Source organism: Methanobrevibacter sp. (assembly GCF_017410345.1).
Classification (GTDB): Archaea; Methanobacteriota; Methanobacteria; order Methanobacteriales; family Methanobacteriaceae; genus Methanobrevibacter.
This window is the reverse complement of sequence record NZ_JAFQQZ010000008.1, coordinates 1-45,330: the sequence shown is the minus strand read 5'-3', so window position 1 is coordinate 45,330 and position 45,330 is coordinate 1. Positions and strand designations below refer to the sequence as shown.

Genomic DNA, 45,330 nt, shown 5'->3' with positions numbered 1-45,330 from the left:
TTTTTCTTTATTTCTTTTTTTATTTATTTTAACTATTTTTATTTATTTTAACCCAATTTATTATTTTAGCTATTTTTCACTTATAATTTTTATATAAATTATATATAATATACATAAACTATATTTAAAATAAAAATTATAAATATAAACTAATGTTTGGTAAAGATAAAAAAGAAGAATTTCATGAAAAAATATTATACGAGGCACAACCTAATATTTTTGTCTATTCAAAAGGAATTTTAATATCAATGTTTGTGTTGGGATTTTTATTTTTCTTGTATTCTGCTGGAATTCAATACATTGGGAACATGAATGTCTATTTGATTGAATCAACCAAAGTTCCAATGACACGCTATTTTGCAATAGCTGTGTTTATCCTAATAATGATTGTATTGCTATACATCATATTAAAGCTTTTAATCTGGACTTCAATCAAGTATACAATCACTGAAAGTAGGGTGATCGTTGAAAAGGGCATACTCTTGCAAAAGAAAAACTACATGCCTTTCAACACTATTCAGGATGTTAGCCGTTCCCAAAGCCTTTTTGGAAAAATATTTTCAGTAGGTACAATAACCTTATATAGTGCATATGATGGAAAGGAAATGGAATTAAAGGATGTTTCCAGTCCTAAAAAGATTGAAGACATCATATTTGAGAATATGAGAGGAACTCATTTAAGATATCGCAATGTTTATGATGATGACTTCAATCCAATAAGACCACATCAGGAACCAGGTCATTATAGGCGTATGGAAGACTTGGATGATTTGGAATTGGTTGATGCTAAAGAGCGTAAAAGACAGCTTAGGGATATAAAACGCAAAGCAAGAAACTCTAGAAACAATCCGAATTATAATTCTAATTATAATTCTAATTATAACTCTAATTATAATTCCAATTACAATTCTGGTTATGAGTATGGTTCTAATGATAGCTATTATGATAATTATGATGGCTATGATGATTATGGAAGTTATCCAAGGGATATGGATTATAGGGACAATAGGGCTTCTAGAGCGAGTTACAATGATCAATATGGCTCTAGAGGAAGGCCTGATTCACATCATCATCAGTATTCAGGAGCTATTAAGGACTCTTATTCAAGAAATCCTGACAAGTATTTTGCAAATAATTATGAGGAATTCCATCAAAATAATTTAGATGCTCAAAGAGATTATGACGATTATATTCATGGCAGAAACCAATATGCTGAGGATATTGAAGAGCCTCCTAAGATTGAAAAGAAATCCAGACTTTCAAGATTGAATCCATTTTCAAGTGATAAGAATGAGGATGTTTATGATGATATCTCCGATGCAGAGTTTGACACTACCATAAATCAAGCTATGGAAGACATGGGAGACAATATCAAATTCAAACCATCTAATGATAATCGCTTTAGAGACAATCCTAATCAATCTTATGGCTCTAGAGGATATGATAGAAGCTATGATGATAGGCATTATGATGGCTATGATGACAGATATTATGATGATTATGATGATAGGCATAATACTGTAAGATATCATGATTCCAGGTCAAGAGATAGTTATAACAATCATAATTATAATTCCAATCATTATGACAATCGCCATGATTCTTATAATCAAAGAGATTATAGGCAAAATGAGAATTATGGAAAACAGAATAGAAGAAATCAAAATTATGGTTCTAACCCTCAACATTATGATGCAAATCATACAAGAGCATATTCTGGTGATGGTGAGATAGATTATAAGTATATGAGTCCTAGAGAATCCAGAAAAAGGTCTTCCCGCAGTTCTGCTTCTCACTATGATGATCATTATGAGAATTATAATCACTATAATGGAGAATCTGATGATGCCAATCAAAAGGATAAGGGAGAAAAAACTCCCGATGACCTCTTTGCAAAGCATTCCAGAAAATTCAAGAGATAATCTATTTTCATTGTTGTGTTGTAAATCTTTTTAAAATTCTTTATTTATTTTTTAATTTTTTCACTTTTTTGAAAATCTTTTATTTTAATTATGCAGGGTAAACTATGAGTTTTGATGTAGATGTGACTATTATTGGAGCAGGCCCAATAGGCTCTACTTTGGCATATGAATTGGCTAAAGAAGACATTGAGGTTGCTCTAATTGATAAGAAGAAAGTTATAGGTTTACCATTGCAATGTGCTGGAATAATCAATAAAAGAGCATTGGATTTCAATCAGTTTCCCGAAGAATTGATATTTAATAAGGCAAAAGGTGCCTTTTTACATAGCAGAAATCATTCTTTAACAGTTTCCAAAGATGAAGACCAGGCTTTAATAATCGATAGGGTTGCATTGGATCAATTCCTATACAAAAGGGCTATTGAAAATGGTGTAGGCTCCTATTTATCCTCTAAAGTAGTGTCTATTGATGATTTGGAGGGAAAAGTCACATTTCAAAATGATTCAACTGAAAAAACCATAAGTTCCAAAATCATTGTTGGTGCAGATGGGCCTCTCTCACTTGTTTCTTCAGCAATTGGAAATGAATTCAATTATTATTGTGCAAGCCAATATTTGGTAAGGATAGAAAAAAGAAATGACAATTTATCATTTGTGGACTTATATGCCTATGGGGATTTGTTTCCAGGATTCATTTGGCAGATTCCAGTAGATGAAAATACTTTTAGGATTGGTTTATTTTCAATTTATGATTATAAAAGGCAAAATGAAATATTGGATGATTTTTTAAAAAATGATTTTAAATATGAAAATTATGAGGTAATTGAAAAGTATAAAGGAAAAATCCCTATTTACAATAAGGACAATAAATTATACAAAAATAGGGCATTGATTATTGGTGATGCTGCTTCACAGCTTAAACCCACTACTGGTGGAGGTCTTTTAATAGGTTTTGAAGCAGTTCAAATGGCTAAAAAGGCTATTGTAAATGCTTTGAATTCAGAAAGTTTTAATTCTATAAGTCCTGGAAGGATGGATAAAAATGACAGAGAGATATTACAGGATATTCTCAAAGATTATCAAAAAGATTTTGAAAAAAGATTCCTAAAGGAATTTTCCTATCAATTTAAGGTTCAAAAAACATTCTGCACATTATCAGATGAGGATTTGGATTATTTCTTTGTAAAATTAAAAGAAAAAGAGGCCGATAAATTAATCTCTGAATATGGGGATATGGATAATCAATCAATTCTTGTAAAGGAATTTTTAAAAAGAGGGTTGATTCAATCATTATTGCCAGCTATTCATAAAAGGGAATTGGCTAAAATTTGGTTATTATAACACTTATATTTAATACTTATTATTACATAAAATTGGAATTACATAAAATTGGAGATAAAAAAATGGATTTATTATTAATCTTATCTCAGGAACATGACAAACTGCCATTGGCTGAACTTAGAGCTGTCTTGGAAATAGAAGAGATTGAGACAGAAATGGAAATAGTTTGTCCAGGATTGGTCATTTTAAGAAATCTTGATGAAAATGTTTTTGATGATTACTATAAGATATTCGTTAGAAGATTAGGCTATACTCATGAAGTTCATCAATTGATAGATGAATGTGATTATGAGGCTATGGAAGAAACTGTTAAATCTATTGACTGGTCTCAATTTATTGATGAAAACTTTGCAGTTAGAGTAAAACGCTTCAATACTGAAATAGATACTGTAGCTACTGAAAGAAAAGTGGGACATTTGATATTAACTAATACAGATGACATTTCAGTTAATCTATCTAATCCTAAATCATTTATTAGAGTTGTAGCTCATCATAATGATGTTTATTTGTGTTTTGGCAAATATCAGCTCAATAAGAAGTACTTTGAAGAGATGAAACCTCATAAAAGACCATTCTTCCATCCTGGATGCATGAGCCCGAAATTAGCAAGATGCATGGTTAATTTGGCTAGAGTCAAGGAAGGAGATTTGGTGCTTGATCCTTTCTGTGGTACTGGAGGAATCCTTATTGAAGCAGGGCTTATAGGATGTAAGGTCATTGGCTGTGACATTGACTGGAAAATGAAAAAGGGTACAGCAACCAATTTGGAATATGCTGGAGTCACTGACTATAAGACTCATGTTGTTGATGTTCGTGAACTTGAAATGTATGAGGAAGTCGATGCGGTTGTAACCGATCCTCCTTATGGAATATCTACAACTACCTGTGGTGAAGGTGCTTCTGGAATTTTCTCTGAATTCCTTCAATCAATCGAACACAGTATGAAAAAAGATGCACTTTTAGTCATGGCTAGTCCACATTCATTGGATATCGATTCACTCCTCAATGATGTAGGGTTCGAATTATTGGAAAGGTATGAGATTAAAATGCATAGAAGCTTAACTCGTATCATTTCTGTAATAGCTAAAATTAATTAAATTGGTTTTATTATTTTTTTAGTTTAATAATTAGTTTACTATGTAGATAAGATAGTAAACTATTTTCATTTAATCCTATTTTTCTCCATAATATCTAACAATTGAGGTTTAAAATGCAAACAAATAAAAACATTGAATCAATAATAGGAGACCCTAAAAAAGCAATTAATAGATTGGCTTATCCCACAATATTGTCCATGCTTTTAATGTTTGCAAATAACTTAATTGATAGCATGTGGGTTAGCGGTCTTGGTTCAGAACCCCTTGCTGCTTTAGGATTCATGTCCCCATTGTACTTGGTGATTATTGGTTTTGGTGTTGGGATAGGTGCAGGTGCAAATTCCTTGATTTCACGTTTGATTGGCGCTAAACAATATGAGGAATCAAATAATGCAGCTATTCATAGTATCATAATTGCATCAATAGTTTCTATTCTTATTTTATTAATAGGCATTTTCTTTTTAAAGGATTTGCTTATTCTTTTCGGTGCTGGTGAAGTAATTGATTATGCAATGGATTATGGAATAATCATATTCCTGACCAGTTATATAATACTCTTTCCTGCAGTGGTTTCAAGTCTTTTTAGAGCAGAGGGAGAGATAAAAAGAGCTACTGTGCCTTTGGTTTTCAATGCAATATTAAATATGATTATGGATCCGATTTTCATTTATTATTTCAATTGGGGCATAAAAGGAGCAGCTATTGCCACTGTCTTGTCAACATTTGTAAACTTGGCAATGATGCTCTATTGGTACTTGATAAAAAGAGACACTTTCATAAAGTTAAGTTTAAAGTATTATCATAGAAAATTGGAAATCTATAAGGAAATTCTTCTTGTTAGTTTGCCTGCAAGCTGTGAAGAAGTGATTTATTCAATTGTAGCGATTTGCTTTAATTATTTGATAATGATTACTGCTGGAACATTGGAAGTGGCTGTCTTTACAGTTGTGTGGAGATTTGTTTCAATAGGATTCCTACCATGCATAGCTATTGGAGTCTCCACAATAACAGTTTCAGGAATTGCCTATGGGGCTAGAAACTTTGAAAATTTCAAGACAACAATCAATTATTCAACTTTCATCAGTTTTCTTATAACATTGATTATTTGCACTATATTCTTTGTTTTCGCTTATCCAATTTCAGAATATTTCAATTTTATAAATGGAAATCCTCAAATGATAACAAGAACTGCAGAAGTCCTTAGAATAATGGTTTTCTATAACCTTTTCATACCATTTGGAGCAACTGCAGCTTACGTTTATCAAGGCGTAGGTGCAGGATTCAAGTCATTGGCTTTGACTATTTTAAGAGAATTGGTCTTAAGTGTCTTCTTTGCTTACTTATTGGGTATTGTATTTAAAATGGGAATATTTGGCGTTTATTTAGGTGCAATAATCGGTATGATCTTAGGATGTTTCATTGGATTTTCATTCATAAAAATCTATGAGAGAAAATTTAAAAAAGTGTGTGAAAATAAGAGTTAAAATAATAAAATAAGGGTTAAAATAATAAAAAAAGATTTTGGAAAGAGTTTTATCTTTCCTAAGTAAAAAAGCTAAATAGTTAGTGTAAGCCACAGCCAACACATTCGTGTGCAGGAATGCCAATTTCCTGTTCTTCATCAACTACTTCTTGTTTTAATTCTTGAACAGTAACTGAAATGAAGGAATAATCAGGCTTTTCAATGATTGGTGAAATTCCTTTGAAATAGCAGTGGATATTTCCAGTGCATGCAATGTCAATGAGAATTGGTTCAGGGATTTTAAATCCTTTAAAGTATGATTCAATATCAGTGATTTGATCTTTAGGAACTCTGAGGTTAAAAGACATCATTCCATCTTCTTTTGTTCTGATTCCAACGTATGCTTGATTAACTAATAATTCATTTCCATATTCCTGTTTAAATATTACGCAGTCTTCTCTATTTACCATACTAGTCCCTCCATTTGTTTTATAATTAGCTTAATGTATTTTGTTAGTATAATGTAAATTTATTCAAATTTCATAATATTTAGTTTATATTATTGTTTCATATAATATAAACTTTTTTATGAATGTTGCGGCTAAACATAATTTTTTATTTTATTTCAATTGATTTAACCATATTAAGTTTTTATCTGGGTATTGCTTGAATAATTATCTTAATTTAGTAAATTAAAGAATATAACTTAATTTTATTAAAATTTTATACTTTTTAAGTGCTTTTTACCATAATATTTATATTAGTTTAATTACAAATCTACTTAATGCTATGTATTATATATATTATATAAATATTATAGTGAATTATAAAATATAAAAGAGACGAATTATTTAAAACAAAAATATCAAAAGTTGGTTAAAATGAGTGACGTAAATAAAGATATCGGCATGAGAATTAGAGAATTAAGAGAATTGTCCGATATTACAACAGAAGAAATTGCTAAAGAACTTGATGTAGACGAAGAAACTTATATTTCATATGAAAATGGTATTATTGACATTCCAGCTAGTTTCTTATACCAAATTGCACAGATTTTCAAAGTGGATTTAGCATTGATTCTTACTGGTGAAGAAACTCGTATGACTTATTTTGATGTAACAAGAGCAGATAAGGGATTTGCTGTTGATAGAAGGAAAGAATATAAGTATGAAAACTTATGCAAAAAATTTGTTCATAAAAAAGCTGAAATGTTTATTGTGACCGTTGATCCTAAAGAAGATGCTATTCCTTCTTTAAACTCACATGCAGGTCAGGAATTCAATTATATTCTTGAAGGCACTGTTAAAATTTTCATTAAGGACAATGAAATTATTTTAAACGAAGGAGATTCTATATTCTTTGATGCAACTTGTGAACATGCAATGATTGCTTTAAATGATGAAAAGGCTAAATTCTTAGCTGTAATCATGTAATAAAAACTAACAAATTAAAAATTTAAAAGAATTTAAAAATTTAAGAAGGATAAAATGCTATATTCAAGGGGAGTATTAGCTTAGATTAAATAGAGTGATATAATGACATCTTTACTAGGAAACTTTGTAAATAGGGTTGATTTTAAATCGTATAAGGATTTTTACGATAATTTTGAATTTAATGTGCCAAAGGACTTCAACTTTGGTTTTGATGTAGTGGATGAGTATGCAAGGATAGACCCAGAAAAACTCGCATTGATTTGGTGTGATGACAATGAGAAAAAGGTCTTTACCTTTTCAGATATGAAAAAATTATCCAATCAGGCTGCAAACTTCTTTAAATCCCAAGGAATCAATAAGGGAGATGCAGTATTGCTTACCTTAAAAAATAGATATGAATTCTGGATCTGTATGGTTGCACTTCATAAGATAGGTGCAATAGCTATTCCAACCACTCATATGGTAAAGCTTCATGACATAACATATAGGGTAGAGAATGCAAGCATTAAAATGGTAGTGTCTGTTGAAGAGGATCAATTGATTCCAGATTTTGAAGCTTGTGAAAAAGAGCTTGGAATTGAGCTTAAAAAAGCTCTTGTAGGAAATATTGATAAGGAAGGCTGGTTTAATTTTGATAAGGAAATCGCTAAAATGAGTGATGAATTTGAAAGGCCAACTGGTGAAGATGCTACTCATGAAGATGAAACATTCCTTATTTATTTCTCAAGCGGAACTACTGGAAACCCTAAAATGGTTGCACATGCTCACACTTATGCAATTGGACACTTAATAACTGCCAAATATTGGCATAATGTTGTAGAAGACGGCGTTCACCATACCTCTGCTGATACAGGTTGGGGTAAAGCGGTATGGGGTAATCTATATGGTCAATGGATTGCAGGTGCAGCAATATTCATATATGACTATGTAAGGTTCAATGGTTTGGACTTAATGGAAAAGATTATCGAAAACAAGGTAAATACTTTCTGTGCACCTCCAACAATCTACAGATTCTTGATTAAAGAGGACTTGTCCCAATTTGACTTTTCAGACATTCAATATGCAACCACTGCAGGAGAGCCATTGCCTCCTGAAGTATTTAAGAAATTTAAAGAGTTCACCGGGCTTGAAATTAAGGAAGGGTTTGGCCAAACTGAAACTACCCTTTCATTAGCTACATTCATTTGGATGGAATCAAAAACAGGCTGTGTAGGTAAACCATCTCCAGCATATAGGATTAATCTTTTAGATACTGATGGAAATGGTGTAGATATTGGTTCTGAAGGAGAAATCTGTTTTGATGTATCTGAAGGCAGGTCTGTAGGTTTATTTAAAGAATATTATAGAAATCAGGAAAAGACTGATGAAGCGATTTATGAGGGTTATTACCACTGTGGTGACACAGCTTATGTGGATGAAGACGGTTATTACACATTTGTCGGTAGAAATGATGACATCATCAAGTCTTCAGGTTACCGTATTGGACCGTATGAAGTGGAAAATGCAGTTATTTCTCACCCTTCAGTTTTGGAATGTGCAATTACTGGAGTCCCTGATGAATTAAGAGGCCAAATTGTTAAGGCAACAATCGTTCTTGCAAAAGGATTTGAACCAAGTGAAGAGCTTAAAAAAGAGATTCAAAATCATGTAAAGCATGAAACCGCTCCTTACAAATATCCAAGAATGATTGAATTTGTTGAGGAATTGCCTAAAACAATCAGTGGTAAAATCCAAAGGAAAATCATCAGAACTGAGGATGAGCAAAAAACCAATAATTAAAAAATCAAAAAATAATTTTTATCAATTTATTTAAATTTAATTTTTATGGATAGTGAATTAAAAATGAATATAAATCAAGTTAAACCATATCCTGTCATTAGCAAAAACAATTGTAAGGCATGTTTAAGATGTATAAGTGCCTGTAAAGAGGAATGCCTTAAGTTAAGTGAAGAGATTAATGACAGCGGATATCAATATGCAGAATATACTGGAGAAGGCTGTATCGGTTGTGGAGATTGTTATTACACCTGTCCGGAACCATTGGCCATCGAAGTTCATATTCCTAAAAGGACTAGAAAACCTAAAGGAGATGCTTAAATGAGTAATCAAATCGTTAAAGGAAATACAGCAGTTATCATTGGAGCGTTATATGCCGGCTGTGATTGTTTCTTCGGTTATCCGATCACCCCTGCAAGTGAGATTCTCCATGAGGCTTCCAAATATTTCCCAATGGTAGGAAGAAAGTTCATACAGGCTGAAAGTGAAGAGGCATCTGTAAACATGATTTACGGTGGAGCTTCCACTGGTCACAGAGTCATGAGCGCATCATCCGGACCTGGTATCAGCTTAATGCAGGAAGGATTCACTTTCCTAGCTGGTGCTGAATTGCCTGCAGTTATTGTGGATGTAATGAGAGCAGGTCCTGGTTTAGGTAATATCGGTCCTGAGCAGGGAGATTACAATCAGATTGTAAAAGGTGGAGGTCATGGAAACTATAGGAATATAGTATTGGCACCTAACAGCGTTCAGGAAATGTGTGATTTGACAATGAAGGCATTTGAACTTTCAAACAAATACAGAAACCCTGTAATCGTGCTTGCCGATGCGGTACTCGGTCAGATGGCTGAACCTTTGAAATTCCCAACTGAAGCCATTGAACCTAAAATCGATGATTCATGGGCTGTAAGAGGCAGCAAGGAAACCATGAACAATTTGGTCACCTCCATTTTCCTGGATTTCAATCAGCTTGAAGACTTCAACTTTGAAATCCAAGAGAAATATGAAAAGATCAGACAGAATGAAGTCGATTATGAGGAGTATATGGTTGAGGATGCTGAAATCGTACTTGTATCATATGGAACAAGCAGCAGACTGTCAAGAACTGCAGTTGATGTTGCAAGGGAAAAAGGCATTAAATTAGGCCTTTTAAGACCGATCACATTGTTCCCATTCCCAGAAGCCAGAATCAGGGAATTGGCAGATAAAGGTGTTGAATTCGTCTCTGTTGAAATGAGTAACGGACAACTCAGAGAAGATGTGAAGGCAGCTGCCGGTTACGATGAAGTTCATTTGGTCAACAGAATGGGGGGAAATGTAATTGAGCTTAAGGATATTCTTAATGAGATTTATGAGATGGTAGGCAGTGACGAGCGTCACAAGGTACATAGTGATGACAAGGATTACGATCACGCAACTTACCTTAACGATAAGGAATATCAGGAAGAATTGGACAATGACAATTATTATAATCATAGGGTAGTCGATTAGGGAGGTGAAAGAATGGATAATATTAAAGTTACTGACAACGTTGAAAAGGTACAGAAAAGTGAAATTGAAGAAAGAGTTATTAAAAAGCCAGAATCCCTATATGACAGCTTCCCTAGAAAAGGAAATGACATTTACAATACCCATTACTGCGCAGGTTGCGGTCATGGTATCTTACATAAATTAATTGCAGAGGTAATGGATGAATTGGGCATTCAAGAGAGATCAGTCATGATTTCTCCTGTAGGATGTTCAGTATTCGGATATTATTACTTCAATTGCGGAAATGTGCAGACCGCTCACGGAAGGGCTCCTGCAGTTGCTACAGGTATTTCAAGAGCTGAAGACAATGCAATTGTAATGAGCTATCAGGGAGATGGAGACTTGGCTTCCATCGGTTTGAATGAGACCTTGCAGGCTGCTAACCGTGGAGAAAAGATTGCTGTCTTCTTTGTAAACAATACCGTTTACGGAATGACCGGCGGACAGATGGCACCAACCACATTGATTGGTGAAAAGACCGTTACCTGCCAAAATGGAAGGGATGCAAACTTTGCAGGCTATCCGTTACATATGTGCGAGCTTATAGACAACCTTAAGGCGCCTGTGTTCATTGAAAGGGTCTCTCTTGCAAATCCTAAACTCATCAGAAAAGCGAAGATAGCCATTAAGAAGGCTTTGATGATTCAAAAGGAAGGTAAAGGATATACATTCATTGAAGCATTGTCACCTTGTCCGACAAATATCAGAAGGGATGTTAAAGGTGTTGAAGACTTCCTGATCAATGAGATGGGCAAGGAGTTCCCAGTAAAAAGATTCAGGGACTTGTCCAAGGAAAGGGAACCTAAGGAAAGGCCTGTAAGTGATTTCTCAATTGAAACCCTTGATAAGGTGTTTGGAATCGACAGAACAAAGGAAATCAAGGAAGTTGAAGAGTACTTCGATGACATTAAGGTCAAGATTGTCGGTTTCGGAGGCCAAGGAGTATTGAGTACAGGACTCACACTTGCACAGGCTGCATGCAGTGAAGGTAAGGAAGTGTCCTGGTATCCAAGCTACGGTCCTGAACAAAGGGGAGGAACCTCCAACTGTTCTGTAACCATTTCAGCAAAGACAATCGGTTCTCCTGTCGTTGAGGAATGTGACATTTTAATCGCAATGAACAAGCCTGCTTTGGAGAAATACTCAATTGACGTTAAGGAGAAAGGTATCATTCTTTATGATTCACGTGCAGGAAACTACACAAAAGACAATCTTCACGTAAAGGATGATGTGGAGATCATCGCCATTCCAGCAAGAGCCATTGCAACTGAAGTTGGAAATGCAAAGGCCATGAACACAGCTATTTTAGGTGCTTTGATGGAATTAGGTGCAGACAGCCCTATTCTTTCCAAAGAGGCATTTGAAAACGGTATCAGGGATACCTTTGCAGCAAAGCCAAAACTCATTGACGTAAACTTGAAGGTTCTTGAAGCTGGAGCCGAATGGTTAAGGGAAAATAGAAAATAAATAATTTCTATTCTCTTTTCTTTTTTTTAACTCTTTTTTTATTTTTTTCAATTTTTTATTATCTTATTTTTTTAATCTTTTTTCTATTGTTTGGATTGTTTTTATTTTTTTATTATTTTATTTTTTTATTACTCTTTTAGTTATTTTTTGATCATTTTTATTATTTTATTTTTTTTTAAAAAGATTTATTATTTAAAAAATTGAAATAATTATTTGAAAGCAAAATTATTTTTTTTATGAATATATTTTTTAAAACTTTATAGAGGAGATATTATCACTGAAAATTACAATTTTAATGCATTGGAAGCAAAAGAGCAATGCGTTAAATGGATTCAAGACTTCTTTGAAGAAAACGGTAAAGGATGCAATGCTGTTGTAGGCATCTCAGGAGGCAAGGATAGCGCTGTTGTTGCTGCATTGTGTGTAGAGGCTCTTGGAAAGGAGAGGGTCATAGGAGTGCTGATGCCTAATGACGTCCAGTCAGACATTGATTTTGCAAAGCTTCTTGTAAGTCATCTTGACATCAGGCATTATATAATCAATATCAAGGATGCTGTCAATGGTGTTTTAAATCAAATGATTGAATCCGATATTGAAATAAGTGAACAAACAAGAATAAATCTTCCGCCAAGAATTCGAATGTCTGTTCTATATGCAGTGTCACAATCCAATAACGGTAGGGTTGCAAACAACTGCAATCTCTCTGAAGATTGGGTAGGTTATGCTACAAGATATGGTGATGGTGCAGGTGATTTCAGTCCACTCTCAAACCTAACCGTAACTGAAGTTAAGGAAATAGGAAGAAGCCTCAATTTACCGAATGAGATTGTTGACAAAGTGCCGATTGATGGACTCTCCGATCAATCTGATGAAGAGAAGCTTGGATTTACATATGATGTATTGGATAGATACATACGGACCGGTGAAATTAGTGATAAAAACACAAAAGATAGAATCGATTACCTCCATGATCTGAATAAATTCAAGTTGGAGCTTATGCCAAGTTTTGAATATAAACAAGATTAATTGGGATATTTGATTTAAAAAAAGTATTATTTTTTCATCTGTTTTTTTATGATTTGTAATATTTATAATGATTTATAATTATTTGTAACGATTTATAATTATTTGTAATGATTTAACACGATTTTTTTCAAAAATAAATGATTGTTCGTTGTTTAATTGAGAAATAACGAACAATTAGAGGGATTTAAATAGTATGTATTTATATACTAGATTGTTAATAATATTAGTTAAGATATGATTTTAGAATTAAAATTATATCATTTTATGTTCTATAAAATTATAGGACTTAAAAAATGGAGTCGCTAAATGTTTATGACTGTATTTTTTAGTTTCTTAGTATTTTTAGGAATGTTAGTTTTCCTAAACGAAGGAGATATCATCCTCGATTACATATAAGCTGTATGTAATGATACTATTTGCATGTACAAAAGTACTATGTTTTTCATTGAATAATAGATGTAACTATTATTTTTATTATTTTTTCAATTAAGTTTTTTAAAAAAACTTAATTCTTTAATTCTTTTTAAAATTCTATTTTTCTAGTTTTCAATCATTTTTACTGATCTTTTTCTTTTTGGGATTCGCTGAGCATTCTTTCTAAATTGTCGATCTTTTCTTCTAATCTTTCAAATTTCTTATTGGAGTTTCTGTGAACGATTGCCGCAGCCAATGTGGCGGTACCCACTCCAGAAATTATATAACCGCTCCAAACCAGGAAAGTGCTTGTCAATACCCCAGAAGTGGTGCTACCTAAAACGGCATAACCATTGCTTGTAAAGGCATTTGAAACCATAGCCAAAGAGTTAATAGGGTTTTGACTCTCTAAAAATATTGTCAGAACGAGACAGGTGAAGATGATGCTTACCAAAATCAGAATAAGTTTTCCCAAATTATTCTTATCAGTGAACCTTAAGAACCTGTTATAGATATCCCCAACCAAATATAGCAATGCCGGAATACGGATGAAGTCCCAATATCCAAGTAAGGATTCTCCAAATGCAAGAGTGGATATGGATACCAAAGGCATTAGGAATATGATGAGTATTCTCCCTTTTGCTGATTTTTCAAAGAAGGTTATTACAAGATATAGTGATATGATAATGTCTATTAAGGAATTAATTATAAGTAATTCGCCGCTGACTGCAGAGAATCTGTCAAAAAAGAAGTTTAAGATGCAGATGTATATGAACAGGATTAGAATCAGATAATAGACTTGCTTTAATGACAGGATCTCTTCCTTAGGGAAATATTCCTTAGGATCCATTATGCTTTCCTTATGTTTCAACACTATCTTCTTCAATTGCTCTCCTATGAAACACAGTATGATGAATATTCCTACTGAAACGATTATTTGGCTTATATAGTTAATTAATTCCATGCTTATCACTTGATAATGTATTTATATTTCATTGTAAATAAATATGAATATTTTTTAATGATTGTTATTGTTTATTTTCTAATATTGGAATAATTAAAATTTTTTTCATCATATGTTCATATGCATATTGATTTGGTGAGACTAGCTTTTCCAATCGCAAAAAATGGAGTTACAAACTAAATATTATATACTTTAATTAATATATTTAGATATAATATAGATTTTTAAATGATTACAAATCTATTCAATTATACTAATTAATATTATAAATTCAAAAAGATTAAGAGGAATCAAATGACTTATAAAGAAATTTCTAAAGAGTTTTTGGATAAGGCCAATGTTACCGTTGGAGATACAATAAAGGTAACAAAAGAGGATATTTCCTATGAGGGAATATTGCTTGACAGGTCTGAAGACGCAAAGGACGCTTATATTGTAATTAAACTTGACAGCGGTTATAATGTTGGAGTGAATATCGAATCTGCAACAATTGAGCTTATTGAAAAGGGAGACCAGCCTAAGATAGGATTTGAAGGGGACACTATAGAGAAGGACCCTAACAAATCAAATATATCCATTATATCTACTGGTGGTACAGTTTCTTCAATCATTGATTATAAGACTGGAGCTGTTCACCCTAAATTCACCGCAGAAGACTTGTTAAGGGCTAATCCTGAGCTTTTGGATCTTGCCAATTATGATGTGAAGGCATTGTATAACATCTTGTCTGAAAACATGAGGCCCGAATACTGGGTAAAGGCTGCAGAGTCCATCGCTGATGACATAAACAATGGCGCTGACGGTATAGTGATTGCCCATGGTACAGATACCATGCATTACACTTCAGCCGCATTGAGCTTCATGGTCAAGACACCGGTCCCTATTGTAATAACAGGTGCTCAAAGAAGTTCAGACAGGCCTTCAACTGATGCTTTCCTAAACATATACAACTCATGTGGAGCCGCCTTGTCAGACATTGCAGAAGTTACAGTATTGATGCACAATTCATTGGATGATGGCGACTGTGCACTTCATAAGGGAACTAAAGTTCGCAAGATGCATACAAGCAGAAGGGATACCTTCAGAAGCATTGATAGCGAACCGATAGCTCTCTTAAGGGACGGTAAAGTGAAATCAGTCAATCTCCCATACACAAAACGTGGAGAAAACGGGCTTGAATTGTTTACAGATATAGAAAGCAAAGTTGCCTTGATCAAATCATTCCCTGGAATTGAGTCCGAGATAATTGATTATCATATTGACAAGGGATACAAAGGATTGCTTGTTGAAGGAACAGGTCTTGGACATGTTCCTGATTATATGATAGATTCATTGCAAAGGGCAAATGATGAGGGCATTCCTGTTGTAATGACTTCCCAATGTCTATATGGTACAATAAACATGAACGTTTACAGTACTGGAAGACTCTTGCTGGATGCCGGTGTGATTTCAGGTATGGACATGACTCCTGAAACCGCTTATGTGAAATTGGCTTGGGCGTTAGGCCAAAGCGAAAGTGTGGATGAAGTTAAAAGGATTATTCAAACCAATGTTGCTGGAGAATTGAATGAAAGTTCTTCACTTAAGTATTTCTTGAATTAGGGGTGGTAGAAGATGGCTAAAAACAAATCTAAAAAAGCAAGCAAAGGAAAAAAGAATAATAAATCTGAAACTCCTAAGATAGAAAGAAATTGGGAAGAGCTTGGACTTATGATGGGTCTTGAAATCCACCAGCAATTGAATACCAAGCATAAATTGTTCTGCCCATGTTCAACAGAACTCACTGATGATGAATTTGACGATGGAATAATAAGAAACCTAAGGCCAACCCAAAGTGAATTGGGTCAAATCGACAGAGCTGCCCTTCAGGAATCATTAAGGCACATGACCTTTAAGTATGAGTCATTCAATGACCACACATGTCTTGTTGAAACCGATGATGAGCCACCTCATGCATTGAACAGAGAAGCCCTTGATATTTGTATCACAATCGCTTCACTTTTGAACATGAAAATGGTGGATGAATTCCATACAATGAGAAAGCAGGTAATTGATGGAAGTAACACCGGTGGTTTCCAAAGAACAGGTCTTGCGGCAACTGACGGTTACCTGGACACTCCTTACGGCAGAGTGGCAATTGAATCATTAGGCCTTGAAGAGGATGCGGCAAGAAGAATTGATTCCGATGATGAGTTCACCCAATTTAGACTTGACAGATTAGGAATTCCTCTTGCGGAAATCACTACAGACCCTTCCATGCACCATCCTGAACAGATCAAGGAAGTTGCCTATATGATCGGTCAGGTATTGAGAAGCACTAATGTGAAAAGAGGTCTTGGTACAATCAGGCAGGATGTAAACATTAGTATCACAAGCGGTGCAAGAGTGGAAATAAAAGGTGTGCAGGACCTTGATCTAATGCCTGAAATTGTTGAAAGGGAAGTTCAAAGGCAATTGGCACTTGCTGACATCAAGGATGAATTGATCAAAAGGAATGCAAGTGTTGAAGACACCATTTACGACCTTGATGAAGTATTCAAGGACACTTCCTCAAAGATATTGTCAAAGGCAAATTGCATTAAAGGTATAATATTGAGAGGATTTGACGGACTCATCGGAAAGGAGATTCAGCCAGGAAGAAGATTCGGTACTGAATTGTCAAGCTATGCCAAGAAGATGGGTGTTTCCGGTCTTTTCCACACTGATGAGCTTCCTGCATATGGTATCTGTGCTGAAGAAGTCGATGCAATGAAAGATTATTTAAAAATCAACCCTGAAGATGCAATTATTATTGTGGCTCATGATGAGGATATTGCAGTAAATGCATTGAATGAGGTAATCAGAAGAGCTGAGATGGCATTTGATGGTGTTGTAGAGGAAACAAGAAAAGCTTTGGATGATGGAAACACAGAATATATGAGGCCGCTTCCTACTGCAAACAGGATGTATCTTGAAACAGATATTCCTTTATTCCAAATCACTGATGATATGGTCGAACCTATTAAAAACAACCTTCCAGAGCTTCCAGACGCTAAAAAGGAAAGAATCAAGGCTGAATATAAGTTATCTGAAGACTTGGCAAACCAAATAGTCAGAAGACTTTTAGGAGACACTTTCGAATCATTGTTATCTAAAGTTAAAGTAGATCCAACTACCGTAGCTTCCGTACTTGTATCTGACTTAAGGGACTTAAAGAGAGAAAGAATTGATGTTTCCATATTCACTGAAGATAAGTTAGTTGAAATATTCTCACTTCTTGAAGATGGAAAGATATCCAAGGATGCAATAAAGGACCTGATGATTGCAGTCAGCAAAAATCCAGATGAGGATGTTGACATTGTTGCTGAAGAGGCTAATCTGACTCTTTTAAGTGAAGATGAAGTCAGGGACATCATTCATGAGATAGCTATTCAAAATGAATCCATGATCAAGGAACGTCAAATGGGGGCTATGGGTCCTTTAATGGGAATGAGTATGAAGAAGCTTAAAGGAAAGGCAGATGGTAGTTTAGTAAATAAAATTGTTAGAGAAGAGATTCAAAATCTTTTATGATTTTGATTCTTTTTAATTATTTTTTTATAAATTAAATAATTTTTATCAATTAAATCATAATGGTGTTGATATGGAGAATTATGACATTATAATCATCGGAGCAGGTCCGGCAGGATTGACTGCAGGGATGTATGCAGGCAGGCAAAACTCAAAGACTTTAGTTATAGACAAGGGAATGGCTGGAGGATTAGGCTTGGAAGTGCCTATGATGCAGAATTATCCTGGATTTGACTTGATTGCTGGAATGGAATTGATTGGCAAGATGAAGGCACAAAGTGAAAATTATTGTGAAATTTTGGAGAACACTGTAATCGATTCCATTGAAAAGACAGATGATGGCTTTAATTTAAAAACCAAAAATTCTCCTTTATTGATGTCAAGCGATGAAACAGGTGAAAAGGAATTCTTTACCAAAACCATTATTTTAGCTACTGGAGCATCCCACAGACATTTGAATGTTCCTGGGGAGGCTGAATTCCTAGGTCGTGGAGTGGCATACTGTGCAACCTGTGATGGAATGTTCTTCATTGGAAGGGATGTTCTTATGGTAGGTGGAGGAAACAGTGCTGCTCAAGAGGCATTATATCTCAAGAATCTCGGATGCAATGTGAAATTGGTTCACAGAAGGGATGAATTGAGATGTGAACACCATCTTCAAAAGGCCTTGGAGGAGAATGGCATTGAAGTCCTTTGGAATTCCACCATTGAAGAGATCAAGGGGGAAATGGCTGTCAGTTCAGTCACTCTCTTAAGGGATGGAAAAGAGGAAGATTATAAGACAGATGCCGTATTCGTTGCCATTGGTGATGATCCTTCCAATGATCTGGCTAAGGAATTAGGGGTTGCTCTAGACGAAGACGGCTATATCATAACAGATAAGAATCAGGCAACCAATTTGGAAGGCGTTTACTCTGCTGGTGATATTACTGGTGGGGTTAAGCAGTGGGTTGTCGCTTGTGGTGAAGGAGCAGTAGCTGCCATCTCTGCTTATAATTATTTCAATCTTTAAAGATCATTTTTTATATTTTTTTAAGATTCTTTATCATTCGCATTATCACGAATTATTTATATTGTCCAAAAAAAATAAAGTAAGATATTTAGTTGTTTTAACCAAATACCTTATCAACAGCTTGAATCAATATTTTAGCCCTTTTATTGGTTTGGGACTTTTTCTCATAGCTCCAAGTCTCAAATACAAAAGTAGGAGTTCCTGCCTTAATGAGAGGTAAGTGTATATAAGGAGGACTTGTTTGAGTCGGAGGAGACCAATATAACATCTTAGAGTTATTTTCAATTGATTTGATTATTTTAATGGTCTTTTTAGCCAATTTCATTGAAGGTTCATGTTGATTTTTTGGAACATGTATAAAGTAAGTCTGTTTATAGGTTATTCCAGATGTAGAATGAATGTCAACAACCAAATCAAATTTTTGCTTTTTGGCATGTGGAACTATATAATTTTTGGCAAGCTTTTGGCCTCTCATCCTTAAAGTGGAATATGAACCTTTTTTATTGGTTAAGACGATTCTATAAACATAATATTTATATCTCATATTCACCTTATTTGTGATCTGCTTATATAGTGAATCATGAATTTGATGTTCCATGGAATGCAATCCTACAACATATGCTATTTTAATTTTTGAGCTGCGGTTTCCGATGACTCCAATGAAATATACCTTTCCGTAGCTTGTTTTTCCAATAAGCTTGCTGTATAAGACATTGACCTTTGTTTTTTTGCTAACAGGAATGTAATTGCCCTTTCCAGTATAGTTGATGGTCACATTGTAGATCTTGGAGCTTTGGTTTATTTTCAATTGAACCAAACCGTTCTTATTTGTTGTTCTGGTATATGTTTTTCCATTGAAGTTTATTTTGATGGTTTGATTGGCAATTGCCTTATCTGCAGTTGTTTTCAAATAAACCTTCAAATAATCGTTTTTGAATATACCATATCTGCCAATGGTTATTTTTGTATAAATCGGTTTGGCAATGACTCTTAAGTTCAATGTTTTTGAAGAGGAGGCATATGTGGAATCCCCTTCATATTTTAAAGTAATCTTATAGGTTTTTGCAGAGTTGCTTATATTGAATTTGGCTATTCCATTGCTATTGGTTGTTGCAGTTAGGGTTTTTCCATTGATTAAAAGTTTAACCTTCTGTTTTGGAATAGCTTTTTTAGAGCTGTCTTTTAAATAGACATTCAAATATTTGTTTTTTATAACATAATCTGCTGAGCTCAAAGATGTTTTCTTCAATATGACTGGTTCTGTAATTGGATCTTCTCCAACACTTGGATTTGTAGGCTCTATTTCATTAGGGTCTGTTTCTGTTGAGCATCCTGGGTTGTCTGTTTCTTCTGTGTTGGTGTCTGTTGAGCATCCTGTGTTGTCTGTTTCTTCTGTGTTGGTGTCTGTTGAGCATCCTGGGTTGTCTGTTTCTTCTGTGTTGGTGTCTGTTGAGCATCCTGCTGAATCGTCTTCAACAACTTCATCAACTCCCGGGTCATCTGTTAGGATTTGATTTGAAAATTCACAGACATCTTGGTCTATTTCACTTGCAGAAATGATATTTATGTTTATAATAATCAGAAAAATTAATAAGACATAAAAATATCTGAACATTTTTTTATTCATTTAATACCTCCTTTTGGGGGTTGAATAATTTTTTTTAGTATGTTTGGTCATTTTTTGTAAATGTATTTAATCAAAAAAATAAGGATAAAATAAAAATGAACATGTTAAATTCATCTAAAGTTCGTATTCTTTTTCAGTAATAAAAATGTATATTACATAAGCTATTGCTAAAACGACAAAGATAGGCAGTAGCCATGCAAATAATTTAATTAAAACTGCCACTACACAAATAATTATGATATATGTAATTAATTCATCGATTTTCATAGTTTTATTTATCTTTTAATAGTATTTAAACTTAATTAACTATTAGTTTACTTATTCAATTATTATTTAAGCTTATTTACTTTTCATTTAAAAAAGTATTAAATTTATATATTATATTAAATATATATTAAATTAATATAATGTTATATATTAATAAAGCATTTAATTTTTAGCTTTATGTAATATTATACATTGCATTTATTCGTAAAAAATGATTTTGAGAGATTATATGACAATTTTAGTTATTAATAACAAAGGACAATACAACCATAGGATTCAAAGAAGCCTGCAATACCTCAGGATTCCTTCTGAACTGATCAGCAATGAGTCATCCATTGAAGAACTGGAAGCTAAAGATCCTATCGGTTTGATTTTAGGTGGAGGTCCTTCCATTGATGGTGTGGGAAATGCTGCAGAATACATTAAGCATTTTGATATTCCTATTCTTGGCATCTGCTTAGGTCATCAGTTAATAGCTAAAACCTTTGGTGGTGAAGTTTCAACTTCAGACACTGAAAGTTATGCCCAAGTAAAAATTAATCTTTTAGACACTTCCAATCTCTTTAAAGGTCTTGAATCTCCTCTTGATGTTTGGAGCTCTCATAAGGATGAAGTTCACACTCTTCCTGAAGACTTTGACATTATCGCAAGCTCTTCCCTTTGTGACATCGAAGCCATGAAACATAAGGAAAAAGAGATTTATGGAATCCAGTTCCATCCGGAGGTTCATCATACTCCTAAAGGGGAATTCATCTTTAGGAATTTTTATGAGATTTGTCGCAATTTTGAAAAATAAGAGATTACTTTTATGGAATTTGTCAAAATTATAAAATGGGTAAATTAAAAGAAAGATTTCGGATTATAATTATTTTTTATTTTAATATTTGAAGGGTTGATAAAATGTTTGATAATTTAGACGACTTTAAGAAAAAAGCACTTGACAACAAAGCTAACTTAAAATTCAAAAACATCAGTATTCCTATTGGTGATGGCGAACAAGAGTTCAGAATCACTGGTATTGGTGAAAAAGCTATCAAAATTGAAAAATATGTCAAATATGAAGATATGATGGATGCTGTAATGGATGGCAAGGACGAAGGTTTGGAAGCTATCATTATGGAATTTATCGAAGATTTTGAATAGATCAATTAATGTTTTTCTTTAAAATTTCTTAAGACAATAAATCTTAAGATTTTTAAAATTATTTTTAAAGGTATTTTTATGTTAAGCCCAAAAGAATTTATTGAAGATGCTACCCGCAAAATCAAAGAGGAAATTGGCGATGAAAAAACCATTATAGCATTATCCGGTGGAGTTGACAGTTCAGTCTGTTCAGTCTTGACCCAAGAGGCCATTGGAGATAATCTGACTGCAATATTCGTTAACCATGGATTGCTTAGAGAAGGTGAAGCGGAACAGGTTTGCAGTGTTTTCGAAGAAAGGCTAAACTTCAAATATGTTGATGCGTCTGATGAATTTTTATCCGAACTTGAAGGTGTGGATGATCCTGAAGAGAAAAGGAAAATCATTGGAAGAGTCTTCATTGAAGTCTTTGAAAGGGAAGCACAAGCGGTTGATGCCAAATATTTGGTTCAAGGTACCATCGCTCCTGATTGGATTGAAACCGAAGGTGAAATCAAGACCCACCACAATATGGCATTGCCAAGCGGTATGGTTTTAAAGGTAGTTGAACCGGTTAGAGATTTATATAAGGATGAAGTAAGGGAAGTCGGAACTGAATTAGGTCTTCCTGACAGCATTGTACAAAGGCAGCCTTTCCCAGGTCCGGGACTTGGTGTAAGGGTTGTTGGAGCTTTAACAAGAGACAACTTGGCAGTTTGCAGAGCTGCAGATGCTATCGTAAGGGAAGAAGTGGAAAAAGCTGGCTTGGATAAGGAATTATGGCAATATTTCGCTGTACTTACCGACACTAAAGTGACTGGTGTAAAAGGAGACGAAAGAGACTTCGGCTATCTTGTTGTAATCAGATTGATCAGTTCTGTTGATGCGATGACTGCAACCGTTCCTGAAATGCCTTGGGATGTAATCAGAACCATTTCCAGAAGAATCACTTCTGAAGTTTCCGAAGTTACTCATGTTGCATTATCCATTAGCGATAAGCCACCTAGTACCATTGAATTCTGTTAATCTAGTCAATTAATTGACTATTGAGTTCTCTTAATTAGTTAAATTAGTTTCTTAAACTAATTTTAACTATTTCATTTTCATCATTTCAATCACTAAATCAAATCACCATCATTTATTTTATTATAAGGTTTTTATTATGAGAACATCTAAAACTACTAAAAATGCTTATTTGGCAAAATTGACTGAAAAGATTCAGATGAAATCAGTTGATGTTGGAAAGGATTTAGATGGCAGCACACCACCATCTGTTTTTATAGGTCGCTGGAGTTATCCTAAAGTGTACGCTGGACCAATGATGGTCAGCCAAACAGGGGACACTTATATCATGGACTCTCCAGAGCAATGGATTGGTGAAAATAAAAGCCAAGAAGACATTATCAGATATAGATTGAATCTAGTTCGCGGCAAGCAATTGATCGATATCAAGGATTTGGAAAATCCATTTGTAGAAAAGCTTCAGGACATTTCCCTTGCATCAAAATCCATTGACAGTGAAGCCACTTTTGGGTCAAGGCCAACCGGTGCGATGTTCTCTGAAGAAAGCACTCCACATGGTCCAAGCGCATTGATTGAAAAATTTGACATCGATGCGGTCAAATGGGACAGGCAGCTTGAAAAAAGCTTTTATGACACTGATTTAAGAGCTAGAGAGGCGGTTATGAACTTGCATAACAAGGATGTTCCATTTTCAGCTATGCAAAAGGCCTTTTCAGTTGGAGCTTTCGGCTTAAAGAAGAATCGAAAGCTGGTTCCAACAAGATGGTCAATCACAGCCTGTGACAGTACAATTGCAGACAATCTATTGAAGGAAGTAAGGCATTACAATATAATGGATTCCTATAGGGTCTATGAGTTCTCAAGTCTGAACAATTATTATGCAATCATTCTAACACCTACGGAATGGCAGTATGAATGGTTTGAGGCATTCATTAAGATCATGGGCAAGGAAGAAATGATGTTTTCAGATTATGAAACAAATGCAGGAAAGACGGAGTATTCCTGTGTAGGGGGATGCTATTACACTGCCAAAATGGCAGTATTGGATAAATTGGCAAAACTTAAGCTTCAGTCTGGAGTCATCATCCTTAGAGAAGCTTATTCCGGATATGTTCCCCTTGGAGTATTTAATGTAAGGGAGAACATTAAATATGCAATGAATGGAGATTATAAGGAGTTTGAATCATTAAGGGAATCTCTTGTTTATTGTGGAACCAAATTGAAGATTCCAATCAGCAAATATGTCAAGCAAAGCAATCTGTTGAATGAGCTATTGCATTCCCAACAGACAACATTGGATTCTTTCTTCAAGAAGTCTCCGGATTTGCAGAATTGAAATAAATAATATTTATTATGAAAAAAATTCAATATTGGAAAAAATTTTTAATAATTATAAATTTATAGGTAGAAATATGAATCTTAAATTTAAAAAACCATCAAAGGAAACTCAATTTGCTATGTCTAAAGTGGCTGCTGGTGAGGATAATCAGGATTATTTCACCTTGGCTGAAGACAAATTAGCCAGCACAACAGGTCACAGCTATGCTAAATTAGTCTCTAGCGGCAATTCCGCTATCTTATGTGCTATGAATTCAATTGATGGTGCTATCCTAATTCCAGACCAAGGAGGATGGAATGGATTCAAGCAAATGGCCAAATTTTTAAATAAGGATTTGATTACAGTCAGAACCAATCATGGTTTAATTGATTTGGATAATCTTAACGAATCAATTATCTCATCATCAGAAGATGGCATAATTGATTTGAATGATGAAAATAATAAATCTGCTCTGTTTTTAACAAGCTTTGCAGCTTATACTGCAGAACAGGACATTAAGGCAATTTGTGATTTCGCTCATAAAAACAATATGCTTGTTGTAGAGGATGCGTCAGGAGCTATTGGAGATTATGAGAAAAGATTGGCAAATGGAAACAATTCAGATGTCATAATTGGATCTACAGGATCTCCAAAAATAGTGAATGTTGAAGATGGGGGATTCATTACAACAAATGATAAAACTCTTTTTGAAAAATCAAATCTTCTTCTAAAGACAAATAAGGCAAGCAATATAACCGCTTGTGGAATCTGTAATGAATTGGATTTTGCAGAAAAAAACCTTAAGAAGACAATCGATGCTTGTTCATACCTTAAAGAAAAAATAGAAGATGAAACTAATTTTGAAGTATTCCATAATGATAAAAGGGGAATAAATGTTATTATAAAAACAGAAGATCCTAAATCATTATCCTATAGATTGCGCCAGGAATTTGTATTGGATAGTCATGGAATGATTACCAAGTGTCCAAATTATAATAGGTTGAAAGAAAAGGCAGTGGCTTTAGAGATTAAAAATTTGGATATTTCCTGTCTTGATTATGAAAATTTGGATTCCATTTCAAATATAATCAAGAGATATGATTAATCTCTTTTATTTTTATTTTTTTTAAAAGAAGTTAATTATAAATTAATTAAATAAATTTTTTAAAAGAAGTTAATTGAGATTATTGGTCTACAATTAATTTGCTTGTTTTATCAATTAATATGTCTGTTATATGGATATTCCTTAATTCTTTTTCAGGAATATCATATATCTTCATTAATATTGATTCGTCGGCTTCTAAAACAGCATCATCTCTAAAAAAGATATCGGATAATTCATCGACAAAGTAATCTGGACAATCGATTAAGACAACCGCCATATTCATCTTCCCTTCCTTAAGGCCAAGTATGTCAAATGCCTTTGAGATTTGCCTTTGGGCAGATGTTCTGATTAAAATTTCAATACCTAAGTCCTTAGCTAAATTGTCCCCTCTTTTGAATGCATTCATCGCATGGATAATTCCATGCTGTAGATGTTCCTTTCCAGCTATTGCATCTGCATTCATCAGTTGAATGATTCCAACATCACAACAGCTATTTCTAATATTGTCTATTTGATCTAATGTTTTAGGAATGCTTTCTATCTCTCCAGTAAATCCCAATATCTCAACATTGTCCAAATTAGCCAATTCCTTATTGTATTCCATTTCTATCTCTCTTGAAGGATTAAATTTTAAAATTAAATAATTAAATAATATTTGAAATAATAATTCAAAATAATAATTTAAAGTTTATAATTAAAAATCAGTATTATTTTTTATTTTTCTTGCTTTGCTTTTTATCCAAGGAAAAATGATTGTCTTCGAGCAATCTGTTCACACCGTCAATGTATGCTTCCACACTTGCATTGATGATGTCAGGTTCAGTTGCCCTTGCAGAAATGATCTTGTCTCCTGAACTTAGCTTTACGATTACTTCAATCAATGCATCTGTACCTCCGGTAACCGCATCTACGTGGTACTCTTCAAGCTTGATGTCTGCAAAGTTCTGGATTCCCTTATTCACTGCATTGATGGCCGCATCGACAGGACCGATACCAACATCCGCTTCAATCACTTCCTTATCCTCAATGTTCATCTTGATGGAAGCTGTTGGCCTTATCTTGTTTCCTGAAACGATTGTAAGCTCATCCAGATTGATTTTCTTTTCCTGTTCAATGTTCAGTACATGCTCTGCAATAGCTTCCAGATCAGTGTCTGTAACGGTCTTTCCCTTGTCTCCAAGGTCTTTCACCTTAAGGAAGATTTCATTCAATTGGTCCTTGTTCACTTCAAGGCCCAATTCCTTCAATCTGTTGTCCAAACCTTTTGTTCCCACATGTTTTCCTACAACAAATTTTCGTCTGTGGCCTACAAGCTCAGGCATGATAGGTTCATAGGTTGCGCTGTTCTTTATCACTCCATCAGCGTGAATTCCGGATTCATGTGCAAATGCGTTTTCCCCTACAATAGGTTTGTTTGGAGCCAAATAGGCATTGCTTAATCTTGAAACCAATTTGGAAGTGCTGTAAAGTTGGTTTATTTTGATGTCTGTTGTATATTTGCTTTCATCGTCATCGTCACTGTACTTGTATAATGTGCTTAATGAGACTACAACCTCTTCAATGGCTGCATTTCCAGCTCTCTCACCAAGACCGTTGATTGTTCCGTGGAATCTGGTGGCTCCTCCATCAATTGCGGATAGTGTATTGGCCACTGCTAGGCCGAAGTCATTATGGCAGTGAGCGCTTAATGGAACTCCCAAATCGTTGAATTTCCTATAGAAATTGAATGATTTCAAAGGTGTCAGGATTCCTAAAGTGTCACATGGGCAGATCCTGTCCGCTCCTGCATCGATTGTTGCCTTGAATATTTTCCTTAAATATTCAATGTCTGTTCTGGTTGAGTCTTCAGCTGCAAGCTCCACTACAAGCCCATGGTCCTTAGCATATTCAACTACCTTAACCGCATCCTCAAGCATTTCGCTTTGGGATTTCTTCAATTTGTATTGCAAATGCAAGTCAGAAGTCGGAACCACAACATTCACAGCATCCACATCACATTCAAGGCAGTAATCCACATCCTTAATCAATGTTCTGGAAAAGCTGACGATTTCCGCATTCAATCCCTGTGATGTGATAAGTTTAATAGCTTCCCTTTCACCTTCGGATGTAATGGCTGATCCAGCTTCAATGGAATTGACCCCTATTTCATCCAATTTGGTAGCTATCCTTAATTTCTTCACTGCATTCAAAGAGATTCCCGGGGTCTGTTCCCCATCCCTTAATGTAGTGTCCAATACTTCTATCTTCATTTTTTCACTCTTTATTATTTGTTAAGCATGATTAGTTTCTATTCCATTTGTTCTCTAAACCATTCTACTGTTTCCCTTAACTGTTCTTCAAACTTATCCTCTTCAGGTTTGAAGTTTATGTTTTCAAGATTGCTTATGTCTGCAAGTGAGTGTTTGATGTCTCCTGGTCTTTCATCCAGATATTTTGCTTTCAGTTCTGATTCCAAAACATCACTTACAATATTGAATAATTGATTGATTGTCATTGATTTGCCTAATGCGACATTGAATATTCCATTGTAGTCGGATTCGGCAGCTTTAATGTTTGCCTTTGCAATTTCCTTTACAAAGATAAAGTCTCTGCTTTGCTCTCCATCTCCATAGATAACCGGATTTTCACCTTTCAAGATTGAGGAAATGAATTTAGGAATAACCGCTGCATAAGGTGAATTTTCATCTTGTCTAGGACCAAAGACATTGAAATATCGAAGAGCAACATAATTCAAGCCGTAGCTTTCAAGGAAGGATTTCAAATACAATTCCCCACTTGCCTTTTGAGCTGCATAAGGGGAGGAAGGCATAGGAAGTTCAGTTTCCTTAAGTGGCATGTTCGGATTGTCTCCATAAACTGCAGAAGATGATGAAAAGACAATCTTCTTGATCTTGTTGTTTTTGCAGGCAATGAGCAGTTTCAATGTGGCGTCAACGTTTGTCAGATTGTAATCCAATGGTTCATCAACGCTTCCAGGCACGCTTACCTTGGCTGCAAGGTGGAAGACATAGTCCTTTCCCTTTAAGATCTCTTCCAAATCACAATCCATAAGGTCTTCCTTTATTAATGTGAGGTTTTCGTGATTCGGATTTTCCAGATTTTCCATTTTTCCTGAGGATAGGTTGTCTATGACGGTTACTTTGTTGTTTTCCAATAGCTCCTCAACAATGTGTGAACCTATGAATCCACATCCTCCAGTAACTACAATTTCCTTATTTTCCATTATATCTGGTCCTTTAATTTATAATGTAAAAAATTTATTTGAAATATATTATATGAATGATATTTTAAAAAATTATTTTCATATTAGTATAAATTTATAATTTTAATACTATTTTAATATTGTGTATTTTAAGATATTTAAAAAAGCATTTGCAAAATATTTGAGAAATCATAAAAAAGTCTTTAGGAAAATTGATAAAAATTCTATAAAAATCCCTATAAAGTAATAATTTTTCTTTATTTTGTATTAACTTTATTATATTTTTTCAATTTTAAAAATAATCAAAAATATGTCCTATTTTTTCGGCTTGTCGATAAGTAATAAAAGATATATATTATATTATAACATATAATTAACTATGATTAGTATAGGTGCTAATGGATTTCAATATTTTGTGAATTATATAGTGGCTATTTTAGTAGCGATAGCCTTAGCCTTAGCTTTAAGATTGCCACTTCTTCCGGAAAATCCAATCAGGTTTTCCTGGACCAAAAGCGCACTATTTCCAACTCCTGTATTTGCTATAGGAATATTGGCTATTTTTTATTCATTGAATGTATTCTGGATTTATGATGGAATAGTGATTGCAATATTAACAGGCATCTTTTCAGCTCTTTTTGTAAAGTATCTATTCGATTATATCTTCCCAAGCCCTCAAGGGGGTGCTGAATGATGGATCTGATAATTGGCTTGATATTGGCAACCATCATCTCATGGCTCAATTTTGTTATTGTGGACACATTCCTAGGTCTTCCGGAAGCTCCTGGTGTTAAAGGGGCAGAAACCGTAGGATACTCCATCAAGAATAGGAAAGGAGATTTGGCAGGAGGTTTCTTCCAAGGAAACATATTGTGTTCTCCAGACGCTTCAGCAGGAACATTGATTGCATCAATTGGAGTTTATATCCTTGGAATCCAAGGCGGTTTGATAGCTGCATTATTTGTCTATATTGGAAATAGATTATGTGCAGATCCAGGCTATGCAGGCACAACCGGTGCCTTGACAATGACCTTATTGATATTCATCTTCTCATTTGTTGGAATCACTCCTGAGATGTTCATCTGTGGAATGGTAATTGCAATATTCACCATTCAGGGAATTCACCATCCGACAAGTTCCAGATTGATTGGAAGGATAGCAAAATCCTTTGGCAGATATACTAAATATGAATAATTAAAAATATTAATTGCTAAAAGTTTGAAATAAAAAAATTTGAAAATTTAATGATTTGAAATTAAAAAATTTTAAAAATAGAAAAGTAATACAAGGTTAAAAATATGTTTATTGAAATTATTGGAGTTATTACAATTTTAATGGCTTTAAGAGCGGTAATAACCAAGGACAGAGCAGAAAAGTTACTTTACATAAATGTAATAGGATTCTGTGTTTCTGCATTGATTGCATTGTATATTCAAACTCCATTTGGTCTTGTATTAGCTGCCGCTTTCTTTATCTCTTCTACAATCGGGGCAAATGCAATTGCCTACAGCTTAAAGGATTTGGAAGATGAAATTACTTATGATAAGAATATAGAAGAGCATAAGGAAAACTGATTACTTTTATTTTTATAATCATTGGATCAGAACCTATGAAAAAAGTATTGAATAAAGCAAAACAATAGAAATGGGATTTAAATGTTAGAGATTATTACAGTGACAACAATATCAATTGCTTTGATGATAATAGGTGCCATTGGAGTTGTCCTTCTTAAGAAACCATTGGATAAGGTAATTATGGTTTCAGTCTTAGAGGCCGGTTTGGTCTTGGCTATTGTCAGCTTTAAATACTTGGATGTGGCTTTTTTAACAGCTGTTCTTGATCCGTTGTCCATTATCGTGTTCTTGCTTGCTTTAATCAAAATCAATGAAGTTCGCAAATCCAAATTGGAAGACTATTCCACCCTTGATAAGATGATTCAAAGCAATGAGAATAAAGAAAGAAACTCTGAAGGTGGTAAATGATGTTCAATCTGGCTCTTTGGGTTTATGTAGGTTTGGCACTTGCCATTTTCGGAAGCCTCGCTACAGTTTGGGGTCCTGGCGTAAAAGACCCTGTCATTAGGACCATCAATACTGAGGTGGCATCTGTAGGAGTTTCATTGATCTTACTTACTTACAATTCCACATTGGCTCTTTTGACTTTAATTGCAACTACAATTATCGTCACTTTAATCCTGTTCAGAGCTATTTCTCGATTGGAAGAGATAGGAGCTGATGTATGATGCTTATCAATTTATTTAATCTGATGCTGGGAGGAATCTAAGAATGCCTAAAATAGCTAAATTATGGAATAAGTTGGCAGATCCAAAGAACATTCCTAGACTATTTGCTCTAATCTTAGGCTTGCTCCTGATAGCGGGATTCCTGATTCCTGTAGGTTTGGATTCAGACCAACTCTATACCCGTCCAGCTCCTCAAAGCCAGATGGATGCAGGATTGGCTATCGCACCATATGACAGAGGTGGAGAGATTTTGGAAAGTCCTGGCATTACAGAAGCGCAGTATCCTGAAAATTCACAGAATCTAGGTTGGATCAATTCATATATGACTCCAATAGCTGAAATGCTGAAAGACATTTCCCCATACTTCGGAACAAGTATCTGCGCATCTCCTGGTGGAGTCATCGATGAAATCCTTTACTATACAAGAGGTTTTGACACAATCCTTGAGTCCTCTATCCTCATGATGGCATTCATCATTGCATCATGGCTTGCAATAAACTTTACCATGGACAGAAAAGAGGAAAAATCCAAAGGGGATATCAAGGAAGATGTGAAGAGAGCCATTGCAAGTTCTGACAGAATAGCCACTGAAGTCGAAGAAAGCAATCGTAAAGCTCGCGAAAGACAAGCTAAAAGGGAGTTCAGGTGATTGGATGGTCGTTAGTATAGTTCCTCAATTTGTTCCTGCTTTCTACAGCTCAATGTATACAACAGTTTTGTATGGCGGTTTGATTGTAGCTTTCATTGGCTTGATTGGAATTGCAATGGAGAAAAGGGATATTCAAGTCCTCATACTTACTGACATAGTAGGTTTAGCTATGCTTATTGTTGTGGCGGCTGTGGGAACTGATTTATCTGAAGCCCTTATCCTTCCTGGTCTGGTAGTTGAATTGGCAGAGATCATGGCAATATCAGAGATTCTAATATCCCGTGAAATGAGAAAGAAAGATGCAGATACCTCATTTGCACCAATGCCTTTGGATATAGGCATGGAAATTATGACAACAGCGCCTAATTTCATTGCTCTACTGTTAATAGGATATGGTGTATTCCTATCCGGCTTTACCGGTGGTGCAGTAGCTGGTGGAGGTATTGTAATATATGTATTAAGCAGAAAGGTAAGAGGATTGCCAATAGTTGTTCTCGATGGTGTTGGAGCGATTTCAGGCGTATCCTGGTGCCTATGGATAATCGGTTTCCTATTGTTCTTCCTCATGCCACAATATTGGCTGCTCAGCTTATTCTTGGCTGCTTTAGGATTGCTCTTGAAAGTGGCTTCCAAGATTGGATTGATTGGAATCCTGATGAGAGAGGAATACGGTAGAAAGTGATTATTCAAATTCATATGAAGTTAAAAATTCAAAATTATCATACTTATAAAATTATTAATTAAAATTCAAAAATGAACTTAAAATCAAGCAAATAAAAAAAGGAGACTATTGAATGCTTATAGAGAATTTAGGTGGAAACATGATGGGAACAATTCCTTTAGGGGATATTGTTCTTTATCTAAACCCTCTCCACATATTCCTGTTTGTAACCATACTGGTGTTTACAGCATTGATAGCCGTCAGCCGCACTGAGACTCAAGTGGAAGCCATGTTCGGTTCCCTTGATGAGAATAAGGTTGCAGTGGGTAAAAAGGAATTCAAGCACAGAAGATTCCTGGCCATCATTTGCGGTATAGCAACAGCAGGAGCTATGATTACCGGAGACTTGTTTAACTTTACCTTATTCATGGCTTTGATTGGTATCGTTAACATTGGTATCGTTTCCGCTGTAAAACAGGTGGAAGTTTTGAATTCCGCTTACCAATACGGTTTGATTGCCATGATGTGTGGCTTGCCGTTATTCGGTGGAGCAGCCATGATTCTCGCGGCTACCGGTACTTTAAGCCTACTTGAATTGGCTGCAATTCCTGCAAGTCCGATGATGATATTCGGAGCACTTGTAATGTTGATTGGAGTTTGCGGTGAAAGTGGTATTGCACCATTCTTTGCAAGTAAGGCAGAAATGTTCAGGACTCCCGGATCTCCATTTATATTGATTATTCACTTAAGTTCATTGTTTATCATTGTCAGATTTGTTGAAATATTGTTAACAATATTGTAATTAAATAAGAACAGATTAAATTAAATCAAATTATTAAAAATCATATTTATTAGTTTATTACTAAAATAGAAGGTCGATAAAATGAATAAAATGAAAATAGCTAGTTACATTATCTTGATTGTGTCAATATTAGCTATCCTTTATGCCTTGATATTTAATCCTGCTGATTGGATAGTCTATGCAATAGCTATTGTCTGCATACCATTTTTAGTGCTTTCATTTGGACTTTTAACAATGTCTAAACCAATAAAAGAAGAAGAGGAGGAAAGAAGAGAAGAACCATTTACTGGTTATTAGGTATTTAATGATTTCAATTAGATTAAATATTTAATTTAAGATCTCTTTGAGGATATTATGAATTTAATGGCTCAAATTTTAATCAATGTGATAATCGCTTTCCTTGCAGGTAGTCTTTTATTAGGTTTCCACAGAAAGGTCATGGCAAGGGTCCAATTGAGGCCCGGACCTCCTATCATACAATATTTATTGCATTCATTGAAATTTTTCTTTAAGGAAACCTCATTTCCAAAAACCGCTGCAATGCCATTTTATGTAGGCATTACAGTCATATTGGCTGCTATTTGGGTTACTGCCGTCATTGTAGGTCCGGTAGCTAAAGGCTCCTTAATGATAATATTCGGTATTTATGCAATCCATAAGATTGTAGAGCATAATGCAGGATCCTCTTCAGGTTCTCCATATGGTAAGGTAAGCTGTGTAAGGGCTGTTTTCTCAGCAGCTGGTGAATTGCCATTGTTTGCTGTAATCGCTGTAATCTTCCTATTGACCGGAACCATGGACATCAGCGGAATCATATCTTATCAGGCAGTGAATGGACCTTTAGTATTGAAATTGCCTCTTGCAGCAATTATGTTCTTTACTTTGATAGTTACAAAATCCCCATACTCTCCTTTTGCAATCACAAAAGCAAAAGAGATTATTACCGGATATGAGACTGAACACTTCGGTATGCTTAGGGGATACATAATGTTTTCAGAGTCAATCGCTTGGTATATTCTTTTATGGATATTCCTGACTGTATTCTTTGGACCAATCTCAGCTGTCGGATACTTGATTGGAATGATTGTGATCTGTATCATAACAGGATTCATCAATGCTACAACTCCAATGCTAAATCCGAACCATTCTGTAATGGCTCAAATATCCATTGCAATCATCTGTACTGTTGGTTCAATTATCATGATTATTATTTAAAAAATCAAATTATCAAAAACTAAAATGAAAATAAAATGAAAATTAAAATTTATTAAATTTACTAAAATCAATTGAAAATTAATAAGAAGGCTTAAAAATGAATGATGAGAAAGGAATGAGAGTATTGACTTCATTGGTGGCTTTAGGCATTTTCATAGTGGCAGGACTTGCCGCTTACTTCCAAAGCATCTTGGCCCTTCCTTTAGCCATAATTGGAATTATATTTGTTCCATTCATATTAATGCAAAACAGTGAAAAGAATGCTCATTTGGCTGAGAATCTGGAAAAGATAGCTTTCATCATTACATTTTTAATCATTTGCATTACATTTATTTGCTTATATAAGCCAATTTAGATAAAAAATAGAAGTAGAACCGGTAAATAGAAAATCAAGGTGGGATTATGGAAGAATTATACATTATGATTTATATTTTGGTCTTTATCATAGGGTCCATTTTAGGTCTTTTATTAAGCTATAAAAAGCATATGGAACCTTATATAATATCTGAAATAGATGTGATGACCTTGGTCTTATCTATTGTGGGCTGGTTCTTATTATTGAACCATGGATTAAGTCCATTCATAAGTTCTGAAATCCTGCTTACCATTGCATTCTTCTGCATTGGTCTTGCATTAGGAAGAAGGCCAGGTTATGGCCGTAAGGAGACTGCAATTGGAATAATCATTGCAGGTGTAGTCTGGATTGCAACATCCGGAGTATTGTTTTAATATGAATTAGAATTGCTCACTTGGTGATTTATATGGAAGCGCAAGAGAAATATGAAATGATGAAATTAAGAGTTCTTCATAGTTTCAGATGGGAAAAGGACATTACAATCCCATTGTCTGAAGAGTTCGGTATTTCAAAAGAGGAATTTGATGATATTCTTATGGATCATTTCGATATGAGTGATTTGGAAAATCTCCATGCCACATTTGAAGTGGCAAATAAGGAGAAGGTAAAAAGGCAATTGCATCTTGACTTAAGGCTTTATTGGCTAAGTGATGTGATTAAACTTGTATCCGAAGAGGATGCAGATAGGATTTGCCATCAATTGACTAAGGACATATTCAAGAATGGCAAAACATATGAAGAGGCTCTTGAAGATGGAAGAGCTCAAATTGTTGAATTGATTAGAGAAAAATAATTTAGAGAAAGATAGTTAAATTCAATTAAAAATCATATTTACAAAATTATTATCAAAACGAGATTTAAGGTAATTGAAATGCTTAAAAAACTTAAAGATATTGTGAGGAAAAGTTCAATTCACGTTTGTATTGTAAACTGTGGAGGTTGCAATGGCTGTGATGTGGAGCTTGTTGCGCTTCTCTCCCCTAGATACGATCTTGAACAGTATGGAATTTATGTTCACAATAATCCTCGTGAAGCAGATGTTCTTTTAGTGACCGGAGCGGTTACAGAACAATGGAGAGACAATTTAAGAAGAATTTATGCAAAAACCCCTGAGCCTAAGATTGTTGTGGCTGTTGGAAACTGTCCGCAATCAGGGGATGTTTTTGCCCAGGAAGGAGGAAGAGTGCTTGCTCCCGTTTCAGACTTCATCCCAGTGGATGCGGCCATTCCAGGTTGTCCTCCAAGACCAAGTGAAATCTTAGAAGCAGTCTTGACTGTTGCTCCTGGTGCCATTGCAGCTAAGGGAAGGGCTCAAGATGCCAGAGAAGATTAATAAGATTTAAAAGATAGAAATAAAGATTTAATGAATCATATTTATTGTTTATAAAAAGTTGTTGAAAATCAGATAAGTGAAAGGAGTCAGATATTATGATATTGCCAATAGGACCAATCCATCCAGGTTTAAAGGAACCTTTAAGACTTAAGCTTCAGACTCAAGGAGAAAAGGTCATTAAGGCTGAGATCGATTACGGTTATGTTCATAGAGGTATAGAAAAGATTATGGAAGGTAAGACCTGGCAAAAATGTATTTACTTATCTGAAAGAATCTGCGGTATCTGTTCATATGAGCACACCCAGACCTTTGCAGAAACCTTGGAATCAATTTCCGGAGTTCAGGCCCCTTTAAGAGCCCAATACTTAAGGGTAATTACAAATGAATTGGATAGGATTCAATCCCACTTGCTTGCAAATTCAACATTCTTCAAGACCCTTGACCACGAAACATTGTTCATGCATGTTTTGGCCTTGAGGGAATATGCAATGGATTCCCTTGAACTCTTGACCGGTAATAGGGTCAATCTAGGTTGGAATGTTGTCGGTGGAGTCAGAATGGATGCCGATGAGAGACATTTCGAAGCAATACTTGCAAACCTAAAGGAAATTGAAGATGGCTTTGACAGACACATTGCATTGTTTGAAGAGGCTCCAATCGTTGCCTTAAGGGCCAAAGGTGTTGGAGTTATGAGCAAGGAGGAAGCAATCAAAGGCCATGCAGTCGGACCTATTGGAAGAGCTTCCGGCCTAAAGCATGATTTGAGAGAAGAGCATTACACTTATAGAGATCATTTTGACTTCAAGCCTATCTGGAGAAAAGAGGGAGACAATTATGCCCGTACATTGAATAGGCTTTATGAAGTTGAGCAATCCATTGATTTGGTAAAGCAGGCTATAGAAAACATGCCTGAAGGTGATATAAGAGTTCCTGTTGACATTCCTTCCGGATATGGGGAATGGAGAAATGAAGCGCCACGTGGAGAAGTGACCTATATGGCAGAAACCAATGGGGATTTGATAAAACGCATTTCCATTAGGACTCCAAGTATTATGAATATTGATTCCTGTGCAAGATATATGCTTAAGGATGTGGCTACAGTTGCTGATGCAGTTTCAACCTATGCGTCCTGTGATCCTTGCATTGCCTGTACTGAAAGGGTGGCAATCACTGATATTGACACTGGCAAATATACAACAAAAGACTTCTATGAGGTGAAATGAGATGTCCTCAATCATTTGGTATATCTATGAATTTGCAAGAAAGACTTGGATTGATGGATTTTTCGATTCAAAATCCAAGGAGGACATAGTTCATAAGCCTGACAGATTCAGGGATTTTCCTAAAGTGATCAAGGAAAACTGTATTGGCTGCGGTTCCTGTACAGCTTCCTGTCCGTCTCCAAATGCAATCAGACTGATTAGGGATTCAGATAGCGAAGAGGCTATCGGATTGATCTATCCAATAATCAATAAGGCATCCTGCATCAGATGCGGATTCTGTGCGGAAGTCTGTCCTTCCACTCCAAAGACATTGGAATGTGGAGAGAATCACTTCATTCGAGAGGAATTCAATATCATTCCTTCAAAGAGAAAATACATTGTTGACGATTATTTATGCATCAGATGCAAAAAGTGTATGGATGCATGTGAAGTTGGAGCCATTGAAGAGATTGATGATAGATTAGTTGTAAATCAATCTAAGTGCATTTCCTGCGGCAAATGTCTGGATGCATGTCCTGTCAAGGGAGCAATGAGAGGAGTGTTTGTCAATAACCTTGAAGAGCAAAAGAAAATCATCAACTTGGCAGTCACTACCCTAGAGGAATACATTGAATCCAAACAGGACGATCTCATTCAGTTAGGCACTGACAAGCTATTTTTGGATGACCTTCCATTCAAGCCTATATTTGACAAGTCATTGACCATTCTAAATGATGAGGAAGTCGTTCATGAAGTATTGGAAGATGCAATCAATAGATTGAAAATCAGAATCATCACATGGGACGGCGACAACTGCAAGAAATGCCAAATGTGCATTCCAGACTGTCCAACTGGAGCTATAAGCTTTGATAATGATAACGACACCATTGTAAGGGATAAGGAGAAATGCTTAAGATGCAGCATCTGTTATCAGACCTGTCCGTTCGGTGTCATCAAATATTTCTTGGCTAAATTCAATTTAGATTCAACAGATGAAGACGCGGAAGTGATTCACATTTCTGTAAAGGCTTCCCAATTAGCTGAAAGGAGGGCTTAGCATGGTAACAGTTAATCCCATACCACGACCAATAAGAGATGTTCATATTGAGTATGAGATCGATAATGAGAAATGCATTGACTGCAAGGACAAGCCTTGTTTGAATGTCTGTCCAATCGATGCGGTTTATCAGGATGGGAATACCAAATTGATCAAATTGGACGAACACTGTTTCGGTTGTGTATTATGTACCAATGTATGTCCTTATGATGCCATTCACATTAAAAAGACTTTAGCGGAACCGATTCGTGAAAATGTTCCGAATATAAATAAAAAGCTTTGCAGAGCCTGCGGAGCATGTGTGCAGGCATGTAAGTCTGGAGCCATTCACTTGAAATCCACAGGTGGAGAGGAGATGCACAGTGAAATAGATGAGGATAAGTGCATCCGCTGTGGTTATTGCTTCAGGTCCTGCCCTACTGATGCCATCAAATATGGGGAGATACTTCCAAAGACAGTTAAGGAAGGTAAGACCCTCTCTATTGACCAGGATCAGTGCATTGGCTGTATGACCTGTACAAGGATATGTCCTTCCAAGGGAGCTATTGATGTGGGGAAAATCAATAAGTTGCCATTCATTGACCCTGCATATTGTGCAAGATGTGAGGAATGCATGCATTCCTGTCCTACCTATGCAATCGATTATGTTGAAAGGGAAGAGGCATTTGAATCCTTCAATAAGATCAAGACATTGGAAATAGCCTCTGAAATCATCGATAGGGACATTCACAATATTTCAAAAGGCGTTACCAATATCGACAATGTTCTGGTCAAGTTGCTTGAAGACATTTCCAAGGATTATCACTTTGATGATTTTGATTATGAAAACTCCAAGGATATCAGGGATGTTCCAAGAGGAACAGAGTTTTCAGATGTTGAGATATTCACCTGTACAAATTGCAGGTCCATTGTCGTGAATGTTACAGAATTCCTGAATGAACGTTTGAATGCACAGCTTAAAAAGGATTTGGATGTTGTTAAGGTTCTAGACCTTGTGGAATTCTTCCCACCAAGTTTAGGCATTGAAGTGGTGGAGGAGAATTGTATCGGCTGTGGATTATGCATGGATGTCTGTCCGACAGAATCCATCAGTCTGGATGGTCCTAATCCGATTGTCATCGATACAGACAATTCCTGTGTCTACTGTGGATTATGTGCTGAAAGCTGCAATTTTGAAGCGATTAAACTTAAAGAGGAATTCTTTACAAACAGAAATCATGAGATATTCTTCATTAAGAGGGACTTAAGAGGAAGAAGAAACGGTACTGTAGAGATCAATCATCATGCCTGCCAATTATGTGAGGTATGTGTGAAAAACTGTCCTGTTGATGCATTGAGCATTGAAGATGGAAAGGTTACTGTAAATCATGATGATTGCATTTCCTGTAGAAACTGTGAGGGAATCTGTCCGGTCAATGCAGCAAGGGTATCTACAATTTGGCAGTTCTTATAAATTTAACTTATTTTAATTTTTATTTTTATATTCTTACATAAATCATATTATTATTATGAATTATTCATAGAAAATTATTTTCTAAAAATAGGAAGATTGAATTATGGTAAAAAAAGTTTTTATCACAGATTGTGAAGGTCCATTGACTTTGAATGACAATGCTTATGAATTGGCAGATGAATTCATTGAAGAGGGGGGAAAATTATTTAAGATCATCAGTCGATTTGATGACTATCTTGTTGATGAGCTTAAGCTTGAAAATTATCATGCCGGCGATACACTTAAACTCATTGTCCCATTCTATAAATTGGCAGGACTTACAAATGAAAAAATGATCAAGTTTTCAAGGGAAAATATCTATCTTGTTGATGGATCTGATGACACTCTCAGATTTGCAAATGAACTCATTGATTCCTTTATAGTTAGTACTAGTTATGGTCAATATATTGAAGCTCTATGCAATTATATTGATTTTCCATTCCAAAATACTTATCACACACAACTTGATGTAGATGGAGCTACTAATTTTAATCAATTTGATAAAAAATCAGAAAATGTTCTATCTAAATCAAACAATTCTCAAACCATTGTTGGTGACAAATCACCAATATTTATTGAAGAACTTAAGAAAGTTGATGAGTTTAGAAAGATCATACTTGAACATGGTGAGGAAAATGAGGATGACTTTAATGTCTTGTATGAGATTTTCTTCAATGAGTTCCCAAAGCTTGAAATCAACAGGTACATTGAAAGTGTGAAGACTGTTGGCGGCAAGGGCAAGCAGATTGCAGTTGAGGATATTGTTGAAAGATTGAATCTTGAAGATGGTTCCATAATTTACATGGGTGACAGCATCACTGATGTCGAGCCATTGCAGTATGCAAGGGATCATGGAGGATTGTCTGTAAGCTTCAATGGAAATGAATATCCTTTGAATGTTGCAGAGATAGCAGTCATATCCGACCACACAATAGTAAGCTCTATCCTGATTGACCTTCACTCAAGATTTGATAGGGATTATGTTTTGGATTTCATAAGGGAATATTCACAAAAAGGTCCAAATGCGGCATTTGAAGACTTCGAAGTGGATTACGCTCTTGTTGAAAAGTTTGAAAGGGTATTCCATAATAAGGAAGCTCCTATCATTGAGATCATTACAGATGGGAATAGGGATTATTTGCTTAAGTTAAGCAAAGAGATGAGAAATGGTATCCGTGGTAAGGATATTGGTGGCTTAGGATAATTTTAACATTTACTATTAATTTAGATAATTTATTGATAATTTATTTAGATATTAATTATGAGATGACGTTTATGGCAAAATATGATAAGGTTGAAGACACATTCTTCGAATCATTTGATGGAATGTATATCAGAGCATTGATTACAGCGGAAGATGAATTGACTGTAAAGGAAGCGGCTTATGATGCCACAGCCACTCCAAGTGCTGTCATCGGCAGAGTGGAAGCAGGTGTTGAGGCTTTTGTTGATGGAGACAAGACTCCTGATGGAAGGCCTGGAGCAATTGTTCAGTTCTGGCTGACTGATGACTTGGTGAAGTTTGAAAGGGAACTTTCATATAGGATTCGTCAGGACATTCTTGTAAAGCCATTCACCAGAGTGTTCAGCATTACTGAAAATCCTGTTGGTGCCATTGGAATGATGGAAAGCGTAGGCCATTGCGGAGATGGCTATGAATGGGAAATTGAAGAGTTCGGAAGAAAGATGATCAATGTCCCTATTGCAGTTCCTGATTTCCAGATTGAATCCGAACTTGCCTATGCGGAAGGTATCATGGGAGGAAACTTCTGGTATATGTGCTCCACCAAAGAGGCTGTTCTAAAGGCAGGAAGAATTATCATTGACACCATTATGGAAGTGGATGGAGTCTGCACTCCATTTGGAATCTGTTCTGCTGCAAGCAAGCCTGAAACCAATTTCCCAGAGATAGGTCCAAGTACCAACCATCCTTATTGTCCTTCATTGAAGGAAAGGCTTGGAGATGAGTCAAAAGTCCCTGAAGGGGTAAATTACATTCCTGAAATAGTTATCAATGCAACAAGCCAGGAAGCAATGAACTTGGCTATCAAGAAAGCCATTGATGCAATTATTGACATAGACGGTGTAGAAAGGATTTCAGCTGGAAACTTCGAAGGCCAGTTAGGTGAACACAAGACCAATTTACTTGATATTTTGAAGGAATAATGTTTCAGATAAATTTAGTTAAAATTATTTATTATCATTTAAGAAGTGATTAAATGGAAGAAAATGATATGAATATTTCAAAATCTTCAAATAACGTTACTGCTGAGGATTTAGGTGTGGATGAGATAGTCTATGATGCAATAAATGTGGATGTGATAGGCTTTGGTGCATTGAATGTGGATAAGCTTTATAAGGTAGGCCATATTGCAGAAATTGATGGGGAAAGCTTCATTAAAGGTGAAGAAGAATCCCCTGGAGGTTCAGCAGCCAATACAATAATAGGTCTTTCAAAGCTTGGATGCTCCACATCATATATTGGAAAGATTGCAGATGATGAGGAAGGAGACCTGTTGGAATACAACTTAATGATTCATGATGTTTATCTTACCAATTTGATTTATGCAGATAGCGGAAATTCCGGAAAGGTATTGGGGTTCGTTTCTGATGAAGGGGACAGGGCACTTTATGTAGACCCTGGAGTGAATGATGAGATAAGCATTGATGAAATCAATCCGTTGAATGTAAATGCCTGTAAGATACTTCATTACACCTCCTTTGTTGGAGATTCGTTTTATGCTCAAAAGCAGCTGCTGAAATTCCTGAATGAAAATGTCATCTTAAGTTTTGACCCTGGAATGTTATATGCAAAGAAAGGTGTTGAGGAACTTAAGGAAATCCTTGAGAGAACCGATATCCTTCTTATAAATGAAGGAGAATTGAAAATCTTATTTGAGGATTATTATAAGGAAAAATTAGGAATCGAAGAGGAATTAAGCTTTAGGGATTTGGCATTGAATGTTCGCAATGATGGCATTGATACTGTTGTTGTAAAGAGAGGCTCTGAAGGGGCTTATGCAATAAACAAAAGGGATGAAGAGGTTAAAATACCTGCTTTTGAATGTGATGCTGTGGATACAACAGCTGCAGGAGACTCATTCAATGCTGGTTTCTTATATTCCTATATTAATGATTATGATTTGGCAAAATCCTGCACTATAGCCAATTGGGTAGCATCTTGCTCTGTTCAATCAATTGGAATTAGTGGATTGCCGACTTTAGATGACTTGGAACAGTTTATCAAGTCCTTATGAAAAAATTATAATAAATTATTTAAATTATTTAAAAGATATATTTATATAATAATGTTTTAAAAGCTAGTGAAATTTAAAGATTAAAAATTTACTTCATGTAAATTAACAATAAACTTTATCTATGGGGATAAAATTATGGAAATTAAACTAAAAAAGCAGATTGAAACATTGGAGAGGGAAATCACTCTCAAATCTGTAGATTTAGATGAAGATATTGAGGATTTCAATGTGGACATTCATGATTTCAAGGATCAGGAAAAGCTCATAACCATCTCACCTCGTTGTGTCAGATGCAATCTTTGTGTTGAGGAATGTCCAATCAATATAATCAGTTCTTCAACCTGGCTTAAAAGGGCTAAAATCGGTGATGGTTGCGTGCAATGTGAAATCTGTGCACAAACCTGTCCTGTTTCCTGCATTTATGTATGGGATGCTGAGTCTGTCATTAAGGAGGATGACTCTGTAGAGTATACATTGAAAGAGATTAAGGTTCCTCATAGAAATCTTAAGATGGAAGACATTTCCATAAACCGTGAAGTGTGCATTGGCTGTGGAGCTTGCCTAAAGTACTGTCCTACTAATGCAATATCCCTTAGAACCAAGGAATTCATCGAAGCCCATGGTGAATCCTGTCCAGGCAGTGGAGCGATAGACACTGAAGACGGGCATATGTACTCCTATATTGATAAGGACCGTTGCTGCGGTTGCGGATCCTGTGCCAATCTATGCATTCAAGGAACCATCTCCCTTAAGAGAGACTTAGGTCCTGTGGTGATTTACAGCCATATCGATGTCAATCAGGACATTTGTGTAGCTTGTGAATTATGTGAGGATAACTGTCCTGTTGAAGCCATTAAGGTGGTTGATGGGGAGATCATTCTTAACAATGACAAATGCATAAGATGCAAGGAATGCAGCAGAAGATGTCCTGTAGGTGCTTTGAATTTGGTTTTGGATGAATAAATATGTTTTAATTTAAGAAAAATTATGTTTACAGATTTTTAAAAATCTTTATGGAGAAGTGTTTAAAATGAAAGCTAAAGAGATGATGGATAAGGAATTTGTTTTTGTATCAAAAAATGATTCTATAGAAGACGTTTCTATCAAAATGGAGGAGTTTAGAAGATTTACTGCTCCAGTTTTAGATGAAAATATGAAATTGGAAGGTTGGATTACTTCATTCAATATAACCAAAGGATTGCGTGAAGGCAAGAAAACCATTGAGGATGTGATGAGTCCTGTTGAGGAAATCATGACCATCAATGAGAATGAGCCTGCAAGAAATGTTGTGATTGCAGCTTCTAAAAACAAGTTGATTAGCATTCCTATTATCAATGATGAAAATCAGGTAATCGGTGTTACCAGATCTGTAGATATTGTGGATTCAATGTCTTCATTGTATGACATTAAAGTAAATAAAATTTACAAGGCTATGGAAAAAGAGCTTAGAGGAGTCAGTTGGGATGAATTGATGGAGGCTTCAGCTAAAATCAGTACAAGAACCACTGGTGTAAAGATCACCGCTGAAGAGTATGAGAAGAATATTCAAAATGCAACTTTCGGTGAAGCCATTTGGGCAACTGGCGGACTTGAAAAGTTCTTTGCAGGTCTTATTTCTGTTGGAGAACTTGTTATTGCACGTAAAGTAGGCCGTGCAAGACGTTAGAATTTAAATCTCTTTAGATTTTAAATTTCTCCTTTTTTTCACTTTTATTTTATTCCATCTTTTTTTTATTTTTATTCTATTTTTTTAATTATTTTTTAACTATTTTTATCTAAAAGCTATTTTAAGAACTTTTCTTATAAGAAATTTAATACAAAGAAATTTATCATAATTTCATAGACCATAATCAATCCGACTCCTCCAAGAAGTCCGGTAATCAGTCTAAGGATGTTATTGCTTTCCCTATATTCAAAGAGTTGAGTGAATCCGTCTATTGCACATGGCATTAGAAGAATGATTCCTATTAATAATGTATTTAAACTATAAGGGGCCGGATATAAGTTAAAAAGTATTATGCTGGCTATTCCGCTAATGTAAAATCCTGTACATCTGGCACAAACTGGAAATTGCCGTCCTTTGTAAAAGAAGCTTCTTTCTGGCTTTCTATGGCAGATATAATCAAATACGCTCATATTTCAACCTTTTTATCTCAGTTCTTAATTGGATTATCCGATCTTATACAATCAAAACATTAACTATTATGAAAAGCACTGCAAGTACTATTAGAGTGCTGCAGCATCCTTCGTTTCTATTCACATTATTCTCATCATTTTCAAAATAAGTTTCATAAATCAAGAATTCTTCCGGACCAAAATCCATTCTATCACCCTCTAAAATACATTCACTTAATTTTAATTATATTCTCATTTATTATTTAAATTTAATTAAAATTATTAAATTATTAA

At 35.1% G+C, this 45,330-nt stretch carries 49 protein-coding genes; 40 read left to right on the top strand and 9 right to left on the bottom strand.

All coding sequences use genetic code 11. The annotated features are described in order from the left end of the window. The first annotated feature begins 257 nt into the window (after positions 1 to 257). From IJE13_RS00960 to IJE13_RS00945, 4 genes are all read left to right on the top strand, one after another. Positions 258 to 1,922 carry a PH domain-containing protein gene (locus tag IJE13_RS00960; protein ID WP_292775991.1) on the top strand — a complete coding sequence of 555 codons (1,665 nt, stop codon included), beginning with the start codon at positions 258 to 260 and terminating at the stop codon, positions 1,920 to 1,922. A gap of 104 nt (positions 1,923 to 2,026) precedes the next feature. Next, positions 2,027 to 3,262 carry a geranylgeranyl reductase family protein gene (locus IJE13_RS00955; RefSeq protein WP_292775989.1) on the top strand — a complete coding sequence of 412 codons (1,236 nt, stop codon included), beginning with the start codon at positions 2,027 to 2,029 and terminating at the stop codon, positions 3,260 to 3,262. Between the two features lie 62 nt (positions 3,263 to 3,324). Continuing rightward, positions 3,325 to 4,359, top strand: coding sequence for a TIGR01177 family methyltransferase (locus IJE13_RS00950; RefSeq protein WP_292775987.1), 1,035 nt, complete (start codon positions 3,325 to 3,327; stop codon positions 4,357 to 4,359). Between the two features lie 113 nt (positions 4,360 to 4,472). Further along, a complete protein-coding gene (locus tag IJE13_RS00945) occupies positions 4,473 to 5,843 on the top strand; it encodes an MATE family efflux transporter (protein WP_292775985.1) in 1,371 nt (456 codons plus the stop codon). A 79-nt stretch (positions 5,844 to 5,922) separates the two neighbouring features. On the opposite strand, the gene IJE13_RS00940 is transcribed toward IJE13_RS00945, so the two are convergent. After that, entirely contained in the window at positions 5,923 to 6,192 is a 270-nt protein-coding gene (locus IJE13_RS00940; RefSeq protein ID WP_292775982.1) for a hypothetical protein, read from the bottom strand. A gap of 501 nt (positions 6,193 to 6,693) precedes the next feature. Here IJE13_RS00940 and IJE13_RS00935 point away from each other — a divergent pair. From IJE13_RS00935 to nadE, 6 genes are all read left to right on the top strand, one after another. Then, positions 6,694 to 7,254, top strand: coding sequence for a cupin domain-containing protein (locus IJE13_RS00935; protein WP_292775979.1), 561 nt, complete (start codon positions 6,694 to 6,696; stop codon positions 7,252 to 7,254). 102 nt (positions 7,255 to 7,356) lie between these two features. Then, positions 7,357 to 9,033, top strand: coding sequence for an AMP-binding protein (locus IJE13_RS00930; RefSeq protein ID WP_292775976.1), 1,677 nt, complete (start codon positions 7,357 to 7,359; stop codon positions 9,031 to 9,033). 63 nt (positions 9,034 to 9,096) lie between these two features. Next, entirely contained in the window at positions 9,097 to 9,351 is a 255-nt protein-coding gene (locus IJE13_RS00925; RefSeq protein WP_292775973.1) for a 4Fe-4S dicluster domain-containing protein, read from the top strand. Continuing rightward, the gene (locus IJE13_RS00920) at positions 9,352 to 10,521 is read left to right on the top strand and encodes a 3-methyl-2-oxobutanoate dehydrogenase subunit VorB (protein WP_292775970.1); all 1,170 of its coding nucleotides are present in this window, start codon (positions 9,352 to 9,354) and stop codon (positions 10,519 to 10,521) included. Positions 10,522 to 10,533: 12 nt separating this feature from the next. After that, a complete protein-coding gene (locus IJE13_RS00915; protein ID WP_292775967.1) occupies positions 10,534 to 12,027 on the top strand; it encodes a 2-oxoacid:acceptor oxidoreductase family protein in 1,494 nt (497 codons plus the stop codon). A 300-nt stretch (positions 12,028 to 12,327) separates the two neighbouring features. Next, a complete protein-coding gene (gene nadE, locus IJE13_RS00910) occupies positions 12,328 to 13,053 on the top strand; it encodes an NAD(+) synthase (protein WP_292775964.1) in 726 nt (241 codons plus the stop codon). 556 nt (positions 13,054 to 13,609) lie between these two features. Here the strand turns inward: nadE and IJE13_RS00905 are convergent. Then, the gene (locus IJE13_RS00905) at positions 13,610 to 14,431 is read right to left on the bottom strand and encodes a hypothetical protein (protein WP_292775962.1); all 822 of its coding nucleotides are present in this window, start codon (positions 14,429 to 14,431) and stop codon (positions 13,610 to 13,612) included. A 294-nt stretch (positions 14,432 to 14,725) separates the two neighbouring features. On the opposite strand from IJE13_RS00905, the gene gatD reads away from it, so the two are divergent. From gatD to IJE13_RS00890, 3 genes are all read left to right on the top strand, one after another. After that, positions 14,726 to 16,033 (top strand): Glu-tRNA(Gln) amidotransferase subunit GatD, encoded by a 1,308-nt coding sequence (gene gatD / locus IJE13_RS00900; protein WP_292775960.1) that lies wholly within the window; start codon positions 14,726 to 14,728, stop codon positions 16,031 to 16,033. A gap of 12 nt (positions 16,034 to 16,045) precedes the next feature. Further along, positions 16,046 to 17,983, top strand: coding sequence for a Glu-tRNA(Gln) amidotransferase subunit GatE (gene gatE / locus IJE13_RS00895; protein ID WP_292775958.1), 1,938 nt, complete (start codon positions 16,046 to 16,048; stop codon positions 17,981 to 17,983). A gap of 70 nt (positions 17,984 to 18,053) precedes the next feature. Beyond that, positions 18,054 to 18,992, top strand: a complete 939-nt coding sequence (locus IJE13_RS00890) for an FAD-dependent oxidoreductase (protein WP_292775956.1) — start codon at positions 18,054 to 18,056, stop codon at positions 18,990 to 18,992. A 97-nt stretch (positions 18,993 to 19,089) separates the two neighbouring features. On the opposite strand, the gene IJE13_RS00885 is transcribed toward IJE13_RS00890, so the two are convergent. Together IJE13_RS00885 and IJE13_RS00880 are read right to left on the bottom strand one after the other, a co-directional pair. Continuing rightward, positions 19,090 to 20,619, bottom strand: a complete 1,530-nt coding sequence (locus tag IJE13_RS00885; protein WP_292775953.1) for an Ig-like domain repeat protein — start codon at positions 20,617 to 20,619, stop codon at positions 19,090 to 19,092. A gap of 114 nt (positions 20,620 to 20,733) precedes the next feature. After that, positions 20,734 to 20,886: a hypothetical protein gene (locus IJE13_RS00880; protein WP_292775951.1), complete on the bottom strand. Its 153-nt coding sequence runs from the start codon at positions 20,884 to 20,886 to the stop codon at positions 20,734 to 20,736. Positions 20,887 to 21,115: 229 nt separating this feature from the next. Here IJE13_RS00880 and IJE13_RS00875 point away from each other — a divergent pair, with 229 nt between their 5' ends. The 5 genes from IJE13_RS00875 (at position 21,116) to IJE13_RS00855 (ending at position 25,454) form a co-directional block, all read left to right on the top strand. Then, positions 21,116 to 21,682: a GMP synthase subunit A gene (locus IJE13_RS00875; protein WP_292775949.1), complete on the top strand. Its 567-nt coding sequence runs from the start codon at positions 21,116 to 21,118 to the stop codon at positions 21,680 to 21,682. Between the two features lie 104 nt (positions 21,683 to 21,786). Beyond that, the gene (locus IJE13_RS00870) at positions 21,787 to 22,029 is read left to right on the top strand and encodes a hypothetical protein (protein WP_292775946.1); all 243 of its coding nucleotides are present in this window, start codon (positions 21,787 to 21,789) and stop codon (positions 22,027 to 22,029) included. 78 nt (positions 22,030 to 22,107) lie between these two features. Beyond that, positions 22,108 to 23,034 carry a glutamine-hydrolyzing GMP synthase gene (guaA, locus tag IJE13_RS00865; RefSeq protein ID WP_292775945.1) on the top strand — a complete coding sequence of 309 codons (927 nt, stop codon included), beginning with the start codon at positions 22,108 to 22,110 and terminating at the stop codon, positions 23,032 to 23,034. 136 nt (positions 23,035 to 23,170) lie between these two features. Further along, positions 23,171 to 24,367, top strand: coding sequence for a hypothetical protein (locus IJE13_RS00860; protein ID WP_292775943.1), 1,197 nt, complete (start codon positions 23,171 to 23,173; stop codon positions 24,365 to 24,367). Positions 24,368 to 24,443: 76 nt separating this feature from the next. Continuing rightward, positions 24,444 to 25,454 carry a DegT/DnrJ/EryC1/StrS family aminotransferase gene (locus IJE13_RS00855; RefSeq protein WP_292775940.1) on the top strand — a complete coding sequence of 337 codons (1,011 nt, stop codon included), beginning with the start codon at positions 24,444 to 24,446 and terminating at the stop codon, positions 25,452 to 25,454. A gap of 79 nt (positions 25,455 to 25,533) precedes the next feature. On the opposite strand, the gene cgi121 is transcribed toward IJE13_RS00855, so the two are convergent. From cgi121 to IJE13_RS00840, 3 genes are all read right to left on the bottom strand, one after another. Further along, a complete protein-coding gene (cgi121, locus tag IJE13_RS00850; RefSeq protein WP_292775938.1) occupies positions 25,534 to 26,058 on the bottom strand; it encodes a KEOPS complex subunit Cgi121 in 525 nt (174 codons plus the stop codon). Positions 26,059 to 26,161: 103 nt separating this feature from the next. Beyond that, positions 26,162 to 27,703 carry a (R)-citramalate synthase gene (locus IJE13_RS00845; protein ID WP_292775936.1) on the bottom strand — a complete coding sequence of 514 codons (1,542 nt, stop codon included), beginning with the start codon at positions 27,701 to 27,703 and terminating at the stop codon, positions 26,162 to 26,164. 38 nt (positions 27,704 to 27,741) lie between these two features. Further along, the gene (locus IJE13_RS00840) at positions 27,742 to 28,677 is read right to left on the bottom strand and encodes an SDR family oxidoreductase (protein ID WP_292775933.1); all 936 of its coding nucleotides are present in this window, start codon (positions 28,675 to 28,677) and stop codon (positions 27,742 to 27,744) included. Between the two features lie 358 nt (positions 28,678 to 29,035). Here IJE13_RS00840 and ehaA point away from each other — a divergent pair, with 358 nt between their 5' ends. The 22 genes from ehaA (at position 29,036) to IJE13_RS00730 (ending at position 44,587) form a co-directional block, all read left to right on the top strand. Continuing rightward, positions 29,036 to 29,350, top strand: a complete 315-nt coding sequence (gene ehaA, locus IJE13_RS00835; protein ID WP_292775930.1) for an energy-converting NiFe hydrogenase A subunit EhaA — start codon at positions 29,036 to 29,038, stop codon at positions 29,348 to 29,350. Next, a complete protein-coding gene (locus IJE13_RS00830; RefSeq protein ID WP_292775928.1) occupies positions 29,350 to 29,850 on the top strand; it encodes a hypothetical protein in 501 nt (166 codons plus the stop codon). Before ehaA ends, IJE13_RS00830 begins: the two co-directional genes overlap by 1 nt. A 104-nt stretch (positions 29,851 to 29,954) precedes the next feature. Further along, positions 29,955 to 30,230: a DUF2109 domain-containing protein gene (locus IJE13_RS00825; protein ID WP_292775926.1), complete on the top strand. Its 276-nt coding sequence runs from the start codon at positions 29,955 to 29,957 to the stop codon at positions 30,228 to 30,230. A gap of 81 nt (positions 30,231 to 30,311) precedes the next feature. Continuing rightward, entirely contained in the window at positions 30,312 to 30,638 is a 327-nt protein-coding gene (locus IJE13_RS00820) for a DUF2108 domain-containing protein (RefSeq protein WP_292775924.1), read from the top strand. After that, a complete protein-coding gene (locus IJE13_RS00815) occupies positions 30,638 to 30,898 on the top strand; it encodes an EhaE family protein (protein WP_292775922.1) in 261 nt (86 codons plus the stop codon). The genes IJE13_RS00820 and IJE13_RS00815 overlap by 1 nt, the downstream gene beginning before the upstream one ends. Positions 30,899 to 30,941: 43 nt before the next feature. Beyond that, complete coding sequence (locus IJE13_RS00810; RefSeq protein ID WP_292775920.1) at positions 30,942 to 31,547, top strand: EhaF family protein; 606 nt, start codon at positions 30,942 to 30,944, stop codon at positions 31,545 to 31,547. A 4-nt stretch (positions 31,548 to 31,551) separates the two neighbouring features. Continuing rightward, positions 31,552 to 32,229 (top strand): EhaG family protein, encoded by a 678-nt coding sequence (locus IJE13_RS00805; RefSeq protein WP_292775918.1) that lies wholly within the window; start codon positions 31,552 to 31,554, stop codon positions 32,227 to 32,229. Between the two features lie 112 nt (positions 32,230 to 32,341). Beyond that, positions 32,342 to 33,010 (top strand): hypothetical protein, encoded by a 669-nt coding sequence (locus tag IJE13_RS00800; RefSeq protein WP_292775917.1) that lies wholly within the window; start codon positions 32,342 to 32,344, stop codon positions 33,008 to 33,010. 81 nt (positions 33,011 to 33,091) lie between these two features. Next, positions 33,092 to 33,307 carry a DUF788 domain-containing protein gene (locus IJE13_RS00795; protein WP_292775915.1) on the top strand — a complete coding sequence of 72 codons (216 nt, stop codon included), beginning with the start codon at positions 33,092 to 33,094 and terminating at the stop codon, positions 33,305 to 33,307. A 57-nt stretch (positions 33,308 to 33,364) separates the two neighbouring features. Continuing rightward, a complete protein-coding gene (locus IJE13_RS00790; RefSeq protein ID WP_292775913.1) occupies positions 33,365 to 34,225 on the top strand; it encodes an NADH-quinone oxidoreductase subunit H in 861 nt (286 codons plus the stop codon). Positions 34,226 to 34,322: 97 nt separating this feature from the next. Further along, the gene (locus IJE13_RS00785; protein ID WP_292775911.1) at positions 34,323 to 34,580 is read left to right on the top strand and encodes an energy-converting hydrogenase A, subunit K; all 258 of its coding nucleotides are present in this window, start codon (positions 34,323 to 34,325) and stop codon (positions 34,578 to 34,580) included. A gap of 47 nt (positions 34,581 to 34,627) precedes the next feature. Beyond that, positions 34,628 to 34,954 (top strand): DUF2104 domain-containing protein, encoded by a 327-nt coding sequence (locus tag IJE13_RS00780; protein ID WP_292775909.1) that lies wholly within the window; start codon positions 34,628 to 34,630, stop codon positions 34,952 to 34,954. A 32-nt stretch (positions 34,955 to 34,986) separates the two neighbouring features. Further along, positions 34,987 to 35,373, top strand: a complete 387-nt coding sequence (locus IJE13_RS00775) for a DUF1959 domain-containing protein (RefSeq protein ID WP_292775907.1) — start codon at positions 34,987 to 34,989, stop codon at positions 35,371 to 35,373. Between the two features lie 78 nt (positions 35,374 to 35,451). Further along, on the top strand, positions 35,452 to 35,913 hold the full coding sequence (locus IJE13_RS00770) for an NADH-quinone oxidoreductase subunit B family protein (RefSeq protein WP_292775904.1): 462 nt from the start codon (positions 35,452 to 35,454) through the stop codon (positions 35,911 to 35,913). Between the two features lie 95 nt (positions 35,914 to 36,008). Beyond that, a complete protein-coding gene (locus tag IJE13_RS00765; protein ID WP_292775902.1) occupies positions 36,009 to 37,136 on the top strand; it encodes a nickel-dependent hydrogenase large subunit in 1,128 nt (375 codons plus the stop codon). Position 37,137: 1 nt separating this feature from the next. Continuing rightward, complete coding sequence (locus IJE13_RS00760; RefSeq protein ID WP_292775900.1) at positions 37,138 to 38,172, top strand: 4Fe-4S binding protein; 1,035 nt, start codon at positions 37,138 to 37,140, stop codon at positions 38,170 to 38,172. A 1-nt stretch (position 38,173) separates the two neighbouring features. Beyond that, positions 38,174 to 39,625 (top strand): 4Fe-4S binding protein, encoded by a 1,452-nt coding sequence (locus IJE13_RS00755; RefSeq protein ID WP_292775898.1) that lies wholly within the window; start codon positions 38,174 to 38,176, stop codon positions 39,623 to 39,625. Positions 39,626 to 39,728: 103 nt separating this feature from the next. Continuing rightward, a complete protein-coding gene (locus IJE13_RS00750; protein WP_292775895.1) occupies positions 39,729 to 40,868 on the top strand; it encodes a hypothetical protein in 1,140 nt (379 codons plus the stop codon). A 71-nt stretch (positions 40,869 to 40,939) separates the two neighbouring features. Beyond that, positions 40,940 to 41,830 (top strand): formylmethanofuran--tetrahydromethanopterin N-formyltransferase, encoded by an 891-nt coding sequence (locus IJE13_RS00745; protein WP_292775892.1) that lies wholly within the window; start codon positions 40,940 to 40,942, stop codon positions 41,828 to 41,830. 53 nt (positions 41,831 to 41,883) lie between these two features. Then, the gene (locus IJE13_RS00740; protein ID WP_292775890.1) at positions 41,884 to 42,921 is read left to right on the top strand and encodes a carbohydrate kinase family protein; all 1,038 of its coding nucleotides are present in this window, start codon (positions 41,884 to 41,886) and stop codon (positions 42,919 to 42,921) included. Positions 42,922 to 43,056: 135 nt separating this feature from the next. After that, the gene (locus IJE13_RS00735; protein WP_292775888.1) at positions 43,057 to 43,884 is read left to right on the top strand and encodes a 4Fe-4S binding protein; all 828 of its coding nucleotides are present in this window, start codon (positions 43,057 to 43,059) and stop codon (positions 43,882 to 43,884) included. A gap of 67 nt (positions 43,885 to 43,951) precedes the next feature. Then, positions 43,952 to 44,587: a CBS domain-containing protein gene (locus IJE13_RS00730; RefSeq protein ID WP_292775885.1), complete on the top strand. Its 636-nt coding sequence runs from the start codon at positions 43,952 to 43,954 to the stop codon at positions 44,585 to 44,587. 134 nt (positions 44,588 to 44,721) lie between these two features. On the opposite strand, the gene IJE13_RS00725 is transcribed toward IJE13_RS00730, so the two are convergent. Then, positions 44,722 to 45,057, bottom strand: coding sequence for a DUF2085 domain-containing protein (locus tag IJE13_RS00725; RefSeq protein WP_292775883.1), 336 nt, complete (start codon positions 45,055 to 45,057; stop codon positions 44,722 to 44,724). 43 nt (positions 45,058 to 45,100) lie between these two features. Further along, complete coding sequence (locus IJE13_RS00720; RefSeq protein ID WP_292775881.1) at positions 45,101 to 45,244, bottom strand: hypothetical protein; 144 nt, start codon at positions 45,242 to 45,244, stop codon at positions 45,101 to 45,103. Between the last annotated feature and the right edge of the window lie 86 nt (positions 45,245 to 45,330).

Excerpts from the sequence above, each read along its gene's own strand:
- IJE13_RS00955 (WP_292775989.1), top strand. The coding sequence starts at position 2,027 with ATGAGTTTTGATGTAGATGTGACTATTATTGGAGCAGGCCCAATAGGC.
- IJE13_RS00950 (WP_292775987.1), top strand. The coding sequence starts at position 3,325 with ATGGATTTATTATTAATCTTATCTCAGGAACATGACAAACTGCCATTG.
- IJE13_RS00945 (WP_292775985.1), top strand. The coding sequence starts at position 4,473 with ATGCAAACAAATAAAAACATTGAATCAATAATAGGAGACCCTAAAAAA.
- IJE13_RS00940 (WP_292775982.1), bottom strand. The coding sequence starts at position 6,192 with ATGATGTCTTTTAACCTCAGAGTTCCTAAAGATCAAATCACTGATATT.
- IJE13_RS00930 (WP_292775976.1), top strand. The coding sequence starts at position 7,357 with ATGACATCTTTACTAGGAAACTTTGTAAATAGGGTTGATTTTAAATCG.
- IJE13_RS00925 (WP_292775973.1), top strand. The coding sequence starts at position 9,097 with ATGAATATAAATCAAGTTAAACCATATCCTGTCATTAGCAAAAACAAT.
- IJE13_RS00920 (WP_292775970.1), top strand. The coding sequence starts at position 9,352 with ATGAGTAATCAAATCGTTAAAGGAAATACAGCAGTTATCATTGGAGCG.
- IJE13_RS00915 (WP_292775967.1), top strand. The coding sequence starts at position 10,534 with ATGGATAATATTAAAGTTACTGACAACGTTGAAAAGGTACAGAAAAGT.
- IJE13_RS00905 (WP_292775962.1), bottom strand. The coding sequence starts at position 14,431 with ATGGAATTAATTAACTATATAAGCCAAATAATCGTTTCAGTAGGAATA.
- gatD (WP_292775960.1), top strand. The coding sequence starts at position 14,726 with ATGACTTATAAAGAAATTTCTAAAGAGTTTTTGGATAAGGCCAATGTT.
- gatE (WP_292775958.1), top strand. The coding sequence starts at position 16,046 with ATGGCTAAAAACAAATCTAAAAAAGCAAGCAAAGGAAAAAAGAATAAT.
- IJE13_RS00890 (WP_292775956.1), top strand. The coding sequence starts at position 18,054 with ATGGAGAATTATGACATTATAATCATCGGAGCAGGTCCGGCAGGATTG.
- IJE13_RS00885 (WP_292775953.1), bottom strand. The coding sequence starts at position 20,619 with ATGAATAAAAAAATGTTCAGATATTTTTATGTCTTATTAATTTTTCTG.
- IJE13_RS00880 (WP_292775951.1), bottom strand. The coding sequence starts at position 20,886 with ATGAAAATCGATGAATTAATTACATATATCATAATTATTTGTGTAGTG.
- IJE13_RS00875 (WP_292775949.1), top strand. The coding sequence starts at position 21,116 with ATGACAATTTTAGTTATTAATAACAAAGGACAATACAACCATAGGATT.
- IJE13_RS00870 (WP_292775946.1), top strand. The coding sequence starts at position 21,787 with ATGTTTGATAATTTAGACGACTTTAAGAAAAAAGCACTTGACAACAAA.
- guaA (WP_292775945.1), top strand. The coding sequence starts at position 22,108 with ATGTTAAGCCCAAAAGAATTTATTGAAGATGCTACCCGCAAAATCAAA.
- IJE13_RS00860 (WP_292775943.1), top strand. The coding sequence starts at position 23,171 with ATGAGAACATCTAAAACTACTAAAAATGCTTATTTGGCAAAATTGACT.
- IJE13_RS00855 (WP_292775940.1), top strand. The coding sequence starts at position 24,444 with ATGAATCTTAAATTTAAAAAACCATCAAAGGAAACTCAATTTGCTATG.
- cgi121 (WP_292775938.1), bottom strand. The coding sequence starts at position 26,058 with ATGGAATACAATAAGGAATTGGCTAATTTGGACAATGTTGAGATATTG.
- IJE13_RS00845 (WP_292775936.1), bottom strand. The coding sequence starts at position 27,703 with ATGAAGATAGAAGTATTGGACACTACATTAAGGGATGGGGAACAGACC.
- IJE13_RS00840 (WP_292775933.1), bottom strand. The coding sequence starts at position 28,677 with ATGGAAAATAAGGAAATTGTAGTTACTGGAGGATGTGGATTCATAGGT.
- ehaA (WP_292775930.1), top strand. The coding sequence starts at position 29,036 with ATGATTAGTATAGGTGCTAATGGATTTCAATATTTTGTGAATTATATA.
- IJE13_RS00830 (WP_292775928.1), top strand. The coding sequence starts at position 29,350 with ATGGATCTGATAATTGGCTTGATATTGGCAACCATCATCTCATGGCTC.
- IJE13_RS00825 (WP_292775926.1), top strand. The coding sequence starts at position 29,955 with ATGTTTATTGAAATTATTGGAGTTATTACAATTTTAATGGCTTTAAGA.
- IJE13_RS00820 (WP_292775924.1), top strand. The coding sequence starts at position 30,312 with ATGTTAGAGATTATTACAGTGACAACAATATCAATTGCTTTGATGATA.
- IJE13_RS00815 (WP_292775922.1), top strand. The coding sequence starts at position 30,638 with ATGTTCAATCTGGCTCTTTGGGTTTATGTAGGTTTGGCACTTGCCATT.
- IJE13_RS00810 (WP_292775920.1), top strand. The coding sequence starts at position 30,942 with ATGCCTAAAATAGCTAAATTATGGAATAAGTTGGCAGATCCAAAGAAC.
- IJE13_RS00805 (WP_292775918.1), top strand. The coding sequence starts at position 31,552 with ATGGTCGTTAGTATAGTTCCTCAATTTGTTCCTGCTTTCTACAGCTCA.
- IJE13_RS00800 (WP_292775917.1), top strand. The coding sequence starts at position 32,342 with ATGCTTATAGAGAATTTAGGTGGAAACATGATGGGAACAATTCCTTTA.
- IJE13_RS00795 (WP_292775915.1), top strand. The coding sequence starts at position 33,092 with ATGAATAAAATGAAAATAGCTAGTTACATTATCTTGATTGTGTCAATA.
- IJE13_RS00790 (WP_292775913.1), top strand. The coding sequence starts at position 33,365 with ATGAATTTAATGGCTCAAATTTTAATCAATGTGATAATCGCTTTCCTT.
- IJE13_RS00785 (WP_292775911.1), top strand. The coding sequence starts at position 34,323 with ATGAATGATGAGAAAGGAATGAGAGTATTGACTTCATTGGTGGCTTTA.
- IJE13_RS00780 (WP_292775909.1), top strand. The coding sequence starts at position 34,628 with ATGGAAGAATTATACATTATGATTTATATTTTGGTCTTTATCATAGGG.
- IJE13_RS00775 (WP_292775907.1), top strand. The coding sequence starts at position 34,987 with ATGGAAGCGCAAGAGAAATATGAAATGATGAAATTAAGAGTTCTTCAT.
- IJE13_RS00770 (WP_292775904.1), top strand. The coding sequence starts at position 35,452 with ATGCTTAAAAAACTTAAAGATATTGTGAGGAAAAGTTCAATTCACGTT.
- IJE13_RS00765 (WP_292775902.1), top strand. The coding sequence starts at position 36,009 with ATGATATTGCCAATAGGACCAATCCATCCAGGTTTAAAGGAACCTTTA.
- IJE13_RS00760 (WP_292775900.1), top strand. The coding sequence starts at position 37,138 with ATGTCCTCAATCATTTGGTATATCTATGAATTTGCAAGAAAGACTTGG.
- IJE13_RS00755 (WP_292775898.1), top strand. The coding sequence starts at position 38,174 with ATGGTAACAGTTAATCCCATACCACGACCAATAAGAGATGTTCATATT.
- IJE13_RS00750 (WP_292775895.1), top strand. The coding sequence starts at position 39,729 with ATGGTAAAAAAAGTTTTTATCACAGATTGTGAAGGTCCATTGACTTTG.
- IJE13_RS00745 (WP_292775892.1), top strand. The coding sequence starts at position 40,940 with ATGGCAAAATATGATAAGGTTGAAGACACATTCTTCGAATCATTTGAT.
- IJE13_RS00740 (WP_292775890.1), top strand. The coding sequence starts at position 41,884 with ATGGAAGAAAATGATATGAATATTTCAAAATCTTCAAATAACGTTACT.
- IJE13_RS00735 (WP_292775888.1), top strand. The coding sequence starts at position 43,057 with ATGGAAATTAAACTAAAAAAGCAGATTGAAACATTGGAGAGGGAAATC.
- IJE13_RS00730 (WP_292775885.1), top strand. The coding sequence starts at position 43,952 with ATGAAAGCTAAAGAGATGATGGATAAGGAATTTGTTTTTGTATCAAAA.
- IJE13_RS00725 (WP_292775883.1), bottom strand. The coding sequence starts at position 45,057 with ATGAGCGTATTTGATTATATCTGCCATAGAAAGCCAGAAAGAAGCTTC.
- IJE13_RS00720 (WP_292775881.1), bottom strand. The coding sequence starts at position 45,244 with ATGGATTTTGGTCCGGAAGAATTCTTGATTTATGAAACTTATTTTGAA.